The 57,671-nt window shown below is 39.2% G+C and carries 16 protein-coding genes and 1 riboswitch (1 of these 17 only partly in view); of the genes, 2 read left to right on the forward strand and 14 right to left on the reverse strand.

What is annotated here, in order from left to right; all coding sequences use genetic code 11:
* The 8 genes from PHE88_10270 to PHE88_10305 all read right to left on the reverse strand — a co-directional run.
* Positions 1–4,964 (reverse strand): DUF2341 domain-containing protein (locus PHE88_10270; GenBank protein ID MDD5688202.1); only part of this gene is annotated, 4,964 nt, incomplete at its 3' end.
* Entirely contained in the window at positions 4,951–5,511 is a 561-nt protein-coding gene (locus PHE88_10275; GenBank protein ID MDD5688203.1) for a transposase, read from the reverse strand. The genes PHE88_10270 and PHE88_10275, both read right to left, overlap by 14 nt.
* Before the next feature lie 16 nt (positions 5,512–5,527).
* Positions 5,528–6,133, reverse strand: a complete 606-nt coding sequence (locus PHE88_10280; protein MDD5688204.1) for a response regulator — start codon at positions 6,131–6,133, stop codon at positions 5,528–5,530.
* A 594-nt stretch (positions 6,134–6,727) separates the two neighbouring features.
* Positions 6,728–13,795 (reverse strand): carbohydrate-binding protein, encoded by a 7,068-nt coding sequence (locus PHE88_10285; GenBank protein ID MDD5688205.1) that lies wholly within the window; start codon positions 13,793–13,795, stop codon positions 6,728–6,730.
* Positions 13,796–14,079: 284 nt separating this feature from the next.
* A riboswitch (cyclic di-GMP riboswitch) is annotated at positions 14,080–14,224 on the reverse strand.
* Positions 14,225–15,245: 1,021 nt separating this feature from the next.
* Entirely contained in the window at positions 15,246–17,009 is a 1,764-nt protein-coding gene (locus PHE88_10290; GenBank protein MDD5688206.1) for a hypothetical protein, read from the reverse strand.
* A 106-nt stretch (positions 17,010–17,115) separates the two neighbouring features.
* Positions 17,116–20,838 (reverse strand): carbohydrate-binding protein, encoded by a 3,723-nt coding sequence (locus PHE88_10295; GenBank protein ID MDD5688207.1) that lies wholly within the window; start codon positions 20,836–20,838, stop codon positions 17,116–17,118.
* 73 nt (positions 20,839–20,911) lie between these two features.
* On the reverse strand, positions 20,912–28,018 hold the full coding sequence (locus tag PHE88_10300) for a DUF2961 domain-containing protein (GenBank protein MDD5688208.1): 7,107 nt from the start codon (positions 28,016–28,018) through the stop codon (positions 20,912–20,914).
* Positions 28,019–28,454: 436 nt separating this feature from the next.
* Positions 28,455–29,405 carry a PorV/PorQ family protein gene (locus tag PHE88_10305; protein MDD5688209.1) on the reverse strand — a complete coding sequence of 317 codons (951 nt, stop codon included), beginning with the start codon at positions 29,403–29,405 and terminating at the stop codon, positions 28,455–28,457.
* A gap of 709 nt (positions 29,406–30,114) precedes the next feature.
* Here PHE88_10305 and PHE88_10310 point away from each other — a divergent pair.
* Positions 30,115–30,894, forward strand: a complete 780-nt coding sequence (locus PHE88_10310) for an AraC family transcriptional regulator (protein MDD5688210.1) — start codon at positions 30,115–30,117, stop codon at positions 30,892–30,894.
* Between the two features lie 115 nt (positions 30,895–31,009).
* Here PHE88_10310 and PHE88_10315 read toward each other — a convergent pair whose 3' ends face one another.
* From PHE88_10315 to PHE88_10325, 3 genes are all read right to left on the reverse strand, one after another.
* Complete coding sequence (locus tag PHE88_10315) at positions 31,010–31,642, reverse strand: carbohydrate-binding protein (GenBank protein MDD5688211.1); 633 nt, start codon at positions 31,640–31,642, stop codon at positions 31,010–31,012.
* 96 nt (positions 31,643–31,738) lie between these two features.
* Positions 31,739–41,410 (reverse strand): FG-GAP-like repeat-containing protein, encoded by a 9,672-nt coding sequence (locus PHE88_10320; protein ID MDD5688212.1) that lies wholly within the window; start codon positions 41,408–41,410, stop codon positions 31,739–31,741.
* 216 nt (positions 41,411–41,626) lie between these two features.
* Positions 41,627–42,577 (reverse strand): PorV/PorQ family protein, encoded by a 951-nt coding sequence (locus PHE88_10325; protein ID MDD5688213.1) that lies wholly within the window; start codon positions 42,575–42,577, stop codon positions 41,627–41,629.
* Between the two features lie 838 nt (positions 42,578–43,415).
* Here PHE88_10325 and PHE88_10330 point away from each other — a divergent pair.
* The gene (locus PHE88_10330) at positions 43,416–44,207 is read left to right on the forward strand and encodes an AraC family transcriptional regulator (protein MDD5688214.1); all 792 of its coding nucleotides are present in this window, start codon (positions 43,416–43,418) and stop codon (positions 44,205–44,207) included.
* 86 nt (positions 44,208–44,293) lie between these two features.
* On the opposite strand, the gene PHE88_10335 is transcribed toward PHE88_10330, so the two are convergent.
* The 3 genes from PHE88_10335 to PHE88_10345 all read right to left on the reverse strand — a co-directional run.
* Entirely contained in the window at positions 44,294–46,294 is a 2,001-nt protein-coding gene (locus PHE88_10335; protein ID MDD5688215.1) for a glycoside hydrolase family 127 protein, read from the reverse strand.
* A gap of 246 nt (positions 46,295–46,540) precedes the next feature.
* Positions 46,541–53,977, reverse strand: coding sequence for a discoidin domain-containing protein (locus tag PHE88_10340; GenBank protein ID MDD5688216.1), 7,437 nt, complete (start codon positions 53,975–53,977; stop codon positions 46,541–46,543).
* A 178-nt stretch (positions 53,978–54,155) separates the two neighbouring features.
* Positions 54,156–57,671, reverse strand: partial view of a discoidin domain-containing protein gene (locus tag PHE88_10345; GenBank protein ID MDD5688217.1) — the 3' end only. The gene runs 3,966 nt beyond the window's last position; only the last 3,516 of its 7,482 coding nucleotides appear in the window; the start codon falls outside the window, past its right edge; it ends in the stop codon at positions 54,156–54,158.

Genomic DNA, 57,671 nt, shown 5'->3' on the forward strand with positions numbered 1-57,671 from the left:
TCGTCACGGGCTAAAAACTGTACCTGGTTTTTTGATAAAGTACCGAATGCGGATGAGTTATGTATAAGAGGTATCGCGGTTGCAGTTGAAAATTGCAATGATGTTGTTCCATCACTGCCTGTTGTAAATACTGTCGGTTCGGTTGTTGTTGATAATATTATTTGTGAATTTGTCCATGCGTTTGTCGAGTATTTTACAGCACAACTATTATACATCACAGCTATCTCTTCCGGACTTAACGCACGTTTCCAAATACCTACTTCATCAATATACCCTCCAAAATAATCCGTTGCAGGTTGTATTAAGCCAATATATAAATTATTAGTCACACTCAAAACACCGGACGCACTTCCCTGCGCTGCTAAGAGTCCGTCTTTATATATCTTTGCTGTTGCACCATCATATGTATATACCATATGATGCCATACGTTTTGTGATACCGAGACAACAGCGGCAGGTGCCCACTTATTAACCCCACCATATGATGCATAAACACCCCAATTTAAACTGCTTGCTACAGCACCAAATCTAAAGTCATTTGTCCTTCCAATTGCTATTTGCTGGCACGACCAAAAGGGCCGTATCCATTTTACCCATAGTGATACTGACATACTGTTCGTTATTTCGTTAAGTCCCGATCCTTTACCACAATTAACATATTCATTATTATAACCATCAAAATATAACGTACTTTCAGTGTTAGCTCCTGTCTTCCACGAAGAAATATCTTGCCAGTCAGGATTTCCGGTTATTGTGCCGTCATTACCATAACCTGAACTATCTGTAGTATTCCCGTTAAAATGCATCAATAACACACAACCACTACTCGCTACCAACTCTGTTTTACCTACAATTAACCCGGAATAATTCTCATCCTGAACACTTACCTGTATCTGCGGCGTTGATACGTTTACATATGCTGTATTTGCCGCCCAAGTTTCTGTGGATAATTTCACCTGCGGGTTACTAAATACGGCAGGAGTTGTATCTAATTTGAATGAACGGGTGGAACTCCAGGCACCATAATTATTAGCACTATATTTCGTTTTTACATGCCAATAGTACTGTGTATTTTCTGATAAAGAAGTTATCACTGCTGATGACGGGGTAACATCTCCAAAACCGCCCACAGGCGAACCAAAATTTATGTCGTCATCTATTTCTAAATAATATCCAATTGCTCCAGATATATCACTCCAGTCACAGATATTTGCATTTGTCCATGGCGCTGTTGACGGACAGTATAGTGTTGGTGATGGTTGTATATATACCGTACAAGCATTGGATAAACTTGACCAGTTACCCGCTATGTCTCTTGTCCATATCCTAAAAAAATGCGTTGTATCGTTTGTTAAATTTGTAAATGTATTTGCACAATACGATAATTGTGGTAGTGAAGAGGTCGTGGCTGTATCTATCCGGACTTCTTCCGCTATTCCATGCGGCAGGGTGGTTTCATATCCAAAACCCCATTTGCTATTACTTGGAATAACCGACCATGTAGCACGCCGTATCAAAAATTGACCGTTAGATATTGCATCTATTGTTCCGTCTGTGCCGGGTGATACCCAATATAAATTTATATTACTACCACTAGCAAGTCCTGTCAGTGAGGTTATTGCCGACGGTGGGACTGTATCTACGTTTATCGTGTAACTATCAGATACGGCAAGATTACCTGCTTCGTCACGGGCTAAAAACTGTACCTGGTTTTTTGATAAAGTACCGAATGCGGATGAGTTATGTATAAGAGGTATCGCGGTTGCAGTTGAAAATTGCAATGATGTTGTTCCATCACTGCCTGTTGTAAGCACTAAAGGTTCTGTTGATGTTGAGGTAATTATCCCATAACCATTCACCCATGCAGTTGTTGAATACTTTACCGCACAGGAATTGTACATCACCGCTATCTCTTCCGGACTTAATGCTCTGTTCCATATACCAACTTCATCTATATAACCATTGAAATAATTACCGCTCAAACTTCGTCCCATTCTCACTGAAAAAGTTGAGATACATAAAGTACCGCTTATTGTTGATGTTCCACACACCACACCATCTTTATATAACTTCAAATAACTACCATCAAATGTTCCTACCAGGTGTGTCCATTTTCCTAATGGTATTGCAGTCGGACCATACACAATGTCGTCAGATATAACCCCTATTCTTCCTGCTGAAAAATCCGGTTCTCCTGTGTTAGATTTAGTCCCTAAGAATATACTGTGTAATGATGCAATAGCACCAAATCTCGGTATTGCAACAATTGCCGGCCAATCTTTTCGCGTTACTTGTTTCACCCATGCGGAAACTGTGAATGCATTATCAAGACCTATAATTGTGTTAGTTCCACAAATTACACCGTCATCTGTCCCATCACAATATAACATATCCTCAGTACCACCGGTTGTCTTCCATGTAGGAGTATTTGCCCATGCAGCCCCATTTATTGCTGTACCATCACAACCATACCCTGAAGAGTCGGTTGCACTACCATTCAAATGCATCAAGAACACACACCCGCTACTCGCTATTGTCTCAGTCTGCCCTACCCGCAATCCTGAATAATTCGCATCCTGAACATTTATCTGTATTTGCGGCGTTGATACGTTTACATATGCTGTCGACGTATTTGCCACCCAAGGTCCTGTGGTTAATTTAACCTGCGGGTTACTAAACACGGCAGGAGTTGTATCTAACCTGAATGAACGGGTGGAACTCCATGAACTATAATTACTACTACTATCTTTTGATTTTGCATGCCAATAGTATTGGATATTTTCTTGTAAACCACTTACTATTGCAGATGATGGGACACCTTCATATGAGAAATTTAACGAACCAAAATTTATGTCGTCATCTATTTGCATGTAATATGAAGTAGCATTAGTTACACTACTCCAATCAAATTTATCTGCATTTGTCCAAACCGCTGTTGAGGGATAATACAATTCAGGGGCTGATATCGGAGATAAAGCCAGATATGCTGTACATGCATTGGATACGGCTGACCAATTTGAAACATCATCTGCTGTCCATATCCTAAAATAACTGCTTGTACCTGCCATAAGTCCTGCGATTGTTTTATAACAATACTGACCGGGATTTACCCCGCTGGTTGATATATATACGTTAGTCGCACCTACTACTGCATATGTCGCCCATGAAACCACATATGTAGAATATTGTATGTCAAACTGGCTGCCAACCTGAAGCGTGCCTGTAACATCATTATCGCCGGGTGTAGTCCACCTGAGTGTTATCTGGTCACCATAATTATATAAAGATGTTAAGTTTGTTACTGCTGCAGGTGCAGTTGTATCACTGGTATAATTTATAGTGACATCGTATAAAACAGGTGTGGTTGTGGATGTTAATGTCGTAAATGTTGAACGGTATTGAATATATTGACCTACTGCTGTCGGGTCGCCGCCATTAGAAACATCTTCCCATACGGGTGTTGCATCTCCTATGTTGAAACTTGTATTGGATGCACGAACCTGCATACTAAGTGTCCCGCCAATAACTCCCGCTGAACTGAAAGAAACAGAATCTATTTGAGTAACATTAGACCCCGTATTCTCACGATGAGATGCATACGAACCCGTAGAATAGTATAAATTTTGCTCACTTCCTACACTAACGGTCGGTGGTGATGCCACATACATTTGACGATAATATATTGCCTTTATCTCTCCAGTAGATAATTTCGCTGTATATATCGCTGCTTCGTCTATAAGACCTAAGAAAGGAGTTCCAGTGGTAGTTGCATCTCCATCGCCTATTGCTAATTTATCGGTTCCTGAGTAAACGCAGCTAGTAATAACTACCTGATCCGTATTATCCTCATGGTCAAAACAACTTCCATTGTAATAATATAAATATTGACCATAACTGCCACCACCAAAAGAACCACTCGAATATGTAATAGTTACCATTTGCCAAGTATTTGCTGTAACAAGAGCAGCATTGTTTGCGTAGCCGGCAGAATGGTTTGAGCCGCCACCTATGTTAATATGATATCCACCACCAACCTCAGCACCCATAAGATACCCATAACCACTGCTGTAACCAGTCCTTCTTCCTAAAATTGCACGATAAGCGAGAGTATTTGAGGGTTTTACCCATGCTGTTAATGTAAATGAAATTCCAACATTCAAACTTGCATTATTACCACAATCTATATAATCATTATAACCGTCAAATCTTAGACAATTACCTGAAGACTTAATTGTTGCGGTGCTTGTTCCGCCATATTGACTACCCTCACTTCCTTCCCAAGTTGCTTCATGTATCGTCCCGTTATTACCATTAGGAGATGAATCGTTTGCTGTTCCACTGCCTTCATCAAAATGCCATACACCTGCAATACGATTATCACCCGAGTTAAATACCGTAACCGTAGATATCTTCTGCATGGTACTATCAAATGATGATACTCCTGCCGCTGAAGTATTACCATAATAAAAATATATCGTTTTTGCTGCCGGAGTCTCAGGTATGCTGGATATCTTTATCCAAAATCCGGTAGGAGTTGTCTTGGTGGCTGTTGACGGACTAATCCAATAATTAAATAATGTCTTTCCATCGCTATCAGTAAATCTTATATCGTCATAATCATCCTGTAATTTGGCGTCAAGGTCTGCGCCTATTGCATCTATCTGATTTGAACCTGTACCTGTACCTATCCATACCTGATAATTTACTAATGTAGCGGTAGAGTTAGTTATTGTTATCGCCTTACGATAGGACCATCTTATGTCGTACCAATTAGTTGTAGTAGACGCTATCTGAACACTGGTAGGGACTGACCATGTATCTACCTGAACTAAATACCCATCACCAAAGTCAGATGCTGTAGTCTCCGTCCAGGTGGCGGAGTATATGTTAGTGGAAAATATAAAAATAAACAATATAATGCTGAGACAAAAATATGTAAAATAAAATAATTTATTTTTTTTCATAAAATTGTTCAAAATTAATATTATCTACAAGCGGATTATTTTGAATATATTCTCTAATTTTTGTTAATGCTTTTTCATTTCTTATTATATGTTCATAATAGTTCGGCTGCCAAATACTCGTAACTACATCGCCTTTTGTAGCCGCATCGCCTTGCGATGCTAATCCTTTCTTAATATCTCTCGTAACCCATGATTTAAATGCATTTATAATTTTTGCTAACGATATTTTTGAATCTTCTAAAACAAATATTATGTGTATATGGTTTAGCATAACTACACTGTAATCAATTTTAACACCAGGGTAATATTTATTTATTAAATTTAGTTTTTCTTTTACAATTTCCTTTAATGATTTATTGGCACCATTAGATGGTGCAGCTACAAACTTATTGGTTACAAACTTATTGGCACCATTAGATGGTGCGGCTACAAATAATGGGTTACGGTTTTTAGTGCATATTGTTACAAAATAATAACCATCCAAAGAATAGTCGTAATCTTTTAATCTTATTGTTTTATATTTAGGTAATGTATTTGTATTTACCATTTTAACGTCAGTCTCTCTATCTTTTCACTTCCACTTCCCCTAGAACCTCTCTTATTTTTGCTCGAAGTTCTTCGGGGGTAAAAGGTTTTGCCAGATAACCGTCGGCGCCTGCCTGTAAAATCTTGTTCCTATATTCCGGCGTATCGTATGCAGTAATTGAAATTATTTTTATTTTACTGGTACGCGGGTCGTTCCTTATATTCTGGCATACTTTAAACCCGTCCATACCCGGCATAACTAAATCAAGTGTAATCAAATCAGGCAAATAATCAACAAGCAGTTTGCCTGCTTCAAACCCGTCCGGTGCATGCTTAACTTCCCATTGCTCATCAGTTAAAATCGCCCTGATTAAATCTACTACGTCAGGGTCATCGTCTATTATAAGCATCCGCTTTTTCACACCACCGATTAAAGTATCTTTTATTTGAGTAAGTGTAAGCCCGCGAAGCGAAAGATGTTTTATTTGAGCAAGAACTGTAAGCGTTTTTTCTTCATCATAAAGACGCTGTCCGCCTTCTGTTCTTTCCGATACCTCAATAATCCCTAAATCGGTGTAATGCCTGATTGTACTCGGTAAAACCCTTGCTTTTTCTGCTATTTCAGAAATTTTTACATTTGGCATTTAAAATCTCCCTCCCCAATTAACCTATTCTTTGTAGTCATTGCGAACAGACATATTGTGAAGCAATCTATTGAAATTACTTCGCTTACACTCACAACCTTCGGGATTGCCACGGGCTTCGCCCTCGCAATGACCAATTATACTGTATTTTCTACCATCTTATTGTCACAAACAATTTTTAAACCGTCAAAACAGTTTCTATAAATTAACCTTAACTGTTTGGTTTAAGTTTTATTCAAAAAAATATATGGTTTCCTACTATTTAGTATAACACTAAAACAGCATTTTGTCAAGTGGTTTTTACATTAAGGTAATTATGTAATTAATGAATGGATACTGAAATTAATGCGGAATTTGTTATTTAGATTATTCGATTAAAAAAACTAAGATAAAGATATTAGGATTTTACATAGTCTCTCAATTTTATAGTCATCTAATATCTATCATTAATTTCAATTTTTTTAACTTTGGACATTGGACATCGCCCACCACTCCCGCCACTCCCGCCACTCCCGCCACTGAACCTTTGGCGGGCAGGGAACCTTTGGCGGGCAGGGAACCTTTGGCGGACAAGAAACCGATGGCGGGCAAGGACTATTTGATTAGTCCTATCTTCCCGGTCTTCTTGTTACCGGCACTGTCATTTATCTGATAAACATATATACCTCTACCTACTTTATCACCATCGGCATTCTTTCCATCCCACTCGAGCCAGCCAAGATTGCCAAAATCTATCTCTTTCAATTCTCTAACTAATCCTCCTGATACATTATACAATTTCATTATGCTGTTTACCGGCAAGTTCATTACTTTTAATTTACCCAGAACCGCTGTTGCCGGATTATATGGGTTTGGATATACTTTTATATTGCTCATATCAGCAGATAAATAACTACCCAATATACGGTATGTTGAAAAATGTTTGACGGTTGCAGTTACTGTGTTGTTTGTTTTATCTACTGTCTGCAGACCTGTTACCAAATCCCAATCTGTTCCGGTCCAATAATAAATCCTGAGTCCGTCTTCGTTTAATGTCCCTATATCTGCTGTTGTATATGGTATTGTTATATTTACTGCTCTTGTGAATACCTGGTCCTCTAATTCCGGTGCACTTTCTTTAAATGTTAACTCACCAAAATCATAACATATCGGATGGACAGTATTAATATATTTTATTGAATTTTGGACCGACGGAACTGCACTCGTCTTTATTGAGGCAAGGTACTTGTTCATCGATAGGATTCCTGTAGGTATCAGTATCTTTAATCCGTTAACACCCCGTATTGAACCACCCTGGTAGCCTACTAACTTTGCTATATACATATCATTGAAATTTATAATTATAGGCGATGTCGTGTCACCGGTCAGCTCTACAGTATCTATATCACTACGGAATGGAACAGAAACTTCCTTCTCACCTGCATCCGCTTCTGTTAATGTTGAATCTGTTGTATCCAGAACACTGCTTTTACTGTTCTTGGTTGTTAGTGTTAGTGTGCCGGTGTAATCGGTCGCAATACTATTCTCATCTACATTGTATACCTGTAATTTAAACTTTAAACTCGCAGATGCTGATGCTCCTACTTTTGTTGTTGTTGTCCCGTCATCGTAGTAATAGGTATATATCCGGTGTTTTAAGTTGTTGTTATATGTCGTAAAACTATATTGTGCTGATGTTTGAAGATTACCAAATGGGTCACGGCTATAAACCCTGTAATAATAGGTTTTGCCTTTCTGTAATCCGCCAATTGAAACGCTATGTAACCTTGTTGGTGTTGTATCTAATGAAGTTGTTATGCCCATTGCCGTTGTAGTTCCATATCCTACCTGCGAATCTGAGTTCTCATCAGTTGTCCATATTAAAACTGCACCATTTATTGTTACACTGGCACGTACATTGCTTATTACCGGCGGATTAGGATCAGTCGCACCTGTTGTAAAACTGTAATCACCTGTCGTTGTTGTGTTACCATTCATATCTACGGACACCATCCGGTAATGATAGACTGTATTCTCAGTAAGACCGTTTAATGTAACACTGTGTGAATATACTCCACCGGTATCTGCTACCAGCGTCGCACTACCATAACTTGTTGTTAAACCATATTCTATTTTGCTGTTCGCAGGTTCATTTGTCGTCCAGGTTAGAACTACGCCGCTACCGGATATGTTTGCCGGTGCCACCGCACTTACTACCGGCGGTGTAGTGTCGTTAGTTAGTCTTATTATACTGATATAATTAAAATTACCGTTCCAATCTTTACTACCGGAATCCATTACTAACTTCATTATCAGGTTACCGGAAATAAGCAACACATTAGATGAGACTTCTATATCTGTCCACGTACTCCACCCGCCCGTATCAGGTATGCTTACCGGTGGTGTTATAATATTTGCTTGTGCATTATGAACACCAAATTCAAGGTGTATTGGATTTCCAATACTCCCCTGTCCATTTGATGCTCTTATTATTATTTTATATTCAGCAGTCTCGCTCACATTTACACTGTATTCTAACCACTCACCGGATACTGCATACCCAATATTGTAACCACCACCGGTATCAGTGCAATTCTCTATATCTACTGCTTCACTTGTCCTGTATGCACCACCTAAATTGCCGGGGGTTGTATCATAATATGTTTTTCCTTCAGCAGAACCACTTGTTACCGTGTCATAATTCTCAATCTCTATCGTTGTTGTTGCTATTCCTATCTGCCATGGATTACCGTTGTTACCATATGACTGTTGTAGTGAAACGGGTGGTATTACTATATATGCCACGCTATTAACTGAGCTATCGGTCATTGCTGTTTTAAACGCACGTGTTCGAACTGTCGCACTCTGGGCTAATGTAAATGGTGCTGAATATAGCAATGACGATGATGTCGGGTCTGTTCCATTTGTTGTATATCTTATCGTCGCTCCGCCGGTTGCACAACCTAAGGTTACTGTAACAGAACTTGCATATGTCCCTGCTCCCGGGCTTATCGTTGGTGTTTCTACTGTATTGGGTGTATCTGCATTTAATTTTATTAAACTAATATAATTAAAATTACTACAATAAACTGCCGCACTAGGATCCAACACTAACCTCATTATCTGGTTACCTGCATTAAGTGTTACATTTGTTGCGATTACTGCATCTGTCCATACCTGCCAGTTACCTGTTCCAGGTAAGATTACTGAAGCTGTCTGAAGATATTTTACATCACTCTGGGCAAATTCAATATGAACACTATCGTCAACTGTTGTATCACGGGCTGTTCTTAATATTATTCTATATGTGCCGCTCTGATTTACATTAATACTATATTCTAACCATTCTCCGGGTATTGTATGTCCTATATCGTATCCAGCGCCTGTATCACTGCATACTTCTATATCCACACCTTCGGTTGTCCTAAATATGTTTGAATGATCCTCCTGGCCAGGGGTTGTATCATGATATGCTATGCCCTCACCAGTGCCACTTGTTACTGTATCATAATCTTCTGCCTCTATAGTTGTTGTTCCTGAACCTATTGACCATGCTACTCCACTCGGATATGCCTGCTGTTGTGAAACAGAACTATTTGTTATTACTACTACCAATGCTGACGTTGTCGTGGTTGCATTACTATTATCGGTTGCTTTTGCAGTTATGCTGTAAGTGCCCGATGATACATTGTTCCATGTATATGCATACTGAGAATTACTGTCCGGAGTTGTAACTGCCGGTAATAACGGATTACCGTTACTGTAAAAATCTACTTTGCTGATAGTTCCGTCAGTGTCAGATGCATTTACTTTTATTGTTAATGTCGCAGGTGGATTACTGCCATTTGTAACCACAATTGTACTTATACTTACTGTCGGAGGAATTGATGTTATTGTAAAATTACTGTCTGACATGTCTGTTGGACTACCATCAAGTTCCTGTATCCTTATCCGGCAGGTTGTGCTTGGTGTATTTGGGATATTTAACGGTTGACTGCCGTCGTTGGCAGTGTTGGTTATATACGTTACCCAGCTTGTGCCGCTGTTTGTTGAGATAGCTATATTAACATTCCCTACTGTCCCGCCACTCGTCCATGTTATTGTCTGCTGACTTCCGACTGTTAAACTTTCTCCACCATTGGGGTAGGTTACAGTTATTGTAGGTCCCGGGATTTCTGTAAGATGATTAAACCAAACATTAGCCATTTTATCGGAACCAGACTGGCTGGGATGGCAACCATCAATAAGATCTGTAGCAGGAATAATATTAGATTCATTATACATATCAACAAAATAAACATTTTTGCCCTGGCTTTGTTTTGAAGCTACCACCCCAGGAATTGCATCATTATATGTAATAACTTCATTAAATAATTCAGTAGTTGTCTTGGGTGGATATGGCGCATTATCATAACTTGTCATAGGAATAATTGACGCTACGTAAACTTTTGCATTGGGTACTTTTGTCGTGATTTTATCTATAAGAGCACTAAGTCTATTCGTAGTGTCAGCGAGTAGTTCGCCTGTATAACTACCCACGTCATTCGTTCCAATGTGCAGTAAAATAATATCGGAAGGATTCCACGTTAACCATGTGTCAATATCAGTATCAATTCCAAGCACTCTAATGCCACTATGTCCTTCATGATTTGGGTCCGGACAAGTATCTCCGACAGTTGTAGCACTTCCGACAAAATCATAATTCGGGTGAACAGGATCAGAATTTAGTAATGTCCATAAAGTGGTCCGATAACTAGGGCTCCGGGCAGTTATTGAATCTCCAAGGGGCATTATTTTTATAAGTGGTGTTACTTTGATTACTACATTGGATATTCCCGACCAGTTGGTGAGCATATCATCTCTTACCTTCATCGCAAAATAATAGGTTATACCTGCACTTAAATTCTGGACTGTATAACTCTGTGGTGTTCCAGATGGCAGTGGGACCGGTTCGCCACTGCATTGTGTAGCTGTTGCCCAATTACTCTCATTTATACTTACATTTGCATAACGAATATCATACACACTTGCTGTACCTATATTACCATCATTACCGACTGAAGTCCAACTTAACACCACACTATTACTGGTTGCAACACCTGTCGTTAATGTGTTTATCGCTGAGGGTGGTGTTGTGTCGGGTGGCATAGTATAAGTTACTGTTATTGTTGTCTCTTTTATATTATTGGATGTATCAGTCGCTTTGGCATATATTACGTTGGAACCGTTTGCCAATGTAACACTATTACTCCATGGTGATAATGTTCCATTAACTGCAGTGTATGTTCCACCCGCTCCTACTTTCAATTCTACTTTACTCAACCCTACATTGTCTGACGCTGTACCACTTACCGTTAGTAGCGATGCTGTTACCGTTGAATTATTCGCCGGTGAGGTTATTGTTATTGCAGGAGGGGTAGGGTCAGATGCATTTGAATTACCATATATCTCAAATTCCCATAAGGAATATAAACAATATGAGATATTCTCCCCTCTTTTTGTACCATACATCCTTACATATCTACCACTACCATTTAATGTTATATCTTCAATACCGCCTGAACCACTTGTCTTTGTATATATTGTTTGCCAGTTTGAACCATCATTTGATACTTGTATCAGATAATCTTTAGCATATGTACAAAACCAATCTGTTCCCCATTTTAATACAATTTCAGTTATATTATATGTAGCGCCTAAATCTATAGATATCCATTGCGGATCACTACCCAGTGATGCCCAACGAGTTGTTAAAATACCATCTACTGCTCTATTCGCGGAATAATTTGAATATATATCCGTGTATGTAGAAGAAACTGTTACTGTTTTATTTAATGCTATATTTGTTGTAAGAGCAGCAGTTTTAACAACAGGGGTAATATTAGATATCGCAGAACAATTCCCTGCTGCATCTGACGACTTTATCGCAAAGTAATAATTGGTGTCCGGAACTAAACCCTGTACGGTATATGTCTGATTGTTACCTGCTGCCTTTGGCACAGGACCACCTAAACAATGTGCATCTTTCCAGTTGCTCTCGCTTATACTTAGAGTACTGCTACATCTTATATCGTATTCACTCACTGTAGTACTATAATCATCATTAGGATTTGGTGCTGTCCAACTTAGGACTATACTGCTACTGCCTAAACTACTTGTTGCAAAATTGTTTGTTACTGCTAAATTGTTTATTACTGTCGGAACAATTTTTTCAGTTACATAAGGAGTTCCACCTGTAGGTGTCATGACTATCAGCGTTGTGGCATACGGTCCCATATCAAAACTCTTACTGTAGGAGTTAGTAGCTGGAACACTGGAATTATCTTCCTCTTTTTCAAGAAGGAAATTGTTATTGTTGTAACCATAGTTGCTGTGGGTATTATCCACCAGATATCGCTCATAGTGAATGGGCCCGGTCCCAAAACTGGAAGGAAGATTTGAGAGATTTATGCTCGCAGTTTGCATAACGTTTTGATTATTAGAGAGCATTAACGCGACCCCCGAATTATCCTTGCTGGCAATGGAATATATATTGGTTGTACTTGACGCGCTGACCAGATAGTTCTTGGACATCTTCAGCATCTTATAGACGTTGTATTTAGGAAGCACAACCCCATCTGTGGTTATTAGTGTCGTCGTATTTAAGGCATCTGTTTTTATTCTATCCGGCGCCATAATAGACTCGTGTGTCTGAGCGTAGTCCATGTTTGCAAATTGCATAGGAATCACGTTGATACCGGTTTGCATGAGACTAGACCATCCTGATGCATTCCAAGACGCCTCTAAACTCAGATTTCCCGGAGTGAAACCTGTTACGAAGTAGTCCCTACCTGAAGTACACCATTCCGTTATGATTAGTTCGGCGTTCATACCTCTCTCGTCCAGCCACGATTTGATTTGCCTGGTAACTGTAGCGCTGATTCTCGGGTCTTTAGCGGTGAGTCCCAGGTAACTGGCATCATCGGTGTAGATATGATAATCAATAAAATCCAACTTAAGTCCGTGGTCCTTGACGAAGTCTAAGAACAGTGGAACTATCGCATAGTCAGAATATTGGCCGTTGCCTCCCAATTTTATAGGAGCAACACCCGGAGGCAGAGTGGCATTGACCGCAACGACTGCATTAGCGGTGTGTTGGTAGAGAACATTGTACCAGGTCCACTCTGCTGTGGGTTCACTCATTAGTGAAACATAGACAATTTTAGGATATTTCGCCTTGAGATGAGTAAGAATATCCCTGACCAGCTGCTCCCATTTAATATAATCCTTTGGGGGATGTTCATTTCCATACCATACTGTCTCGCCTGTTAGCCATGAAGGAATATCAGCAATGGTTACTAATGGCTGTGAACCGTGGGATATGATGTTGTCCAGAATATTATCGGTGCCCATGAATCCATATTGATTAGAATTCCAGTTGTAGTCACCTTCTGTTTTACATATCAAACTCGGCCAATAGTATGTTCTCTCTACTGACATATCAATGTCTTTCAGTAACTGCGTATCCACAGGACCCCGAGTATTTCTTACTGTTGTAGTATACTTTTGATATCGTGGTAGATTCCCCCTGGTTTGTGAGTAATCTATATTTACCGTTGCAGTATGTACAGACACCGTTATCAGTGTCAACACTAAAGTCATTACTAATTTTTCTATTAACTTACTTTCAATAGATTTACCCATTGTTTTTCCTTTTTATTATATTTTATATGAATAAATATTTAGTTTTATGGATGATCCCTCGCCTACCACTCGGGATTGTTTTATTGGTCTCCAGTAGGGGACTCAAAGTTGATTACCCCGATTTTTTTTATAACTGAATATGTTATCGGGATTGTTTTATTGGTCTCCAGTAGGGGACTCAATAAAACAAAAAAAGAAGTCCGTTAGAAAATTAGTCAATCAGTTAATTGGGTTTTTTAACCTAATTCACTAATTTACTAATTCACTAATCCACTTCTTTTGTTTTCGGTAACCTAGCTGGCTTGATAGCCACAAGCGGTTTACACGCTTGTGGTTTGTCGCTTATCGGCAACCTGTGTTGGCGTTCACTATCTTAGCCCTTGGTTTTGCGAACTCATCCCGATTTCTCGGGAGCAGCCTTTTCGGATTCTTTGCGCGGAAGTCGGACCTACCGGACCGACTGAGTTAATGCTCGGAGTTCGGACCTACTGGACCGAGCGAGAACATAACCCCGATGTTAATCGTGGGCACATGACCCCGCAGTTAGCGGGGTAAACAATATGAAATACTTTGCTTCTCTAATTACTTGCCCTTTCCTACGCTATTTATAATATATTTTTGTTGTTTTGTCAAGATATTTTTACTCTTGTTTCCTGCCTCTTATTTCACGACCTCAGACTAATGGCTTCGGACTAACTCTTTACTACATATATAACACACTACCGGTTTTTTGTCAATAATTTATTTTTACGCAAAATCGCTATTAAATATTTTTATAAAACAATCTATTTCTTCTCAAAGAATTGAAAATAACAATGTTTTATATACTGCATTTTTACGCAAAATTATACTATTAAAAATAAATATCACTCGGAAGGCATAAAAAAAAACACATTCTTATGTTCTTGTATTCTACAATCTGCTAAAAGCAACTACATCAAAATCCGTCGCATAGTAATGCGACCGCTGTTATGTAATTGTCAAGCTGTTATTTTATTTTAGATTTACCTGCAATCTACTCTATTGAGAAGGTGTTGTAACTATAATAATCGCATTTTCCTCTAAAACCATCATCGCAGATTTCTCTTTTTTTATTAAGAAAAGATTTCTTTTTACAAAAATACAACATACAACTGACACCTTCTCCAAGTAAACAATAAATACAATCCGAACCCATTCTTTTAATTGGTACTGATGTTTTTAATACTTTGTTTCTGGTTGAATTTGTTTGCATGTTTATGTTTTATATATATCCTCACTTTCGTAAAACTCTGCAATTAAATCTGACAACGATTGTGAGAGCGAGGGAGCACATTCGCTTCGCTCAGTGTAAACTCCGCGACCGCGGCAACCTCATTAGTCTTGCTTTACCTACGAGCTTGCTTCCCCGCCACTAAATCTATGGCGGGCAAGAAACCGTCGGCGGGCAGGGACTTCGGACTACCCTTCACTATCTTTTATCTGAAAGCTTTAAAATAGCTTCAGCTACCATTTTTTTTGCCTGATATATATCAGAAGGAGTCGTGGAATAATCTGTCATATTTCGAGCAACCATCTCAAGACTTTTAGTAATCACCTCTTCTCCTTCTTTTGCAAGTTGTGTGTTTCCTGCTTTTTTGTGTTTCTCAACTAATTGTCCCAACATATATAGATAACAATTGTCTTCCCTGCCATCACGCAAAACTTCTTCCCGGATTGAACTTAGAAACAGATTGTTTTTGTCCGGCGTAGGATTGGGAAAAATATAATTTCTTGTATAACCGGTTACCGGGAATGACTCGTCGTTGGTTTTCCAAAAAGTCTTCACTCCGTCCCGCTCGCCATAGTCATACCCTCTCCAACTTTGGTTATAATTCCAAATAGGAAATAAAGATATATCATATTTATAGGCAAGCCAGGAGATAGTCCTTTGCTCTATTAAAAGATGATGCTGCATGTATCCGGGAGCAACTAATGTCGCACCCCAATACCAGCCTACTCTGTCGCCTGCTTTCTTTCTTGCTATTAAAAAGTCGGTCGCCTCACCTTCCCACAGCCCAAGATGAGCACACCATATTCCGGGATAACCTATCATCTGGTTAAGAGACCCTAAAGCACGACCGGTAAAATCTGTAAAATAATTTGTAAATCCGGCATCTTTTACCTCCTGCTGCGATTTCTGCCATTTCTCAAGATTGCCTGCTTTGGTAAAATCAGGTTCATCCCATGTGAATAACATAAAATTATCCAACCAGCCTTTCTCCTTCAAATGGTTATATACTCTTTTAAGTATTGCCTGCCGTTCCGGTCCCATGCGCTCGTCGGTGTTCTTAGTGCGAAGCGGGCCTTCAGGATAAAAATACCGCATATCTATAAAAATCCAGAATTTATTCATGCCAAGATGCATAAGTTCTTCTGTCTGTTTATCAAATGTATCATAAGAACCTTCAGATGGCGGATTCCATGCCAGACATGTATTGCCACGATGAAGTTTAATCATATGTTTTGATATCATTTTTTTATACTCAAACTCATCTATCCCTAATACTTTAGAAGCAACCGTATCGTCTCCCCATGCGTTTAACTCAACAGGACATTCTTTTATTAAAACAAAATCCCATACTTTTAAAGAAACCTTTACGTCTGTTCTTTTACCATTCTTTGGAATGATAGATACTGTCCCGGTATATGTTCCTGCGACCGTATCTTTAGGTACATAAAAAGTAAGCCAGACTGTATTATTCTTATTAGTACGTGCATCAAATACTTTATCTGATTTTAACGGGTCAGGACGAAAACCATAAACTTCATCTAAAGATTTAAGATGCCGTGCATTTAGGAACGATTGTGTTTGGGGACCATTTAAGTCAAGGTTATACTTTACTGCATCTATGTTTATCCACGCCGCATTATGATACTCAAAATTAGTTTTGCTTATTTTAACAGTAGTGTTATCCGGTAATTTACCATTGAGATCTGTAAATTCTACCTTTACACCTTTCAAGTCTTCTTTACCTTTTGGTATTATAATTATCTGTGCAGGTTCATACTCGTCTTTCGCTGCATATAGTTCGATGGATTTAGTTTTACCGGTAAATACTTTGTCACGGAATACACTCACCATAGAATTTTCCACAAAAGCATCATACATTACTGCTGCTGTAGAAACATTTGCCAATAAACCAATACCTGCAATTATTAATACTGCTACCATAAAAAAACTCTTCCACTTCATAATACAACCTCCCCTTTTAAATTTTGTGTAATGAGTAATGTGAATGTATGTTATAGAGTTTTAAGGTTATCGGGTTTTTAACTCTATAAACTCTATAATGCTTCTCTTATTTCACAAGCCCTATTTTTCCGGTCTTCTTATTACCGGCAGTGTCTTCTATCTGATATATATATACCGCTCTACCTACTTTGTCACCATCGTCATTCTTGCCATCCCACTCGAGCCAGCCAAGATTGCCATACTCTATCTCTTTCAACTCTCTGATTTTCTCACCTGTCACAGTATATATTTTCATAATGCTGTTTATCGGTAAATTGGTTATCTTCAATTTACCACTTACTGCCGTGGCAGGATTATACGGGTTTGGATACACATTAACATTACTCATGTCAGCAAACACGTAACTGCCCAATATACGGTATGTTGAAAAATGTCTGACGTTTGCAGTTACTGTGTTATTTGACTTATCTACTGTCTGAACTCCTGTCACCAAATCCCAATCTGTGCCAGTCCAGTAGTAGATTCTGAGTCCATCCTCGTTTAATGTCCCTATGTCCGTTGCTGTATATGGTATAGTTATGTTTACTGCACGTGTAAATACCTGGTTTTCTAATACCGGTGCATTTCCAGTTCCAAATGTTAACTCACCAAAATCATAACATATCGGATTAACTGTATTAACATATCTCATTGTGTTTTGGACTGCAGGTGGTACACTTGTTTTGATTGTTGCAAGATACTTGCCTATGGATACCACTCCTGATGGCACTACTATCTTTATTCCGCCTACTCCTTCTATTGTTCCGCCCTTATTGCCAACTAATTTTGATATATACAAATCACTAAAATTTATCATTATCGTTGTTGTAGTATCACCGGTCAATTCTAATGTATTTATATCTTTACTGAGCGGGATAGAAACATTCTTCTCACCTGAATCTGACTCAATAAATGTTGAATTTATTGAATCTACTACAGTGCCATTAGAATCTTTTGTCTTAATGGTCAGTGTTCCACTGTAATCCGTTGCTAAACTGTTCTCATCATTATACACCTGCAACAAGAACTTCAAACTTGCAGGTGTCGTTGAATTATCGTAGTAATAGGTGTATATTCTGTGTTGTAGGTTAGATGTCTTGAAACTATACTGTGTTGATATCGCAAGGTTACCAGATGAATCTTTACTATAAACCTTATAATAATATGTCTTACCTTTCTCTAAATTGCTAAGGAGGACACTGTGGTCGGGGACAAGTGTTGCGATTAATGTAGTTGTACTGCCCATTGCTGTTGTAAGTCCGTATGCTACCTGTGAATCTGATGGCTCATTAGTGGTCCATGTTATCACTGCACTGTCTTGTGTTACGCCGGCATGGACATTACTTATTAGCGGTGCATCAGGGTCATTTGCTGTTGTTGTAAAAACGTAGTCACCGGTTGTTGTAGGATTATTACTCATATCCGTTGTTATTATCCTGTAATGATATAATGTCTTTTCGGTAAGACCTGTTATTGGTACACTGTGGCTGGTTACAAAACTTGCTAATGTTGTTGTACTGCTATATGGTAGTGTTGTTCCGTATTGCACCTTACTATTTGCAGGTTCATTTGTTGTCCAGGTTACTACTGCTTGACTGCCGGTTATGCTTGTTGTTGATACCGCACTTACTTCCGGTGGTGTTGTATCGGGAGTTAGTTTTATTATTTTAATGTAATTAATATTACTACAATCAGTTGCCGGGCTATTATCAAATACTAACTTCATTATCTGGTCACCTGGGAGAAGTATTACTGAATTTACGACTTCTGTATCTTTCCATACCTGCCAACCACCTGTTGCCGGTAAACTTACTGATGGTGTTGCAAAATAAGTTACACCGTTCTGAACGAATTCAAGATGTACTATATCGTTGACCGCAGGATCACGGGCTGTTCTCAATATTATTTGGTATTCGCCACCTTCACTTACATTTACACTGTATTCCAGCCACTCTCCTTGTTTTGTCCACCCTATATTATACCCACCACCGGTATCAGTGCATTCCTGTACATCTACATTCTCAGTTGTCCTGTATGCATTACCACTGTTGCCTGGTGTTGTATCATTATATGCTACATCCTCACCACCTGTGTCATAGTTCTCTGCCTCTATTGTTGTTGCACTTAATAAAACTGAAGATATCTGCCACGGTGTTGTTGAATTTGTATTATCGGGATGATATGCATGTTGGGTTGATGTAGGTGTTATTGTTATACTTAATGCAGTGCTCCAGCCAGAACCCGCACCTTTGCTATCGGTTGCTTTGGTTTTTATTTGATATGTTCCTGCTGCTGTCCAACTGTGTGATAAACCCGCACCGGTACCTGAATTAACTAAATTAGTTTCATTAGTTGTTCCATCTCCCCAATCAAATGTATATTTCACCTGGTCACCATCAGGGTCTGTTCCCGATGTTGAGTAAGTATATGATACACCAATATTACCAGTTGTAGTTCCTGTTGGCGTGTTTGGTGTGTTGGGTGAATTGTTTAAGCCAGGAGTGTATGTTACTGTTACTGTTGTCTCTTTCTGATTAGCAGGTGTAGCGGTATCTGTCGCTCTGGCATATATTACATTAGAACCACTTGTTGTTAATGTTACGGTTTTATTCCATGGTGATAATGCTCCACTAGCTGCGGTATATGTCCCACCTATGCCTACCTTTACCTCCACTTTACTTAATGCTACATTGTCATATGCTGTGCCACTTACGGTTAAGAACGATGATACTGTTGCGTTATTCGCGGGTGAGGTGATTGTTATTATTGGCGGTGTGGTGTCGGGAGTTGTTGGTCCATCAACTGCTAATGGATCTTTGGACCATCTTACAATCACAGGAGCAGCATCAATAGGAGCAAATGGATCATTCAGTCGTCCTGTTCCACTAAGTAGAATCCAACTAGTCACTCCATTGCGTAAACATATATCTATTTTAGTATCAAGAGAATCATCACCAGGACTAAGCTTACATCCTCCAGTTGGCATAGTTGGGTAATTATCGCTCAATTCTTTTATTTCCTTTTCAATTATGCCGTATAAATGAAATCCAACAAAAGCATTACTATAGTCAATTTTACCAACTGATGTGTTTACTACATAAGTCATACAAATATATTCAGGACATGCCCTATATGCCCCCGCAAATTCCCACATGCTAAGCATCGTATTAGGCGCTATTGCACGAACTCTTAGGTATTCATCCTCTTGCCATTTTACATCTCCAGCGTCTCCCTCGGGATCCGAAAGATAAGATTCTGGCTTGTATCCTCCACCAGGCTCCGATGACAATGCGTAAATTACATGGGTTTTATCCTTATATCGAAGTGCAACTCTATCCCAGAACTCAAGTGAATCGGTCTTCCATGGTTCGTCTCTGTGCATATATTTTCCAGTAGGTACAGGTACATACTCAATAAGTGCATACATACCAAGTTCTTCTGCATATTGAACTTGTTTGTCAATTTCGGCAATACATTCATCAATAGTTAACCATAGATCTCCAGGCTGACCTGTTCCTCCGAATTCAGTAGGACTACGCATATCTCTATAAACAAATATTCTCCCAATATTATAGTTGAATTGATCTCGCATACCCTGCCAGAATTTTTTATCCGATATTACCCACTTTCCTACCCGCGCTGTATCTCCTCTCAACGGCCAGCCATTCTCTGCTACTGCATTATGACCAACTATTCTAGGCCGCCCTCGCATTGCAGCATTTGCTGTTCCATATAATACAACCAACAACACAAATATACAAACTGCTAAAAACAACCTATACTTTTTCATAATATCCTCTTTACCTTTACCTCTACCTGATTTTACTATTTACAAAATGCTTTTCTTGTTTTATTAATCCTACTCATTTAATTAGTCCAATTTTCCCGGTCTTCTTATTACCGGCAGTGTCTTCTATCTGGTATATATATACAGCTCTGCCTACTTTATCACCATCATCATTCTTGCCATCCCACTCGAGCCAGCCAAGGTTACCAAAATCTATCTCCTTCAACTCTCTGATTTTCTCACCTGTCACAGTATACAACTTCATTACGCTGTTCATTGGCAGGTTTGTCACTTTTAACTTACATAGAACTGCTGTCGTTGGATTATATGGATTCGGATATACCCGGACATTGCTCATGTCAGCAGTTACATAACTGCCCAATATCCGGTATGTTGAAAAATGTGTGACGGTTGCGGTTACTGTATTGTTTGTTTTATCTACTATCTGAACTCCTGTCACCAAATCCCAATCTGTCCCAGTCCAGTAATATATCCTGAGTCCATCTTCATCTAATGTCCCTATATCCACTGCTGTATATGGTATCGTTATGTTTAGTGCTCTTATGAATGTCTGGTTGCTCAATACCGGTGCATTATTGTTAAATGTCAACTCACCAAAATCATAACATATCGGATTTACTGTGTTAACATACCTCATTGTGTTTTGGACTGCAGGTGCTGCGCTCGTCTTTATTGACGCTAAATACTTATTTACTGATAATACACCTGTAGGTATCAGTATTCTTAACCCGTTGGCGCCACGTATTGAACCACCCTGATATCCTATTAACTTCGCTATATACATATCATTGAAATTTATCACTACCGGCGCTGTTACGTCGCCTGTTAGTTCTACTGTATTTATATCGCTGCGGAACGGGATTGAAACATCTTTCTCACCAGAATCTGCTTCGGTCAATGTTGAATCTGTTGTATCCAAGACACTACCCTTGCTGTTCTTCGTTGTAAGCGTTACAGTACCGGTATAATCCGTCACTAAACTACCCTCATCTAAATTATATACCTGCAGCTTGAACTTTAAACTCACAGATGCTGAAGCTCCTATCTTAGTTGTTGTTGTCCCATCATCGTAGTAATAAGTATATATCCTGTGCTTTATGTTACTTAAAATCTTAAAACTATATTGTGATGATGTCGCAAGGTTATCAGATGCATCTTTGCTGTAGACCTTGTAATAATAGGTCTTGTTTTTCTGTAACCCGGTAATGGAAACACTGTGTAGTCTGGCTGGTGTTGAATCTAATGTTGTTGTTGTGCCTAACGCCGTTGTAGTTCCATATCCTACCTGGGTGTCCGAGTTCTCATCGGTATTCCATGTTATCACAGCACTGTTTTGTGTTACACTGGCTCGGACATTGGTTATTACCGGAGCATCAATATCATTTTTAGTTGTTGTAAAACTATAATCACCAGTCGTTGTTGTATTGCCATTCATATCTACAGACACTATCCTGTAATGATACAATGTATTCTCCGCAAGACCTGTTAATGGCACACTGTGACTATATACTCCACCAGTATCCGTCACCGGTGTTGCACTTCCATAACCTGTTGTTAATCCATACTCTACTTTACTATTCGCTAATTCATTTGTCGTCCATGTTATTATCGCTCTATTACCACTTATGTTTGTTGTTGTTGCTACACTTACTACTGGCGGTGTAGTATCGGCACTTAATCTTATTATTTTAATATAATTGAAATTGCCATTATACTCTCCTGCTCCAGTGTCCAGGACTAACTTCATTATCTGATTGCCTGCGGTAAGTACCACATTGGATGAAACTTCTACATCTGTCCATGTCTGCCATCCACCGGTATTAGGTATGCTCACTAATGGGGTTGTCCGATATGCGGTTCCACCGTGCGAACCGAATTCAAGATGGAACGGACTTGCTATACCATCTATAGCTCCTCTCATTATTATCTGGTACTCTGCGGTCTCATTCACATTTATACTGTATTCTAACCATTCGGTTGGTACTACGTATCCTACATCGTAACCACCACCGATATCAGTGCATTCCTCTATATCTACACCTTCATTTGTCCTGTATTTATTTGGGATGTTGGTAGGTGTTGTATCATTGTATGCTTCACCCTGACCGCCTGTATCATAGTTCTCTGCTTCTATCGTTGATATTACTACCCCTATTTTCCACGGATTCCCATTGTTTCCAAATGACATCTGACCTGTTACTGTTATTGCAAAATTAGAATTTGAAGTATCAGTAGTTCCTCCGCTTATCTCTAATAATCTTATTAAACAATTACTACTTGCGCTACTTGGCAGGGTTACCACTTCACTACCATCATTCGCTGTACTGGGAATTAGCGTGTTCCAATTTGTTCCACCGTCTAATGATATCTGTATCAGGACATTCCCTACACCACCTGCACTTGTCCATGTTACTGTCTGCTGACTGCCGGCTATTAAATTTTCACTGCCATTCGGGTAGGTTATTGTTATACTCTTTGTAGGTGTTGTCCCACTTGTCCCGTATACTTCAAACTCATATAACGAATATCCCCAACTTGTTCCTCGCGCTGTTCCATACATACGGATATATCTGCCACTACCATTTAGTCCAAGGGTCTCTATTCCGCCGGTTCCATTTGTCTTTGTGTATATTGTTGTCCAATTTATATTGTTACTTGATACTTGTATCTGGTAGTCCTTACCATATGCGTCTTGCCACTTTAGAACTACCTGAGTTATATTATATGTATCTGCTAAATCTATTTTTATCCATTGCGGGTCACTAAATTGTGATGACCACCGGGTTGCCGGATTACCATCTATCGCTTTTGTTGCTTCATACCCTGCTCCTTCTACTGATGATGTTGATACTATTTTCCCTATTGCTATATTACCTTGGGTATTTGTCTGTCCGCTTACAACATTGGATATTCCTGACCAATTAGGCACTTCATCACCTACCTTCATTGCAAAATAATAGATTATTCCTGCACTTAAACCCTGGACTGTATAACTCTGATTATTTCCGGATACCAACGGAGTGGGCACACCACTGCATTGGGTCACACTTACCCAATCCCAGTTGTTACTTGTTATACTATATGTCGCATATCGGATATCATACACACTTGCTGTGCCTATATTTCCATCATCACCTACTGATGTCCAATTTAATACTACACTGTTACTGGTTGCAACACCTGTCGCTAATGTATTTATTGTTGATGGTTCTGTTGTATCGGGGGCGGTTGTTGCTTTACTTACTACATTGGATATTCCTGACCAGTTAGGTACTTCATCACCTACCTTCATTGCAAAATAATAGGTTATTCCTGCACTTAAACTCTGGACCGTCCAACTCTGTATTGTTCTAGATGGCTGGGGGGCTGGCTCATTACTGCATTTTGTTACACTTACAAAATCCCAGTTACTACTTGTTATATTAAAAGTCGCATAACGGATATCATATTCACTTGCTGTGCCTATAATTCCATCATCGCCCACTGTTGTCCAATTTAATGCTATACTGTTACTGGTTGCTACACCGCTCGTTAATGTAGTTATATCTGAGGGTGCTATCGTGTCGGGTGGATTGTAGGTTACTGTTATTGTTGTCTCTTTCTCATTTCCTGATGTGTCGGTCGCTCTGGCATATACTGTATTAGAACCATTTGCAACTAATGTAACACTCCCGCTCCATGTCTCTAATCCACTAACTGTTGTGTATGTTCCACCTGCTTCCAACTTCAAATCTACTTTGCTTAATCCTACGTTGTCGGATGCTGCGCCACTTACTGTTAATAGCGAGACCGCTACTGTTGTGCTATTTGCAGGCGATGTGATACTTATTATCGGTGGAACCGTATCGGAAGCCGGAACTATTTCAAGTCGCACATCATCTATGTAATAAATATCTCCTGCAGTTGCATACGGTGCTAACCAGAACTGTAAACGTCCGTCGCTAACTTCACTTGTAAATCCGGTTGTGTTGAATTCTGTGATAAATGTCTGCCATGTAGTGCCAAGGTTAGATATGTAACTTAATCCATAATTGGTATATGGTGAAACATTCTGAACAAGGTTCACCATAACATCATGCCCTGTAGTTGAATATGCTGAAAATGTCAAACGATAGTGTGTGTTAGGTTCAAGAACAATACCAACTTGAGATAACTGAATATTTCCATTGGCTGCGATTATGGTGCATTTGGCAGCATTAGTTCCTGTATATCCTGGTGATGTTGTAGAAAACGAGCCTCCTCCACCATCATAATATATCCAAGACGATGTGCCTGATTCAAAACCAGGATTGCTGATAATATTTATGGCTGCACTTGTTGCTTTGTTTGCTATATTGGATATTCCTGACCAGTTAGGCACTTCATCCCGGACCTTCATCGCAAAATAATATATAGTGCTTGCATTTAACCCTTGCACTGTGTAGGTCTGATTTGTTCCTGCTATCTGGGGTATTGGTTCATTATTGCATTGTGTCGCGCTATCCCAATTACTACTATCTATACTTATTGCAGAATACCTAATATCATACTCACTCGCTGTGCCTGTGTTCCCATCATCGCCTACTGATGTCCAACTTAATGCTATACTGTTACTGGTTACATTTCCTGCCGCTAACGTATTTATATCTATGGGCGGTGTGGTGTCAGGGGCATTTGTTGCTTTACTTACTACATTGGATAGTCCTGACCAGTTGGTGGGCACTTCATCTCGGACCTTCATCGCAAAATAATAGGTTATCCCTGCACTTAAACCATTGACGGTGTAACTCTGATTATTACCTGCTACTAATGGAGTAGGCTCTCCACTGCATTGTGTTGCTGTTGCCCAATTACTATCAGTTATATTTACATTTGCATATCGGATATCATACACACTTGCTGTGCCTATATTTCCATCATCACCTACTGATGTCCAATTTAACACTACACTGTTACTGGTTGCAACACCACTTGCTAATGTGTTTATATCTGTGGGTGGGATTGTATCGGGCGGTGGTTGAGATTGAGAGAAATTGAGAGAATAAACTTGATATTTATACTCTGTCCATGCACTATTTGGAAATACTGGATCTTGTACCCATTGTATTTTCACTTGTATCTGACTCTTGCCGTTTATATAACTTGACAGCGGTATAAGAAAATCTGAGTCTCTCCATTTTTTTGTATTATTTCTAGTTTTATTATCTATATTATCATTACTTCCAGCTATATACCATGTTCCAACCTTTCCATTGTCTACATATATATCTGCTGTCTGGTTCGTTGTACCATAGTCTAAAGTCCTATGCAATATTACTCCTGAATTGGTAGGATTAATTACTACATTAAATTGACTATATCCCTTATGTGACCTGCCTGAGTCAGTAATATTTACTTTATCAAAGTCACCGGAATAAGCTGAAGTTATTGTGGAAAGCGCAGTTTGATTTGTTATTACATATCCATGGTTTGCTTCACTTGCAAGATTACCAATATCTACAGTATCAGTTAGAACCATCTTAACATCAGGCTTATGATAATAATATACAAGTGTCCATTCTTGACCTCCTTTGCTGCAAGAGCCACATTGCATACCAAACCTAATATGTTTTCTGAACGGAATTAAATCACTAATAAAAAAACGGTATTGAGAATTTGCCACATTAGGATATTTTTGCCACGCGGTCATTCCATGTGTCGGTAAAGTAAATTTAGTGCCATCTCCTGTACCTCCATCACTATAATAGAACCCGGCATTATAAAAATCTTCAGTACCTGTTCCCTGTATTACCGGACTTGAACTGACGTCAACATATATTCTTTCATCTCCTTCTAAATATTCTAAAAATGAATTTCTATCAAAAGGGGTAGTAGTAAGAGAAGTAACCTTAAAGGTCTGTACAACACCAACCATATGACCGGAACCTTCAACATCCAAAAACACAAAATCGCGATCATTAGAACAACCACTTACGTTAGAACCATATTTACTCTGTGTTTTAAAATATCCTACTTTAGAAAAATCGTCTATAAACGGCTTGTGTTTAATCTCGTAAGACACATTATTAACAGCAAAAGAATATTGACTAACCAATTCAATTTTAGCATTACTTTCAAAAGGCATAGGAAAGTAACAATACATATATTCATTTGCATCTTTTCCGAGAGGTAGTGAACGTGTGGGATAAGGTTCAAAATTCAATGTGGGACACGTTCCTAATGCAAAAAACGTTCCTAACGGTGCATTAACACTGGGTTCAATTTCATTGTCCCAATATATTTTCAAATATAAGTTGTTTAAAATATCCTTTGTCAAATTCGGAATTTTTATTCTTATTGATGAGATACTACGAGGACCAGCTGTATCCAAGAGAGTTTGAGTTCCATTCGCAGGTATGCTTGTTGTTCCAGTAGCAGGAATATTACCTGTATCATTTTTAGGATCACTCCCAACATTATTCCATATAGTCCTTACAGACGAACTGTCTTCGTTTCCTGTCCAAGTTGTAACTGGTGTACCTGCAGGAAACAATTGATATCCAAAATTATAATAAAAAGATAGCCAATTAAAATTTGGCGATCCATTGGTTTTAATTTTAATTGATTTATTAAAAGGGATAGGCAAGTAACTACAAAAACCACCAGGTGATACAGTATCACTTGCGACTAAAGGGGATAAAAATGGAGGTGTATTACCAGTAAACACATTATTAAGTAGCGTATCTTTAACAGGGGTAGTATCACCATCCAAATATATCTTTATAGTTGCATCAGATTTGAATCCAGTAAACCACATACGATATAATACACCGGGACCTTTTAAATCCAAAATTACCCGTTCATTATTTTCAGTATATAACCAGTTAGAAGAATCTGCATTTTCACCGCTTCTATCATAACTGGAATCTCCGGCAGCAAATGTATCCAACCTTAAATACGGTAATCTTTCAAACTGTGACATTGCATCAAGACCATATGGTTCAGCTGAATGCAAATATGGATTACAAATTAATAGAATAGTAGATAATAATATTGTTTTTTTCATTATACTATTTATATAACACACTTCTGATATTTTGTCAATCTTATTTGTTAACCCGATAACAAGTCGCCTTGCTCCTACCAGAAATAATGTAATCAAAATTTGCAAAATTTGTTTACAAAAAACATAAATTTTGTTCATAACATATTCCCCCTGTTCCCTTTAAAATCGTTATTATGTTCCTGACTTCGGACATTGCTTATCTGTCGTCATGCTGAACGATAGTGTCGTCAGACTACGCCGAACTCTGGCGAGAAGCATCTTGTCTTTGAGATTCTTCCCGAAGTTTACACTGAACGAAGTGAATGTGGTCAGAATGACTTCGGATATCGAACACTTCTCTCTCAATCTTAATATCACTATTAACCTTATAATCTTCTGGATTTAATTTTAAGTTATATTTTATCATTTATTTTTTTATTTTTTAATCTTCAATTTCAGTCTCAATCTGCATAACTTAAGCAGAGCAATCTCTGCAACTACAAATTATCACTAATTCTCTAATCCTTCTCTTTACAGAAGCAGAGCTTTGCTCTGCCGCTACTTTTGACTAAGGACTAAAGACTTCAGACTATCTTTATTCTTTTGCCCCAAACCTTATACCTAATGATATTCTGTGAGTGTCGCCTAAATCTTTTGTAGGTATAAACGCATAATCCATATCAAATGACGAACTTTCACCGGCTATTTTAAACCCGCCTCCTAATGTGTAACTCTCTTCATCATAACCTATCTTATAACCTGCGCGGATACTTAACATCTCTGCTATCAATAATTCCATCCCAATGTTCTCTCTCATACTATCTGTGTCTAATCCATAATTAATATCGGCTGCTATCGTTAAATTATTCTCGCTTTCAAATACAGATAGCTTTTTGCCTAAACCGGCTTTTATATTACCGGGCAAACTGTCGCTGCCTACTTTGCCGCCAATGTTCTGGACTGCAAGGCCTAATTGTATCCCGCCTTTTACAGGAACATATTCTGCACCTAAATCCAAGCCAAAACCTGATGCACTGTCTGTGTCTATTTTTTGACTTACCATCTTCAAACTACCACCTATGTTTATTGTTTCATCTACCTGTTTGCCGTAACTTATCGCACCACCCATATCCTTCGCACTATAATTGCCTAAGCTGCCTGCCGTATCATATGCTCCATAGACATCTTCTAATGTCTTGCGTATACTACCATAATTAAGGTACATTATCTGCAGCCCTATTGTTGAATCTTCACTTATGGGATGTCCTATTGCTAAATATTCGTAACTTATTCCTTCAAAATGTGATAAATGCATAAATGAAAGTTCGGTCGCACTGACCGAACCTAACCCTGCGGGATTCCAATACACGCTATTAACATCTTCTGCTACTGCTGCCTGCGCGCCACCCATGCCTTCTTGCTTGGCGCCTACTCCTAACTTCAAAAACTGCATTGTTGAACTGCCTACTCCGGCTTCTGCATTGCTGATACATGTTACACAAGTAAACATTACTGACAACATTACTGCACTTAACATCTTAAACATAATTACCTCCGACCAACAGGATTCAGGATTCAGCAAACAGCAATAAGAATTCAGTAATTTGATGTTGATGATCCCGATTCTTATTTATAATGGAATTTGTTATCGGGATTATTTACTCGGTCGGTGCAGTAGCTCCGACCTCCGTGAATAAAAAAAAGAAGCTTATTAGAAGTAGTTAATTAGAGAATTAGTAAATTAGAGAATTAGGGTTTACCCTTAATCAACTAATTAACCAATTAACTAATCAACTGGTTTCTAACAACTTCTTTTGTTTTCGATAACCTTGCTGGCTTGATAGCCACAAGCGTGTAAACCGCTTGTGGTTTGTTGTTTGTCGGCAACCTGTTGGCTTTCACTATCTTAGCCCTGGGTTTTGCGAACTCATCAAGGTTTCCCTTGAGTAGCCTTTTCGGATTAGTGCCCGGAGCTCGGAGCTACTGCACCGAGCGAGTTAATGCGCGGAATCCGGCTCAACCGAAACGGATGAGCACATAATCCCGTTATTAACGTGGGAACACAATCCCGCAGTATGCGGGGTAAAACAACTGCATTGGATATAGATCTTTTTTATTAGTAATTGCTATTGACAAATTTAAATTTTATCTGTATAGTATTTGTGTTTCTTCTTGTCCTTTCTAACTAAAGTATAACGTACAAAGTAAAAACTGTCAATTGCCAAAATCACTATTTTTTTATCAAAAATCACACTATGAAAATAGAGCATGATAAAAAGTTTGGTTTGAAAATAAGTAAAACTAATAAGTTGTTTTATGCAGGATATGTTGCTCCAGCCTCTGACTGGGGAGGAGATAATCATTACCATTCATATAATGAAATGTTAGTTATTCTTAATGGTTCAATAAATGTTAGAATATTGAAGAAAAACATTTGTGCAAATACCGGTGATATACTGTTTTATCCCGCAGGAGTAAGTCACAACGACCGTCCTGATAGTAGTAATCCACCTGAATTTATTTTTTTGCTATGGAAAGAAAAAGGAAAGTTAGAGGTTCCTGTTTTAACTCACGACATAAACCAAAAAATCAGGTTTTTAGCCCAGTGGTTATATCAAAAAAGTCAACCAATTTCTTTTCACAGAAACTTATTGAAAAAGAATATTTTTGAAGTGATATTGGCTGAATTAATAGAAATTTCTAAATCTAAAGAAGAACATCCTGTTATTAGTAAAGTAAGAAGTTTTATGATAGATCACTTAAAAGAACACTTAACTCTGGAAAGTTTGGCTGAATATGTTGGTATGAGTAAAAATTATTTTTTAATAACATATAAAAAACTTACAAGACGAACGCCAATGGATGACTTAAGAATCATCCGCATTGAAACTGCTAAAAATATGATATTTACAACAGATTTGCCATTAAAAACTATTTCAACTGAGGTGGGTTTTGTTAATGTGTATCACTTTTCAGAAGTGTTCACAAAACATTTCGGAATACCACCAGGACATTTCCGCAAAAAAACATTTTAACTCTAAGATATTGGCATCGCAAGGCGATGCGACTATACACAGAAGCCGAAGCCTCGCGATTTATCGAGATTGCTTCGGCTTCACATTGCAATGACATCTTTTGTTAATTAGCAAACTAAGGTTCTGTAACAATCGGTTTTTCTGTTGCAGGGCTACCTTGCTCACTTTCAAATTTAAGATTTATGTAGTTAAAATTACCTACCCACTCAGCGCCAGCAGTATCCATTGCCAACTTCATTGTATGTTTTCCTTCACTTAAATTAATTCCTGTCTTTGTTACTGTTTGCCATTTCTGAAAATCACCCGTGTCAGGAACTGTCATAGGACCTGTCTTATCTGCATCATCGAGCTCTACGTGGAAGTTACCGCCTTTACCACCACACGATACCCGCACTTCTACCGTGTATGTTCCCGCGGTCTTTACATCTATTGTATATTTCAACCATTCACCTGGCAAAACCCAGCCGACATCATAACCGCCTTCACTGCAATTTTCTATATCTACTCCTTCATCAAGACGATATTGTTCCCCATAATTCCTTGCTTCTTTGTCGTGATATCCAACTCCTTCTCCCCCCTTATCAAAATCTTCTGCTTCAATCTTTATATCTGCTACTGAACCTTTCTTTTTAGCAGCAGTTTTTTCTTCTTTATTTTTTTTCGTGATAACTTTCTTTTTCGCCTCAACCTGTCCAACACATGTTAAACATATACCTAACACTAATCCTGCAATTAACCAGTTTCTCATCTTAAACTACCTCCTCGTTGTAGAGTTATAGCGTTTATAGAGTTTTAGAGTTTAAACCCTATAACCCCATAACACTATAACTCTATGACGCTTCTCTTATTTCACTAATCCTATTTTCCCGGTCTTCTTGTTACCAGCACTGTCTTCTATCTGATATACATATACTCCTCTGCCTACTTTGTCGCCATCGGCATTCTTACCATCCCACTCTATCCAGCCAAGATTGCCAAAATCTATCTCTTTCAATTCTCTAACTAATCCTCCGGATACGTTATACAACTTCATCACGCTGTTTACAGGCAGGTTCATTACCTTTAACTTTCCCAAAACCGCTGTAGTAGGATTGTAGGGGTTAGGATAGACTCGGACATTGTTCATATCAGCAGATAAATAACTACCCAATATACGGTATGTTGAAAAATGTTTGACTGTTGCAGTTACTGTATTGTTTGTTTTGTCTACTGTCTGAATTCCTGTAACCAATTCCCAATCTGTCCCGGTCCAGTAGTAGATTCTAAGTCCATCCTCATTTAACGTTCCTATATCCGATGCTGTCCATGGTATAGTTATATTAACTGCTCTTGTAAATACCTGGTCCTCCAATTTCGGCGCACTTTCACCAAATGTTAACTCGCCAAAATTATAACATATCGGATTAACTGTGTTTACATATTTTATTGAGTTCTTCACTGCAGGTACCGCACTCGTCTTTATTGACGCAAGATACTTGTTCGTAGATAAGACTCCCGTAGGTATTAATATCTTCAGTCCGTTAGCACCCCGTATTGTTCCACCCTGGTAGCCTACTAACTTAGAGATATACATATCATTGAAACTTATCACGATCGGCGCTGTTGTATCGCCTGTTAGCTCTACCGTATTTATATCACTACGGAACGGTATTGAAACTTCCTTCTCGCCGGAATCTGCCCCGGTCAATGTTGAATCTGTTGTATCCAGAACACTACTCTTACTGTTCTTGGTTGTAAGTGTTACTGTTCCTGTGTAATCGGTCGCAATACTGTTCTCATCTACGTTATATACCTGAACTTTGAACTTCAAACTCGCAGCTGCAGATGCTCCTGTCTTGGTTGCAGTTGTCCCGTCATCGTAGTAATAAGTATATATCTTGTGCTTTAAGTTATATGTCTTGAAACTATACTGCGATGATGTTGCAAGGTTACCGGTTGCATCTTTGCTATAAACCTTATAATAATATATTTTACCTTTCTGTAATCCGGTAATAGTAACACTGTGTAGCATATACTTTGCGGTATCTAACGTCGTTGTACTGCCCAGCGATGTTGTAAGTCCATATGCTACCTGCGAATCGGACGCCTCATCTGTATTCCACGTTATTACTGCAGTATTCTGCGATACACCGGCTACAACATTGCTTATTACCGGTGCCTTAGTATCATTTGCTGTTGTTGTAAAACTGTAATCTCCGGTCGTAGTAGGGTTACCATTCATATCTGTCGACACTATCCGGTAATGATATAATGTATTTTCGGTAAGCCCGCTGAGTGTAACACTGTGGTTATATACTCCACCGGAATCTGTTACAGGTGTTGAATTACCATAACTTGTTGTTAAACCATATTCTACTTTACTGGTAGATGGCTCATTCGTGGTCCATCTTATTACTATTCCACTGCCGGATATATTCGATGGTGTTACAACACTTACTACCGGTGGTGTTATATCAGCACTTAGTCTTATTATCTTAATGTAATTAAAATTACCGTTCCAATCTGCACTGCCGGAATCCATTACTAATTTCATTATCTGGCTGCCGGAGGTAAGTGACACATTTGATGATACTTCTATATCAGTCCATACCTGAAAACCACCTGTCACTGGTACACTTACAGATGGTGTTAGAATATATGGAGTTAAATTGTGTGTTCCAAACTCAATGTGTATTGGATTTCCGGCACTTGCAAGTCCGTTGGCTGCTCTTAGTATTATCTTGTATTCAGCAGTCTCACTCACACTTACACTATATTCCAACCATTCGGTTGGTAGCGTCCATCCTACATCGTACCCACCACCGGTATCACCGCAAATCTCTATATCCACTGCTTCAGTTGTCCTGTATGCTCCGCCACTGTTGCCTGGTGTTGTATCATTATATGTCTCTCCTTCAGCCAAACCTGTTGTTACTGTATCATAATTTTCCACCTCTATAGTTGATGTTCCTATTCCTATCTGCCATGGCAATGCTGAACCATCAACATGATATGCATGCTGAGGTGAAGTGCCTGTTATTGTATATGCCACGCTATTTACTGAACTGTCGGTCATTGCTGCTTTGAATGCACGGGCTCGGACTGTCGCACTCGCAGTTAACGTGAATGGTGCCGAATATAATATTGACGATGATGTTGGGTCTGTTATTCCATCTGTCGTATATCTTATCGTTGCTCCGTTGGTTGCACAGCCGAGTGTTACAGTAACAAAATCTGAATATGTTCCTGCGCTTGGACTAATTGTCGGTGTTGCTACTGTGTTAGGTGTCTCTGCACTTATTCTTACTAATTTTATGTAGTTAAAATCACCACACCATTCCGCTGTGCTGTTTTCCATAACTAACTTCATTATCTGGTTGCCTGCGGTAAGCGTTACCGAAGATGAGATTTCTACATCAGCCCAAGTATCAAAACCACCTGTCGGCGGCACACCTATGGACGGTGTTGTACTATATGGTGATAAATTATGTGTACCAAATTCAAGGTGTATCGGACCGGCAGTATCCATAAGTCCGTTAGCTGTCCTTAATATTACTTTATATTCACCGCCTTGATTCACATTTATGCTGTATTCCAGCCATTCACCGGGTTTCGCCCAACCAACCTGGTATCCGGCACCTGTATCAGAGCATGCTCTCACATCTACATCATCTGTTCTGTATTCATTACCGCTGTTACCCACCGTTGTATCACTATATGCCTCACCCTCTCCAGTACCACTTGTTACCATATCGTAATCTTCCATCTGTATAGTTGTCGTTCCTGTTCCTATTGACCAAGCCACCCCACCCGGGTATGCCTGCTGTTGTGAAACAGAACCTGCGGTTATTACTATTATTTGCGATGCTGTTGTCGTTGTTGCATTACTATTATCAGTTGCTTTCGCAGTTATACTATACGTTCCTGCACCAACACTGTTCCATGTGTAACTATACGGCGAACTTGTGTCTTCACCAAGCAGGGTGATGCCATTGTAAAATTCCACTTTGCTTACTGTTCCATCACTGTCTGATGCTGTAGCGTCTATTCGGACTGTCGCCGGCGCATTAGTACCGTTCGTTATCGCTATTGTGCTTATGCTTATTGTCGGTGGTTGAGAAGTTAAATTCATATCCGCTAATATCTCATCTACTGTAAGTGCTACATCATATATCTTAACACCATCCATGGCACCGTTTAAAGGTTCTTGATTTGCGCCATTAACTCCTAACCTTAATGCAGCACCGGATGCTGTTATATTACCGGTTTGTGCAGTACTACCTCTTTCAACGCCGTCTACATATATCTTCATTGTAGCGCCGTTATATACAGCAGCCACGTGATACCAGTTACTACCGGCGGTCAAGTTCTGACTGGCAGATAATAATTTAAGAGAACCCCCGATATTTAGAGCAAAACGCGGTGTTAATACTGTAGGATTGCTGCTAATCCAATCCCCATGCAGGGAATATGAATAATACGGGTCATTATGTGTGCCGTCTGCTGCGGGTTTCGCTATAAAGACTTGATATCCATTACTTGCAGCTATACTGTCTATCCTAACCCAGGTTATCAATGTTAACTGGTCACCATTTATATCTAACGATGTTGAATTAGGAACGCTGACATAATCATTAGTTCCGTCAAATTTTAACCCGGTACCTACTTTACCGGCAACCCAGCAAGTGCTGGTGTCCATATTAGTTAATGTACCATTATTATTATTGCCGGATGTATCTGTTGCTGTTGAACTACCTGATGTGCCTTCCATATCCCATTTGCCTACAGGAATAAGCGAACCTGAACTTTTGACTTTAATGCTGACTTGTGTACTACCGGTTTTATTAAGATTATCGGTCGCTACCACCCTTATAGTATAATTACCAGTTTTAACACTATTCCACGTGTAACTATACGGCGAAGTGTTGTCTGTTCCAAGTAAAGTATTGCCATTGTAAAAATCTACTTTTGAAACAGAAACATCATCATACGCTGTTGCATTTATTATTATATTTGAATTGTACTCAAATTCCTGATTAGGTGTAGGATTTGATATTACTACCACCGGTGCAGGATTATTATCGCCGCCACCACCAAAAGGATTGTCATTACGTAAGATATACATTAAACCACCGGTAGAACCATCAGAGGTAAAATTAGCTACCCATGTAATATTTACCATATCAAGGTCTCCATCACCATCTAAGTCAGATAGATATGCAGAGTTGTGAGTTTCCTTTGTTAACAATAAATTCTTAGTAAAACTTCCGGTTCCGTTGTTTTCCCATATTGATATCTCTTTGTTACCGTAAACTTCGCCGGTTACTACATCTATATCTCCATCAAAATCCAAATCGGCAACACCCAGCGAGTTGGTTGATGCCTGCTTTACTATCTCATTTGAATTTCCCCAGTTAGTTGCTGTCTTCGGGTCTGCCGGACAGGTAAACCAATATGTACGACTTGTTTCTCTATTGGGGTTTGAACCATCCCAGACTTCATCTGTCATTACTAAATCAAGCCGGCCATCACCGTTTAAATCTGCCAGCTCTACTCTGTCAGCTCCATCAGAGCCAGAAATTGTAGAAAGTGGGGATGCGTTGCCTATTGTGTGTTCTATCCAGTTACCATTTGTTGCCGGATAGGGGTTTTCCCACCACACCACTGTCTGATTATCCGACTTCACTCCTGCAACATCTATATCTCCGTCCCCATCTATATCTCCTACTGATATTCCTTGTGTATTATTACTATTGCTTATTTCAGTAACTTGCCAACTATCGGGGGTTTGAGGATTGACCAATGGTATCTGTATGTAATACACTCTTCCTTTCACTGTTCCAGGATTAGCAGGATCACCGGCAGCAATAACTATCTCTTCTCTGCCACCGGGAATTATTTGTGCCATTTTCATTCCCTGCGATTGTGAATGAAGGGTTGGAGGTATTTTGGTATTTGGTACAACCCGTATAGCCGTCCAATCGCCTGTCGTGTCTCCTGCCCCGGTTTTTTCTAACCAGTATACACCGGGATTAGGAGTAAAACTAGAATTAAGTCCAAAAGCTATTACATCGGCATTTGCATCGCTATCTACATCGGTAACCAAACTGGCATCCACATTTACCGGGAATATTGTTCTTGTCCAGTTTCCGGTCATATCACCAGCAGGGTTTTTGTAGAAGTACTTTCCCGAAACTATATCCTTATACCCGTCATTATTCATATCTGCAGCAGCAATTCCAAACCACCTATACCAGCTACCGTACCCTGCTCTGGTTGTGTCTACTTCTTTATATGTCCAATTGGTAAGTCCTTTCTTTCCGCCACCTGTCTGTAGCCAAACTGCTATCTCGCTCTCACCGGCAGGTTTACCCTGGTCTGCATAACTCTTCTGGAAAATATCAAGCCTGCCGTCACCATTAAAATCGCCTAATCTTGATTCGTGGTTATTCAGTCCTGTTCCTAATGATAAAGTTTCTGTAAAACCAGGATTAGCAGCACCGTCATTTTTATATATTAACATCCTGCCCGTAGCCGTGGCGTCATTCAATCCTGAAGTAAATATCTCAGCAAAGAAAATATCAATATCACCATCAGTGTCTAAATCTCCCACTCTTACACTATGTCCATATTTTACATTGGTATCTAACGTGTGTTTTGTCCAGTCAGAAGGTGTTCCTGATGTCCCTCCATTCCATTCGTACCATGCAAGAAAACCCGTGAAATCTCCAGCTCCAAAAACTACCTCAGGTCTACCGCCTTTCTTTAACTGTCCTACTGCTACCCGGCCCCTCACGGCACTTTCTGCTGTATCTATATCACTTCGTGTATATTGTATTCCACTTACATACTTCCACCAACCGCCACCACCAACGATATCTACTTTTCCATCTAAATCAATATCGGCTGCCACCATACCTTCCCAGTATTTGCCATCTGTTATGTTTGTTTTTGTCGCAATAGTGTCATATGGCCAAGCTGTAGTGCGGGTTTTTGCATCTGCTGGTACTTTGGCTAAATATAATTTGCTTGTACCTGATGAACCTTCTTGCCGGCCAAACCAAGCCAACTCTAATTTACCATCACCGTCAAAATCCCCAAAAGCAGAATCATGCTGATAGTTATAATCTCCACTTTTTACCAAGTGACATTTCCAACTGGTTGCAGTAAGAACATTTTGTGGTCCCGGGTTTTCCCACCACCATGCCTGATTAGAAGTCCAGTCACCTGTAAAGAAAATATCTAAGTCACCGTCATTATCTATATCCGCAAAGGTACCGCCTGCTTCTATAGGATAAATTCCTGATTCAATAACATGTTTGTCCCAGTTATTACCATTCTTCTTATACCATACAATTGCAGGTCCTGCTTTTCTCTCCATAACAACTGGTTCGTCTATCCCATCATTATCTATATCTAACACAAGACTTGCTGTATATTCACCTGTGCCGGGCAAAGGTATATACCCGTCTTTACTTGAATATTTTGTAAATCCGGTTGGTGTAGATGCTGCAGATATTATATATGCTGCTGAATTCTCGTAACTGTTCTCTAAACCTGATTTAACCGCAGCGACTCTTAACGTACCTGAAGCAGATATTGTAGCTACCTGCGGAGAATTGCCGGAAGTCGCTGTTAAGCTTGTCAATGGGTCACTACCATCTGTTGTATATTTTATTGTAGCTCCACCGGTTCCACAGGATATTACGTTTAATTGAGGTCCTGAGTAAGTACCTGCCGGCAAACTAAATTGCGGTGTTGCTACTTTTGTAGGTCCACCACTACTACCGGGTGTTCCTAAAGTAGTAGTCAAATCTCGCCACGCAGATTCTATTGTGTCTTTGGTGGTTGCATAATCACGGCTGTCGGCAAAACCTATTGTGAAATACGCAGGTGTATAATTTAGTTGTCCTACCAAACCTGAACCCCTGCCAAAACCAAACACTGTCATTGGCGGATATGTGTAATATGAATCGGTTAAGCCATCAGGGTTCTTATGATTAACAAGATACAAACTTCTATTTATACTTCCATCTGCAAAATATACCCACTCAGGGTCCGGCAACTCGTCATTATTAGGACTGGTTGCAGATATATTCATACGCGTATTGTCAGATTTTACAATATAATCAGAAGCAGTATCTAATGAACCTCCGGGTGTACCTTCATACAAGAACCAATATCCCCTGTTAGGGTCTCTTTCATATAATGTCATTCTTGCATATTTAGGGAATACATCCCAATAACATTTCCATTTATTATCGCTGCTTACTGAACTTATCCGGACTTTCAATGGTCCCTGACTTATTATATTACTCGTTGATGCGCCTTTGTTGTTTGCTGAACCATCAAACCCGGGATGAAAATAACATTTTACGGTATCTGTCGGATTTTGTTCGTATGCCATATTTGGTATTCCGCGGTATTCACCTGCCCCGCCGGTTGCCAAACTATAACTAATCCAGTCGTTGTTCTGGCTGTCTACCATACTGGAAAAACCTGCACCTACCTTATGATAATAGTAGGTTGCATTCGCTGTATCAAACTTGTAACTTGCCTGATTCTCATCCATCACGTTATCTGTCAATGTTACCTGTTTTGTAAAATTTACTTTTGTGATAGACGGGTCTATATCAAAAAATATCCTGAAATATCTAGTTGCACTTGCATTCGTTGTACCACTCATCATAAATGTAACTGTACCTATCGCATTGCTCGCTGCATTATATGTAGCGTCTTTGTCAAACTGAAATACAACACTGTCATTTATTACTGTATTACCGGTACTGTCGGTCTCTCTCACCCTTAAAGATTGGTCATTCAAACTACCGCTTACACTAAGAGCGGTAAGATATTGAGTAAAATTAACTGCGACTTCGACCGGTTTATCAGACCTTGTATAATTACCGACTGCCACATTTACCGGCACATAGTATAAAGGGTCACCTTGTGGAGGTGCTGTTATTGTAAATGCCGCTGATGTTACCACATTACTGTTTAACATACCTGTTTTAGTTGCTATCGCTTTTAACGTAGTATCCTGAGATATTGTTAAAGGAGAAGAATATACTGTTCCATTTGTCGGGTCACTGCCATCTGTTGTATATCTTATTATTGCTCCAGCGGTTGCACAGGTTATCTGTACTGTCTGGGCACTGCTATATGTCCCGCCGTTAGGATTTATTGACGGGTCTGCTACTGTTTGCATCCCACCGGTGTTATATTGTACAAATAAGACAGGTCCGGGCCAGGTTACTTCGGGTCCGTGGGTCCAATTGACAATACCTTGAGCAGTTAACCTAAACTCCTTAGTTCCTACTGTTATAAGACTTGTCGGGACTGTTATATTACTAAAACCATAATCATGATCTGTTCCGTTAGGAAAAGTAGTACAAATCTGCGTTCCTGCTAATGTTACTGACTGTGTGATACCGCCTTCCGCGCCATTCCAGTTAACAACTGATATTCTTGCACCGGTAACCGTTAATGGGCTTGACGGAATAGCAATATTGCAGATTTTATAATTAGGACTAGTACCGGCTACCACAGAAAAACCTGTTGGGACATTGGATGGTTTATACATCTTAACAGAAATGGTTGTACGTGAAAGACTTACACCTGCTATTTCGGGTGTTGCATAACACATATTATCACTGCCTACTATTACTGCCATAAACTTCATTGATGATGCCGCCTGGTCAGGAACCCATGTTGTATCCCAGGTAACTGAATATGGTGCTGATGTATCTGTTCCTATGTGACCCGCCATCGCTCCGTTACGGACTAAATACCTGTAATGCCATTGCGTATATATGCCATCGCCATTTTCGTCAAAATCATCATAATAGCCTATAAAATCCACCCGGTTTATTCCTCCGGAATAAGTATTTACATTAGCTGAAATTGTAGGATTATCGTTTATTGTTGAACTGGCCGTCGGGGAGGTTATACTGCCAGTCGGATGGGTTTTATTAGCATCATAGTATACTCTTAACTTTAAACCATAATATGCCCATTGACCCCAGCCCATACTGTTACATGTCTGTGGTCCGGCTGTAAATTCTATAGTGTTACTTCCGGGTAGCAGTTGGCTAAGCGGTATAGCAACTGCAGGATATCTAACATTAAGATAACACTCGGGACTTGATACGTCTGTGTTTTCCGGTATATTTATCCATGCATTATTATTTACTTTGAATTTTTTGCCGCTAGTACCAATATGACCGCCCCACATTTCTACTACTACTTCTGCGCCTGTAGCATTGGTTAAATCAACAGAAGTAAAAGTCTGCACGTAATTTGGAAGAAAATCTATAGGGTCATTACAACTACCAGCTATCGGTGCATATGTTGCTCCGGGGTCGGTTACCCTATAGAACATATTAGCACAATTTCTAGATGGTGGCGTTGTCCATACATATACTTCTTTAAATATATCTCCGGGTGCTATACCGCTGCCCGGTGCTGCCTGCAATACTGCTGCGAAACCCGTCATTACTACTGCAACCATCATACACCATCTGATAATCTTACCCATATTTTTACCTCCATTTACACCAGCTCTTATGTTATTATGTTCTAATGTTATCATATTATCAAATTATATTAATTTATCAATCTTTTAATCTTTCAATTCTCTAATTCACTAATCCACTAATTATTTTCTTTACAGAAGCAGAGCGGAGTTTATCCCGCATATTTGTTATGCGGGACTCTGCAGCTACTTTTAACTAAGTACCAAACACCTCTGTTTTTATTCTTTTGCCCCGAACCTTATACCAAGCGATATCCTGTGTGTGTCTCCTAAATCTTTTGTCGGGACAAATGCATAATCTATATTGAATGTTGAGCTTTCACCGGTTATCTTAAACCCGCCGCCTAATGTGTATGTCTCTTCGTCATATCCGAGCTTGTAGCCTGCTCGAATTGCTATCATCTCTGCTATTAATAATTCTAAACCTATATTCTCTTTTGTAATTGCACTGTCTAATCCATAATTTACATCTGCTGCTACCGTCAAATTGTTCTCACCTTCAAATGCTGATAGCTTCTTGCCTAATCCCGCTTTTATATTGCCGGGCAAACTGTCACTGCCTACTTTCCCGCCTAAGTTCTGGACTGCTAACCCTAATTGTAACCCGCCTTTTACAGGAACATATTCTACTCCAAAATCTAATCCAAACCCTGATGCACTGTCACTATCTATCTTCTGGCTTACCATCTTCAAACTACCGCCTACATTTATTGTTTCATCTATCTGTTTGCCATAACTTATTGCTCCACCCATGTCTTTTGCGTTAAAACTACCTACACTACCAACAGCATCATAACCACCATTGGCATCTTCTAATGTCTTATCCATACTGCCATAACTTACATACATTATTTGTAAGCCTATTGTTGAACTTTCATTAATCGGATGTCCTACTGCCAAATACTCATAACTTATTCCTTCAAAAAGTGATAAATGCATAAATGATAGTTCGGTAGCACTTACTGAACCTAACCCAGCAGGGTTCCAATACACACTATTTACATCTTCGGCTACTGCTACCTGTGCACCACCCATACCTTCCTGCTTTGCACCTATTCCTACTTTTAAAAACTCCATAGCTGAAGTACCGACATCGGCATCTACTTTACCCGTACATATAGTACCTATAACCATTACTATCAACATTACTGCATTTAACATCTTGCGCATATTACCTCCATTTGCTGAAATTTATTGAAACTTATTGAAATTGATTGCAATTTGTTGTTAAATTTCTACAATTTACTAACTTTTATTTCAAATAAAAAAAAGTTTCTTAAAAAACTAGATAAATACTTAATTAAGTTTTTTCAACCTAATTAACTAATTCGCTAATTCTCTAATCAACTTTTTTGTTTTCGATAACCTTGCTGGCTTGATAGCTACAAGCGTGTAAACCGCTTGTGGTTTGGCGTTTATCGGTAACCTGTGTTGGCTCTATCTATCTTAGCCCTTGGTTTTGCGAACTCATCCCGCTTTCGCAGGAGCAGCCTTTTCGGATTAGTGCTCGGAGCTCGGACCTACTGGACCGAGCGAGAACACAATCCCGCATTAAGCGGGGTAAAACAACATGTGATTCTTTTTCCTCCTGTTTAACTATTTTATGTGTTATTAACCTTCAGTTTTGTTTAAGCTTGCTAATTAGTTGCCTTAGATTGCAATTAGTTGTCATAAGTTGTGCTTCACTACATATATAACCTATTGCTGATTTTTTGTCAAGAACTTTTATTTACACAAAATCGCTATTGATATTTTTATAAGACAACCATTTCATCCTCGGTAAAAATGAAAACAATGATGCCCTATGTACGATATTTTTACGTAAAATTATACTATTAAAATAAAAAACTCCTCAGAAGATAAAAAAAAACATTAAGCTAATATATACAAACTTACCTTTGTTGCATTTTAGATGATTCGGTACGAAATCTTGACAATTTTTTGATTTTTTATATAATGCTTTCAATAAATGAAAAAGTAATGCCTAAATAATTGCCACACTTTTACTATGAAAACAAAAAACTCCTCAGAAAATAAAAAACCAATTAATTTAATTGATATATCGTATGTCGGTCCAAGTCCTATCTGGGGAAAGAACGGACATTATCATTTTTTTCACGAACTCGTAATTGTTCTTAAGGGTCCTTTGCTTGTTAATATATTAGGGAAAACTGTTCGTGCGAGTTATGGTGATATCTTATTTTATAACGAAGGCGTACCCCACAAAGAACATTCCTATCGCGGAAAGCGAGTTGAAGTTATCTGTATCTCCTGGGAAGAAAAAAGAAAAATTAATTTCCCTGTTTTAACTCATGATACAAACGGGAATATTACTTATTTGGCTAAATGGGCATGTAAACAAGACCAGTCAAGTTACCCCTATAAACGTTTAATGCAAGATAAAATTTTTGAAGTTATACGTGTTGAATTAGCAAAAATTTCCGAATCCGAAAAAGAACACCATCTTATCAAGAAAATAAAAAACTTTATGCTGCATAATTTCAACAAGTCACTAACACTGGAAAACTTGGCAAATTATGCCCGCATTAAAAAACATTATTTCTTAAAGAAATATAAAAAACTTACAGGACGAACTCCAATGGACGATTTAAGAAATATTCGTCTTGAAATCGCTAAAGATATGATTTTAACTTCAACTTTACCGCTAAAAGATATTTCCACTAAGGTAGGGTTTAATAATGTACACCTCTTTTCAGAACTATTTCAGAAGTATTTCAACATGCCTCCAGGTCACTTTCAAAAAAGCACATCTTTTCGCAGAAACACCGTTTTCTTGTAAAACATCGAATTTGAGTCCTACTTGACATAAAGCTGATTCGTCAGATTCTGTTATAAGAGACTTTTGCAGATTGTGACCGGCTAAACTCATTTTTTCCAGTCGCGGGCGCAGGGTCCTTCGCCAATAACAGGGAAACAGGATATTCGTAGGCGGGCACATCCTAAAGGAATAAGAGTTATTTTTTCTTTTGGTTTATCTGATTTGATGGGACCCGGTTGAAGGCTTTGTACCGTCTCATTTTTCAAACCCCAGTCAGATATTATTTTACCATTTGCTTTGATTTCAATAGGGCTATTTTCAATTGTCCATGGTTGATTAGGAATTTTTTTCTTTTTAATGATATGTAAATCTGCTGAAGGATTATTTGTGTCAACAACCAAACCATAATTCCATGGTGTTACGGGTAATACTTCCCATTCCGGCCATTTTTTCGTTCCACCGCATTTCTGCCATCGTTCTTCAATTTTCAGCGAATAACTAAGCGGACCATGATTTACCGTTATACTTCCGGTTCGCGGCCATGTAGTAAGTGAGGTTTCCATTAGCATTTTTAATGAAACTACGTCACCATTTTTCCACGTCCGTTCAACACGTAAATAAGTTCCGGGTTTAGATGTAACTTTCAAAGGACGATTATTTATATTAACTTTGAATTTGTGGCACCACCCGGGTATGCGAAGATATAGCGGAAAAGATACTGGCTTTGAACTTTTAAATACCATTTTTACTGCACCATCAAAAGGATAATCTGTTTCAACATTAAATATTACTTTTGTCCCATTTTCACCGACCTTAGCCGTAACTTCATTGGACGCATAAAGCCAGGCTGCAAGACCACTGTCAGAAGTCGCCTGCCATAAGTTTTGTACATACCAGGGCCATCCCATTGCCACATTATGCTGGCAACAGCGATATCTGTTGTCTGGAGAATAAGTAATCATACGTACTTTGTTGGTATAATCGTGTTTTTCATATTTATCCAATTGAGGTTGATTTGAAGCAGTCAGGTAATGTAAAGCTTTCAGGTCTTTAGTTTGAGAAGCAGGAAAGTGATTAAGTGTAATATCTTCGCACCTGTCGGCGTATTTCGCTTCACCCGTGATTCTTCCAAGGATATAAAAGCTTTTATTAAATTCAACCATCGCACAGGTTTCAAATGCCTGGCGCGGGTCTGTATAACCATGCCGGATTTTTTCATCAGCGCCAAAAATACCTCTCGGTTGTTGTCCCCATGTTCCCATATGCTGGTCATACCAGTAATCGGTCTGTGCCAAATGATAGGGATATTTTGACTGAACATAATAATTACCTGAATAGCGAAATCGCTGGGTAAAATGAACGACATGATGTTCTAACCACTCGTCTGTTGGTGGTTCTATTTGTCGGTAAAATCTCGTTGCAAGGTCTAACAGCCATTCCTCGCCTGTATGATTATAAAGCCAGTATATATGCGGAAGCATATCGCCTGCACGCAATATCTGAACAGATACATACCATGTAAATCCATCAGTGTTAGCCGGAATAAATTGGTCATCGGGTAAATTCTTACAGAATTTAAAAAAGTGGGTCATCATTGGAATAACTCTTGAATCGGACGTGTGTTCATAATGGCTTCTAATCGCATCCAGCATAACCATGTGGGGCCAAAGATCACATATTTTTTGTCCATTCTTACCAATAATACACTTATGATATTTTGCACCAAAATATCCGTCTTCATCTTGACTTGCAATTACAGCATCAATCCATTTTTTTGCTTCAGAAAACAGACGTTTATCTCCGGTCAATACGGCTAAATCATAAAACCCGCGTAACCAGTAAGGTTGTTCCTCCCAACCTTCTTTATTACCGCCAAACCAACCGTTATCTGATTTTAAAAAATCACTTAATTCTGACAAACGGCCGGTCATTCCATTTATCATCAGGTCAAGCTGGTGTTTCAGCCACCCTTTTGGTTTAATACTGCCAAGTGGAAGTTTTGCGAAAGGATTAGGTAGAAGCGGAGAGCGGTTAAATAAATAATGTTTACTTTTTTCTTTTGATATTTCAGGTTTTTCTACAGAAGTAATTTTTATAGCATTTTTCATATGTTTTTTCAACGACTAAACAGATTATAATGTTTTCCCTTCCAAAAATCAAGATTTTTTTATAAACAAAAGAAGCAATCTCAATAAATAAGATTGTTTCTGAGAAATTTCATTAAGCAACTACATCATTGGACTAAACTGTGTAATAGTGTCGTTGAGTCGTTGAGTGCAAAGAGTTTTAGTGTTTTAGAGTTATAGAGTTTAAACCCTATAACCCTACAACCCAATAACGATATAACTCTTCTCTCATTTCACTAATCCAACTTTCCCTGTCTTCTTGTTACCGGCAGCGTCTTCTATCTTGTATATATATACTCCTTTGCCTACCTTGTCACCATTGTCATTCTTGCCATCCCACTCAAGCCAGCCAAGATTACCATAATCTGTCTCTTTTAACTCTCTTATTATATCGCCTGTCACAGTATATAACTTCACTATACTGTTTATAGGTAAATTGCTTATCTTCAATTTACCATTAACTGCTGTTGCAGGATTATATGGGCTTGGATATACTTTTATATTATTTAAATCTACTGTCACATAACTGCCTAATATCCGGTATGTTGAAAAGTGTGTTACTGTTGCTGTTACTGTATTGTTTACTTTGTCTACTTTCTGCACTCCCGTAACTAACTCCCAATCTGTTCCTGTCCAATAGTAAATTCTAAGTCCGTCTTCGTTTAATGTCCCTATGTCCGATGATGTATATGGTATCGTTATGTTCACTGCTCTTGTGAATGTCTGGTTCTCTAATACAGGCGCACTATTGTTAAATGTCAGCTCGCCAAAATCATAACAGATAGGATTCACCGTGTTAGCATATTTCATTGTGTCTCGGACCACAGGCGCTGCACTTGTCCTTATTGACGCTAAATATTTATTAACTGATAAGACTCCTGTCGGTATCAGTATCTTTAATCCGTTAGCGCCTCGTATTGTTCCACCTTGATAGCCTACTGACTTGCCAACATACATATCACTGAAATTTATTATCACAGGGGCAGTGGTATCACCGGTCAACTCTACTGTATTTATATCACTTCGGAACGGGATTGATACTTCCTTCTCACCTGCATCTGCCTCGGTTAATAATGTATCTACCGTATCCAGGACACTACTTTTACTGTTCTTTGTTGTAAGTGTTATTGTGCCTGTGTAGTCAGTCGCTATGCTGTTCTCATCTACATTATATACCTGCACTTTAAACTTCAAACTCGCTGATGATGATGCACCTACCTTGGTTGTTGTTGTTCCGTCATCGTAGTAATATGTGTATATTATATGTTTTATGTTGTTGTTGTATGTCTTAAAACTGGATTGTTCTGATTCTGCAAGATTGTTAGATGCATCTTTGCTGTAAACCTTATAATAATAGGTCTTTCCTTTTAGTAACCCGCTAATGGAAACACTATGTAACCTAGTCATTGTGGTATCTAATGTCGTTGTACTGCCCATCGTTGTTGTTTGTCCATATGCTAATTGCGAATCTGAGTTCTCATCGGTATTCCAGGTTATCACTGCTCCATTTTGTGTTACTCCGACTTTCACATTGCTTATTACTGGCGGATTAGGATCATTAAGAATTGTTGCAAAACTATAATCAACTGTCGTTGTAGGATTACCGTTCATATCTACGGACACCATCCGGTAATGATAGGTTGTGTTCTCAGCAAGCCCGCTTAGTGTAACACTGTGGTTATATACTCCTCCGGTATCGGTTATAGCGGTAACACTGCCATAACTTGTTGTTAAGCCGTACTCTACTCTACTGTTAGATAACTCATTTGTTGTCCAGGTTATCACTATTGAATTCCCTGTTATACTTATTGTCCCCGGAGTACTAACTACTGGCGGTGTCGTATCAGAACTCAGTCTTATTATCTTAATGTAATTTAAATTACCGCAATGGTCGGCTGCTCCTGATTCCATGACCAGCTTCATTATTTGGTTGCCTGCGGTAAGTACCATATCAGACGAAACTTCTATATCTGTCCAGGTCTGCCAGCCACCGGTATTTGGTACATTTACTGATGCTGTTGTCCTATATGGAACTAAATTGTGCGAACCAAATTCAAGATGTACAGGACCACCGGCACTCCCGGCTGCTCCTCTTAGGATTATCCTGTATTCAGCAGTCTCGCTCACATTTATACTGTATTCTAACCATTCGCTTGGAATTGTATATTCTACATCGTAGCCGCCTCCGATATCTGTACAATTCTCGATATCTACCGCCTCGTTTGTCCGGTATTTATTGGGGATGTTGCTGGGAGTTGTATCATTGTATGCCTCTCCCTGTCCGCCTGTATCGAAATTCTCTAACTCTATTGTTGTTGTGTTTGCTCCTATCTGCCAGGGGTTACCATTGTTTCCAAATGACATCTGGCCGGTTACTGTTATTGAAAAAGTAGCATTTGAACTGTCGGTAGTCCCTCCAACTATCTCTACTAACCTTATTAAACAATTACTACTCGCACTGCTCGGTAATGTTACGACTTCATTACCATCATTAACTGTGTTGGCTACTAATGTACTCCAATTAGTTCCGCCATCTACAGATATCTGGAGCATTACATTCCCTACTCCACCGGCACTCGTCCACGTTACTGTCTGCTGGCTGCCGGCTAGTAAATTCTCGCCACCGTTCGGGTAACTTATTGTTATACTCTTCACTGGAGTTATACCACTTGTCCCGTATACTTCAAACTCATTTAGTGAATAGCCCCAACTTGTTCCCCGCGCTGTGCCATACATACGGATATATCTACCGCTGCCATTAAGTCCACTTAGTGTTTCTACACCACCGGTTCCATTTACCTTTGTATATATTGCTGTCCAATTTATATCATTACTGGATACTTGGAGCTGATAGTCCTTTCCATATGCGCCTGCGTCTTGCCACCTTAGCACTACCTGATTTATATTATATGTATTTACTAAATCTATTTCTAACCATTGCGGGTCGCTAAATTGTGATGACCAGCGAGTCGATACATTCCCATCTACTGCCTTAGTCGCTTCTAATCCCGCGCCCTCTTCCGATGACGCTGTCGCTGTTTTACCTATTGCTATATTCCCTTGGGTAGTCGTCTGTCCACTTACTATATTGGATATCCCTGACCAGTTAGGTACTTCATCGCCTACCTTCATCGCAAAATAATATGTTATCCCGACATTTAAACCCTGGACTGCATAACTCTGGTTATTTCCGGCTATCAACGGAGTAGGTTCGCCACTGCACTGTGTTACACCTACACTGTCCCAATTGCTACCGGTTATACTAAATGTCGCATACCGAATATCATATACACTTGCTGTCCCTATATTATTATCATCACCTACTGATATCCAACTTAACGAAATACTATTACTGGTTGCACTACCTGTTGCTAATGTGTTTATCACTGTGGGTGGTGTCGTGTCAGGTGCATTTGTTGCTTTGTTTACTACATTGGATATTCCTGACCAGTTTGATACTTCATCACCTACCTTCATCGCAAAATAATAAGTTATCCCAGAACTTAAACCCTGGACCGTATAACTCTGATTAGTTCCAGCTACTAATGGAGCAGGTACTCCACTGCATTGTGTAGCTGTTGCCCAATTACTCTCATTTATACTTACATTTGCATAGCGGATATCATACACACTTGCCGTACCTATATTTCCATCATCACCTACTGTTGTCCAACTTAATGTTACACTGTTACTGGTTGCAACACCTGTCGCTAATGTGTTTATCGCTGAGGGTGTTATCGCGTCAGGTCCTATTATTGTATAGTCAGCGGAGTTTTCAATACTGGTAGTCATTCCACTCTTAGTTGCTATTGCTCTCAACTTGCAGTTCTGGGTTATTGTAACTGCCAACGGCGAACTTCCGGAAATAGTGGTTCCTCCGCCGGTTGGTGAAGGAACACTTCCATCAATAGTATATCTTATGGTTGCTCCTGAAGTGCCACATTTAATTATAACCGGTGTGCCTGATAAGTATTTTCCTTTAAAAAGAGAAAATGAAGGAGGATAAACTGTGTTTTTATTCACTGTATTATTTACAAGCGTATAATAATCGTCGAAAGGAGTTAATACGGGTGGTTTAGGGTCTCCACCAATGAATAACATACTTAGAAATATATAGTTATTTACACCCCACGACTCTATCTCTTGCCTTACCTGATTCATGCCGTACGTAGTCCATGCCCCTGGTGATCCGTCCATCCCCATTGTCTCTGTATCAATTTGTGGGTATGTTTGTACTAATTCTTTTATACGAATTTCATTCCGCCCATAAGCATGCCATCCGACACTTGCATTTGAATAATCTATTGGTGCCAGTCCCAGTGACGGCGTAGTTCCTGAAGACACTACAGATACATAAGATAAAGATGGATCACATGTACTACATATTCCGGATGATGTAAAAGTCCACATTATTATGGGTGTATCAGGTGCTCTATCACGAATGTATTTATACATATATGCCTGATAATCTATTTCCTTCTGGGTATAATGATCAATTCTATAACCTATAGGTTCGTTGCTGTATTCAAATAAAACATTGGTATCGTTCTTGAATTCCCTGGCAACTGCATCCCAAAAAGCAATATGGTCATTTTTCCAAACATTTTGAACAGTTATCTTTCCATTCACTAGTCCTGTTGCTTTATCGTAAGTATCCAAAGTAAAAGAGTCTTCATACAACAATATCCCTGTCAATCCATCATAGCCCACAGGGTGGTAATCAATAATGATATACATACCCAGTTCTGCGGCATAATCTACTGCTTTCCGAATTTGGGCGGTAGAGAAGCCTACTGTTGTCCAATCAGCACCTACAGGACCAAGCCATGTTCCCATAGCCTTACCTTCTACTCTCTTATCCCTATAAACTAATAATCTATTTGTATTAAAATTGTATGTATCTCTCGAATTTTGCCATTCGGCTTTAGTGTTTGTTCCTGTACCTACCGGCACCCTTGGAGTATCTCCTCTTAACGGTGCACCATTATCAGCACATAGCCGACCATTTACTATTATGGGACGTCCCCTTGGTATAATACCCTGAGCAGTTGTTGCTTTACTTACTACATTGGATAGTCCTGACAAATTTGGAACTTCATCTGCTACCTTCATAGCAAAATAATATGTTATCCCTGAACTTAAACCCTGGACTGTATAATTCTGAATACTTCCGGCTACTGATGGAGCAGGTACTCCACTGCATTGCGTTGCTGTTGCCCAATTACTATCATTTATACTTACATTTGCATAACGGATATCATATACGCTTGCTGTACCAGTATTTCCATCATCGCCTACTGACGTCCAACTTAATGCTACACTATTACTGGTTGCACTACCTGCCGTTAATGTGTTTATTGGCGAAGGTGCTGTTGTGTCAGCTGCATTTGTTGCTTTGCTTACTACATTGGATATTCCTGACAAGTTGGGCACTTCATCCGCTACCTTCATTGCAAAATAATAGGTTATTCCTGAACTTAAACCATTAACTGTCCAACTCTGATTAGTTCCGGCTACTAATGGCGCTGGTTCTCCGCTGCATTGTGTCGCTGTCGCCCAATTACTCTCAGTTATACTTACATTCGAATACCGGATATCATACGCACTTGCTGTTCCTGTGTTACCATCATCACCTACTGATGTCCAATTTAACACTACACTGTTACTGGTCGCACTACCTGTCGCTAATGTATTTATTGCTGATGGTGCTGTAGTGTCGGGTGTATTTAAATTACCATATATTTTAAACTCGCGTAATCCAAGATTGTAACTATCAAGGGTTCCGGACGGTGTTATTCTCGTTGTCACATTCAACCGGACATATTGACCCCTATCACTACCACCTAATACTATATCTTCAGTACCCGCATAATCACCTCTGGTACCGTTTGTCTGCGTGTATATTGGTGTCCAGTTTATATGGTCATCTGATATTTGTATTGCATAAGATTTACCGTAAGAATTGTATGGATATCTTCCCCACTCTAAGATTACTTCTGTTATTTTATATTTAGCACCTAAATCTACATATATCCATTCCGGCTCAATACGTTGTGCTACCCAACCTGTACTTAAATCACCATCTACGGCTTTACTCGCTATATCTGTTCCTTCAACAGTAGATGCTGTTACTGCTTTATTTAATGCTATATTTGTATAATTCTCAGTAATTGTACCTTGCGCATTATTGGATACATCCGACCAGTTACCTACTTCATCTGCTGTTCTTATTGCAAAATAATAAAGTGTATTCGGCTTCCTGCCGGGTACTGTAAAGGTCTCAGAATTATAAGGTGCTTTCGGGTGGAATCCACCGTAAATACTCGCTATTCCCCAGTTGGCATTTGTTATTGAAAAAGTTGCACTCCTTATACTATACTCAAACGCTGTGCCTGTCATCCCATTATTACCGGGCGCACTCCAGCTTAATGTCATTGTGTCACGACCTTTACTGCTTACTGATAAATTATTTATCGCTGATGGTGCTGTTGTGTCTAATGTCCAAGTAAGTGGGGACAATTTTATCATCACAACATCTTTTGCAGGTACATTTGCTGTGTAACTTCCACTAATTGTTCCTAATTCGCTATGTGTCCACAAATCACGGACCTTCATACCGGTCCCTGATGGCAATCCTAAATCAGACCAGTTAACAGTTATGTTTGATGCTGATGTCCCTCGGTTATATAATACTACTGCTGTACAACCATTTATTAATGGCTTTGCTATAACGTCTAAAGTTCCAACATTTACAGTGTTTACCCTTTTACCCGCAATACCAAGTCTATCCTGATGTACTGCTATTACTTCTGTGTTTGTAGCTATAGCTTTGGCTTCCGCTGACCAACTATATCCAACAGCTAATGGTGCAGCTAATATGCATTGAAGACTAAAAGCCATTTTACCACCATCAAGCGAATCAGGATGATTCCAATGACCGGGTCCTGCATATGGAGATAGCGTAATCAGGTTGTCGTAAGCAGCGATACCTCCGCCATCGCCTGCAGTTCGCCATAAATTACCTATAGGTTCGCCCCATGTCCAGACTGAATTATTTCCATAGTTACATATTTCATAAATCATTGAACGTCCTGTTCTTAGTATACAATCTCGCATAAGTGTATATGCCGCTATTGATTCACTCGCACCTCCAGTGAAACTACATGCGTCATATTTCAAAAAATCTACTCCCCATGATGCAAATTCGTCTGCATCCTGTTGTTCGTGTCCATAACTACCTTGATAAAGTACCTTTCCATCCCACGCAGCACAAGTAGTGGGTCCGGGAGATGAATATATTCCAAACTTAAATCCCAATTCATGAACCTTATCAGCTACATATTTCATTCCATGTGGAAATTTTACAAGGTCTACTTGTATACTGCCATCAGGATTAAGACTGCCTGTCTGCCAACCATCATCTATGTCTATATATTTATATCCGGCAGCTTGCATCCCGTTTGCTACCATTCCATTTGCTACTTCTAAGATTTTTGCCTCGTTTATATTTGTAACATATTCCCAACTACACCAAACCATCGGTGGTGTACGTGCTAACCCATTATCCAAAGCATATGTTGAGGTTCTGAATGAAAGTAGAAGTCCTATACAAATACAAATAAACATAAAACATTGACTGCTTAACTTATTTTTCATCTTCTTCATAATTAACACCTCAATAAGTTCTTTGAAATTTGCTTCGCGTAATTTATTGAAATTTATAGAAACTTACTGAAATTTGTTGAAATTCATGGAAAATTTATTGTTTTATTTCTATCTATTTCTATCAGTTTCAATATATTTCCCTAATCTCTTAGTCTCCTAGTATCCTAATCTCTGTCTTTCACTTTACCAGTCCTACCTTCCCTGTCTTCTTGTTACCGGCAGCGTCTTCTATCTTGTATATATATACTCCTTTGCCTACCTTGTCGCCATTGTCATTCTTACCATCCCACTCGAGCCAGCCTAGATTACCATAATCTATTTCTCTTAACTCCCTTATTATATCGCCTGTCACAGTATACAACTTCACTATACTGTTTATAGGCAGGTTTGTTATCTTCAATTTACCATTGACTGCCGTTGCAGGATTATACGGGCTTGGATAGACTTTTATATTATTTAAATCTACTGTAACATAACTGCCTAATATCCGGTATGTTGAAAAGTGTGTTACTGTCGCTGTTACCGTATTGTTTAATTTGTCTACCTTCTGCACTCCTGTTACTAACTCCCAATCTGTCCCACTCCAGTAATATATCCTAAGTCCATCTTCGTTTAATGTCCCTATGTCCGCTGATGTATATGGTATCGTTATGTTCACTGCTCTTGTGAATGTCTGGTTCTCTAATACAGGAGCACTATTGCTAAATGTCAGCTCGCCAAAATCATAACATATCGGATTTACCGTGTTAGCATATTTCATTGTGTCTCGAACAGCAGGCACTGCACTTGTCTTTATTGATGCTAAATATTTATTAACTGATAAGACTCCTGTCGGTATCAGTATCTTTAGTCCGTTTGCACCTCGTATTGTTCCTCCCTGATAACCTACCAACTTACCAATATACATATCACTGAAATTTATTACTATCGTAGATGTTGTATCTCCTGTTAGCTCTATTGTGTTTATATCACTTCTAAACGGGATTGAAACTTCTTTCTCGCCTGCATCCGTCTCAAGTAATGTTGAATCTACTGTATCCAAAACACTACTCTTACTGTTCTTTGTTGTAAGTGTTATTGTCCCGGTATAGTCAGTCGCTATGCTGTTCTCATCCATATTATATACCTGCACTTTAAACTTCAAACTCGCTGATGCTGACGCACCTACCTTGGTCGTTGTTGTCCCGTCATCGTAGTAATATGTGTATATTATATGTTTTATGTTGTTGTTGTATGTCTTAAAACTGGATTGTTCTGATTCTGCAAGATTGTTAGATGCATCTTTGCTGTAAACCTTATAATAATAGGTCTTTCCTTTTAGTAACCCGCTAATGGAAACACTATGTAACCTAGTCATTGTGGTATCTAATGTCGTTGTACTGCCCATCGTTGTTGTTTGTCCATATGCTAATTGCGAATCTGAGTTCTCATCGGTATTCCAGGTTATCACTGCTCCATTTTGTGTTACTCCGACTTTCACATTGCTTATTACTGGCGGATTAGGATCATTAAGAATTGTTGCAAAACTATAATCAACTGTCGTTGTAGGATTACCGTTCATATCTACGGACACCATCCGGTAATGATAGGTTGTGTTCTCAGCAAGCCCGCTTAGTGTAACACTGTGGTTATATACTCCTCCGGTATCGGTTATAGCGGTAACACTGCCATAACTTGTTGTTAAGCCGTACTCTACTCTACTGTTAGATAACTCATTTGTTGTCCAGGTTATCACTATTGAATTCCCTGTTATACTTATTGTCCCCGGAGTACTAACTACTGGCGGTGTCGTATCAGAACTCAGTCTTATTATCTTAATGTAATTTAAATTACCGCAATGGTCGGCTGCTCCTGATTCCATGACCAGCTTCATTATTTGGTTGCCTGCGGTAAGTACCATATCAGACGAAACTTCTATATCTGTCCAGGTCTGCCAGCCACCGGTATTTGGTACATTTACTGATGCTGTTGTCCTATATGGAACTAAATTGTGCGAACCAAATTCAAGATGTACAGGACCACCGGCACTCCCGGCTGCTCCTCTTAGGATTATCCTGTATTCAGCAGTCTCGCTCACATTTATACTGTATTCTAACCATTCGCTTGGAATTGTATATTCTACATCGTAGCCACCACCGATATCTGTACAATTTTCTATATCTACCGCCTCGTTTGTCCGGTATTTATTGGGGATGTTGCTGGGAGTTGTATCATTATACGCCTCTCCCTGTCCGCCTGTATCATAGTTCTCTAACTCTATTGTTGTTGTGTTTGCTCCTATCTGCCACGGGGTACCTGCCGGTGTGTTTCCAAATGACATCTGTCCTGTTACTGTTATTGAAAAATATCCATTTGTAGTATCAGTAGTCCCGCCAACTATCTCTACTAACCTTATTAAACAACTACTGCTTGCATTACTCGGTAATGTTACGACTTCATTACCATCATTCGCTGTGTTGGCTACTAATATACTCCAATTTGTCCCGCCATCTACAGATATCTGGAGCATTACATTCCCTACTCCACCAACACTTGTCCATGTTACTGTCTGCTGGCTGCCGGCTAGTAAATTCTCGCCACCGTTCGGGTAGGTTATTGTTATGCTCTTTGCCGGCGTTGTCCCGCTTGTCCCGTATACTTCAAACTCATTTAGTGAATATCCCCAATTCGTTCCTCGCGCTGTGCCATACATACGGATATATCTGCCACTACCGCTAAGTCCACTTAGTGTTTCTACACCACCGGTTCCATTTACCTTTGTATATATCGCTGTCCAATTTATATCATTACTGGATACTTGGAGCTGGTAGTCTCTTCCATATGCGCCTGCGTCTTGCCACCTTAGCACTACCTGGGTTATATTATATGTATTTACTAAATCTATTCTTAGCCATTGCGGGTCGCTAAATTGTGATGACCAACGAGTCGAGACATTCCCATCTACTGCCTTAGTCGCTTCTAATCCTGCGCCCTCTTCCGACGATGCTGTCGCTGTTTTACCTATAGCTATATTCCCTTGGGTAGTCGTCTGTCCACTTACTACATTGGATATCCCTGACCAGTTAGGTACTTCATCGCCTACCTTCATAGCAAAATAATATGTTATCCCGGCATTTAAACCCTGAACTGTATAACTCTGGTTATTTCCGGCTACTAATGGAGTAGGTTCGCCACTGCACTGTGTTACACCTACACTGTCCCAATTGCTACCGGTTATACTAAATGTCGCATAGCGAATATCATATACGCTTGCTGTGCCTATATTATTATCATCACCTACTGATGTCCAATTTAACGCTATACTATTACTGGTTGCACTGCCTGTTGCCAATGTGTTTATCACTGTGGGTGGTGTCGTGTCAGGTGCATTTGTTGCTTTATATACTACATTGGATATTCCTGACCAGTTTGATACTTCATCACCTACCTTCATCGCAAAATAATATGTTATCCCCGAACTTAAACCATTGACCGTATAACTTTGATTATTACCAGCTACCAACGGCGTCGGCTCTCCACTACATTGTGTTACACCTGCCAAATCCCAGTTGCTACTTGTTATTCCAAATGTCGCATAGCGAATATCATACACACTTGCCGTACCAATATTATTATCATCGCCTACTGAGGTCCAACTTAATGCTACACTGTTACTGGTTGCAACACCTGTCGCTAATGTGTTTATCGCTGAGGG

The organism is Elusimicrobiota bacterium, assembly GCA_028718185.1.
In the GTDB taxonomy this organism is placed as follows: Bacteria; Elusimicrobiota; UBA8919; order UBA8919; family UBA8919; genus JAQUMH01.

Coding starts and splice junctions, on each gene's coding strand:
- PHE88_10280 (MDD5688204.1), bottom strand. CDS start 6,133: ATGCCAAATGTAAAAATTTCTGAAATAGCAGAAAAAGCAAGGGTTTTA.
- PHE88_10275 (MDD5688203.1), bottom strand. CDS start 5,511: ATGGTAAATACAAATACATTACCTAAATATAAAACAATAAGATTAAAA.
- PHE88_10315 (MDD5688211.1), bottom strand. CDS start 31,642: ATGAGAAACTGGTTAATTGCAGGATTAGTGTTAGGTATATGTTTAACA.
- PHE88_10285 (MDD5688205.1), bottom strand. CDS start 13,795: ATGGGTAAATCTATTGAAAGTAAGTTAATAGAAAAATTAGTAATGACT.
- PHE88_10340 (MDD5688216.1), bottom strand. CDS start 53,977: ATGAAGAAGATGAAAAATAAGTTAAGCAGTCAATGTTTTATGTTTATT.
- PHE88_10300 (MDD5688208.1), bottom strand. CDS start 28,018: ATGAACAAAATTTATGTTTTTTGTAAACAAATTTTGCAAATTTTGATT.
- PHE88_10335 (MDD5688215.1), bottom strand. CDS start 46,294: ATGAAAAATGCTATAAAAATTACTTCTGTAGAAAAACCTGAAATATCA.
- PHE88_10290 (MDD5688206.1), bottom strand. CDS start 17,009: ATGAAGTGGAAGAGTTTTTTTATGGTAGCAGTATTAATAATTGCAGGT.
- PHE88_10320 (MDD5688212.1), bottom strand. CDS start 41,410: ATGGGTAAGATTATCAGATGGTGTATGATGGTTGCAGTAGTAATGACG.
- PHE88_10310 (MDD5688210.1), top strand. CDS start 30,115: ATGAAAATAGAGCATGATAAAAAGTTTGGTTTGAAAATAAGTAAAACT.
- PHE88_10330 (MDD5688214.1), top strand. CDS start 43,416: ATGAAAACAAAAAACTCCTCAGAAAATAAAAAACCAATTAATTTAATT.
- PHE88_10325 (MDD5688213.1), bottom strand. CDS start 42,577: ATGCGCAAGATGTTAAATGCAGTAATGTTGATAGTAATGGTTATAGGT.
- PHE88_10305 (MDD5688209.1), bottom strand. CDS start 29,405: ATGTTTAAGATGTTAAGTGCAGTAATGTTGTCAGTAATGTTTACTTGT.
- PHE88_10295 (MDD5688207.1), bottom strand. CDS start 20,838: ATGAAAAAGTATAGGTTGTTTTTAGCAGTTTGTATATTTGTGTTGTTG.